This window comes from Nostoc sp. MG11, assembly GCF_014904695.1.
Taxonomy (GTDB): Bacteria; Cyanobacteriota; Cyanobacteriia; order Cyanobacteriales; family Nostocaceae; genus Komarekiella.
Genome location: NZ_JACXXN010000020.1, coordinates 57,672 through 106,280 on the forward strand (window position 1 = coordinate 57,672; position 48,609 = coordinate 106,280).

The 48,609-nt window shown below is 41.6% G+C and carries 41 protein-coding genes and 1 pseudogene (1 of these 42 cut by a window edge); 28 read left to right on the plus strand and 14 right to left on the minus strand.

The window, feature by feature from the left end; genetic code table 11:
- Positions 1–321 carry the 3' portion of a tetratricopeptide repeat protein gene (locus tag HCR01_RS23600; RefSeq protein ID WP_193198526.1) on the plus strand. It extends 768 nt beyond the left edge of the window, so only the last 321 of its 1,089 coding nucleotides appear in the window; its start codon lies beyond the left edge, outside the window; it ends in the stop codon at positions 319–321.
- 64 nt (positions 322–385) lie between these two features.
- Here HCR01_RS23600 and HCR01_RS23605 read toward each other — a convergent pair whose 3' ends face one another.
- Entirely contained in the window at positions 386–985 is a 600-nt protein-coding gene (locus HCR01_RS23605) for a hypothetical protein (RefSeq protein WP_193198527.1), read from the minus strand.
- A gap of 391 nt (positions 986–1,376) precedes the next feature.
- On the opposite strand from HCR01_RS23605, the gene HCR01_RS23610 reads away from it, so the two are divergent.
- A complete protein-coding gene (locus HCR01_RS23610; protein ID WP_193198528.1) occupies positions 1,377–2,045 on the plus strand; it encodes an esterase/lipase family protein in 669 nt (222 codons plus the stop codon).
- Here the strand turns inward: HCR01_RS23610 and HCR01_RS23615 are convergent.
- The gene (locus HCR01_RS23615; protein WP_193198529.1) at positions 1,975–2,406 is read right to left on the minus strand and encodes a VOC family protein; all 432 of its coding nucleotides are present in this window, start codon (positions 2,404–2,406) and stop codon (positions 1,975–1,977) included. The genes HCR01_RS23610 and HCR01_RS23615 overlap by 71 nt on opposite strands.
- Before the next feature lie 466 nt (positions 2,407–2,872).
- Between HCR01_RS23615 and HCR01_RS23620 the strand changes: the two genes are divergently transcribed.
- The 8 genes from HCR01_RS23620 (at position 2,873) to HCR01_RS23655 (ending at position 15,888) form a co-directional block, all read left to right on the plus strand.
- Complete coding sequence (locus HCR01_RS23620) at positions 2,873–3,670, plus strand: TIGR00297 family protein (RefSeq protein ID WP_193198566.1); 798 nt, start codon at positions 2,873–2,875, stop codon at positions 3,668–3,670.
- 353 nt (positions 3,671–4,023) lie between these two features.
- A complete protein-coding gene (locus tag HCR01_RS23625; protein WP_193198530.1) occupies positions 4,024–4,782 on the plus strand; it encodes a peptidylprolyl isomerase in 759 nt (252 codons plus the stop codon).
- Positions 4,731–7,436, plus strand: coding sequence for a type I secretion system permease/ATPase (locus tag HCR01_RS23630; RefSeq protein ID WP_193198531.1), 2,706 nt, complete (start codon positions 4,731–4,733; stop codon positions 7,434–7,436). Before HCR01_RS23625 ends, HCR01_RS23630 begins: the two co-directional genes overlap by 52 nt.
- Before the next feature lie 236 nt (positions 7,437–7,672).
- Positions 7,673–8,602: an SPFH domain-containing protein gene (locus tag HCR01_RS23635; protein ID WP_193198532.1), complete on the plus strand. Its 930-nt coding sequence runs from the start codon at positions 7,673–7,675 to the stop codon at positions 8,600–8,602.
- Positions 8,603–8,605: 3 nt separating this feature from the next.
- Entirely contained in the window at positions 8,606–8,821 is a 216-nt protein-coding gene (locus tag HCR01_RS23640) for a hypothetical protein (RefSeq protein ID WP_193198533.1), read from the plus strand.
- A gap of 292 nt (positions 8,822–9,113) precedes the next feature.
- Positions 9,114–10,961: a malto-oligosyltrehalose trehalohydrolase gene (gene treZ / locus HCR01_RS23645; RefSeq protein WP_193198534.1), complete on the plus strand. Its 1,848-nt coding sequence runs from the start codon at positions 9,114–9,116 to the stop codon at positions 10,959–10,961.
- Positions 10,962–11,083: 122 nt separating this feature from the next.
- On the plus strand, positions 11,084–13,882 hold the full coding sequence (gene treY / locus HCR01_RS23650; RefSeq protein ID WP_193198535.1) for a malto-oligosyltrehalose synthase: 2,799 nt from the start codon (positions 11,084–11,086) through the stop codon (positions 13,880–13,882).
- Positions 13,883–14,376: 494 nt separating this feature from the next.
- A complete protein-coding gene (locus HCR01_RS23655; protein WP_193198536.1) occupies positions 14,377–15,888 on the plus strand; it encodes a trehalase family glycosidase in 1,512 nt (503 codons plus the stop codon).
- A gap of 63 nt (positions 15,889–15,951) precedes the next feature.
- Here the strand turns inward: HCR01_RS23655 and HCR01_RS23660 are convergent, their stop codons facing one another.
- Positions 15,952–16,557: a Uma2 family endonuclease gene (locus tag HCR01_RS23660; RefSeq protein ID WP_193198537.1), complete on the minus strand. Its 606-nt coding sequence runs from the start codon at positions 16,555–16,557 to the stop codon at positions 15,952–15,954.
- A gap of 176 nt (positions 16,558–16,733) precedes the next feature.
- Positions 16,734–17,942 (minus strand): 3-dehydroquinate synthase, encoded by a 1,209-nt coding sequence (locus HCR01_RS23665; RefSeq protein WP_193198538.1) that lies wholly within the window; start codon positions 17,940–17,942, stop codon positions 16,734–16,736.
- Positions 17,943–18,401: 459 nt separating this feature from the next.
- Between HCR01_RS23665 and HCR01_RS23670 the strand changes: the two genes are divergently transcribed.
- The 8 genes from HCR01_RS23670 (at position 18,402) to HCR01_RS23705 (ending at position 26,780) form a co-directional block, all read left to right on the plus strand.
- A complete protein-coding gene (locus tag HCR01_RS23670) occupies positions 18,402–19,283 on the plus strand; it encodes an EboA family metabolite traffic protein (RefSeq protein WP_193198539.1) in 882 nt (293 codons plus the stop codon).
- A gap of 94 nt (positions 19,284–19,377) precedes the next feature.
- Entirely contained in the window at positions 19,378–20,286 is a 909-nt protein-coding gene (locus tag HCR01_RS23675; protein WP_226889574.1) for a TatD family hydrolase, read from the plus strand.
- Positions 20,287–20,416: 130 nt separating this feature from the next.
- Positions 20,417–21,346 (plus strand): UbiA-like protein EboC, encoded by a 930-nt coding sequence (eboC, locus tag HCR01_RS23680; RefSeq protein ID WP_226889575.1) that lies wholly within the window; start codon positions 20,417–20,419, stop codon positions 21,344–21,346.
- Positions 21,347–21,515: 169 nt separating this feature from the next.
- Positions 21,516–22,742 (plus strand): metabolite traffic protein EboE, encoded by a 1,227-nt coding sequence (gene eboE / locus HCR01_RS23685; RefSeq protein ID WP_193198540.1) that lies wholly within the window; start codon positions 21,516–21,518, stop codon positions 22,740–22,742.
- Between the two features lie 95 nt (positions 22,743–22,837).
- Positions 22,838–24,211, plus strand: coding sequence for an alkaline phosphatase family protein (locus tag HCR01_RS23690; RefSeq protein ID WP_193198541.1), 1,374 nt, complete (start codon positions 22,838–22,840; stop codon positions 24,209–24,211).
- 283 nt (positions 24,212–24,494) lie between these two features.
- A complete protein-coding gene (locus HCR01_RS23695; RefSeq protein WP_193198542.1) occupies positions 24,495–25,988 on the plus strand; it encodes a catalase in 1,494 nt (497 codons plus the stop codon).
- Positions 25,989–26,120: 132 nt separating this feature from the next.
- Positions 26,121–26,333, plus strand: a complete 213-nt coding sequence (locus HCR01_RS23700) for a hypothetical protein (RefSeq protein ID WP_193198543.1) — start codon at positions 26,121–26,123, stop codon at positions 26,331–26,333.
- Positions 26,334–26,507: 174 nt separating this feature from the next.
- Positions 26,508–26,780, plus strand: a complete 273-nt coding sequence (locus HCR01_RS23705; protein ID WP_320073164.1) for a hypothetical protein — start codon at positions 26,508–26,510, stop codon at positions 26,778–26,780.
- Positions 26,781–27,015: 235 nt separating this feature from the next.
- Here the strand turns inward: HCR01_RS23705 and HCR01_RS23710 are convergent, their stop codons facing one another.
- From HCR01_RS23710 to HCR01_RS23720, 3 genes are all read right to left on the minus strand, one after another.
- A complete protein-coding gene (locus HCR01_RS23710; RefSeq protein WP_226889576.1) occupies positions 27,016–30,045 on the minus strand; it encodes a tetratricopeptide repeat protein in 3,030 nt (1,009 codons plus the stop codon).
- Positions 30,046–30,425: 380 nt separating this feature from the next.
- A complete protein-coding gene (locus HCR01_RS23715) occupies positions 30,426–31,601 on the minus strand; it encodes a hypothetical protein (protein WP_193198544.1) in 1,176 nt (391 codons plus the stop codon).
- A 96-nt stretch (positions 31,602–31,697) separates the two neighbouring features.
- The gene (locus HCR01_RS23720; protein ID WP_193198545.1) at positions 31,698–32,126 is read right to left on the minus strand and encodes a hypothetical protein; all 429 of its coding nucleotides are present in this window, start codon (positions 32,124–32,126) and stop codon (positions 31,698–31,700) included.
- A 357-nt stretch (positions 32,127–32,483) separates the two neighbouring features.
- Between HCR01_RS23720 and psbQ the strand changes: the two genes are divergently transcribed.
- The 6 genes from psbQ (at position 32,484) to HCR01_RS23750 (ending at position 37,148) form a co-directional block, all read left to right on the plus strand.
- On the plus strand, positions 32,484–32,945 hold the full coding sequence (gene psbQ / locus HCR01_RS23725) for a photosystem II protein PsbQ (protein ID WP_193198546.1): 462 nt from the start codon (positions 32,484–32,486) through the stop codon (positions 32,943–32,945).
- 148 nt (positions 32,946–33,093) lie between these two features.
- Positions 33,094–34,203, plus strand: a complete 1,110-nt coding sequence (locus HCR01_RS23730; protein ID WP_193198547.1) for an NAD(P)/FAD-dependent oxidoreductase — start codon at positions 33,094–33,096, stop codon at positions 34,201–34,203.
- A 164-nt stretch (positions 34,204–34,367) separates the two neighbouring features.
- Positions 34,368–35,216, plus strand: coding sequence for an alpha/beta fold hydrolase (locus HCR01_RS23735; RefSeq protein ID WP_193198548.1), 849 nt, complete (start codon positions 34,368–34,370; stop codon positions 35,214–35,216).
- Between the two features lie 117 nt (positions 35,217–35,333).
- Entirely contained in the window at positions 35,334–35,483 is a 150-nt protein-coding gene (locus HCR01_RS23740) for a hypothetical protein (RefSeq protein ID WP_193198549.1), read from the plus strand.
- Between the two features lie 27 nt (positions 35,484–35,510).
- Positions 35,511–36,095: a protoporphyrinogen oxidase HemJ gene (gene hemJ, locus HCR01_RS23745; protein ID WP_193198550.1), complete on the plus strand. Its 585-nt coding sequence runs from the start codon at positions 35,511–35,513 to the stop codon at positions 36,093–36,095.
- 192 nt (positions 36,096–36,287) lie between these two features.
- A complete protein-coding gene (locus HCR01_RS23750) occupies positions 36,288–37,148 on the plus strand; it encodes a DUF6671 family protein (protein WP_193198551.1) in 861 nt (286 codons plus the stop codon).
- A 606-nt stretch (positions 37,149–37,754) separates the two neighbouring features.
- Here the strand turns inward: HCR01_RS23750 and HCR01_RS23755 are convergent.
- The 7 genes from HCR01_RS23755 to HCR01_RS23785 form a co-directional block, all read right to left on the minus strand.
- Positions 37,755–38,489, minus strand: coding sequence for an amino acid ABC transporter ATP-binding protein (locus tag HCR01_RS23755; protein WP_193198552.1), 735 nt, complete (start codon positions 38,487–38,489; stop codon positions 37,755–37,757).
- Positions 38,482–39,963 (minus strand): ABC transporter permease subunit, encoded by a 1,482-nt coding sequence (locus HCR01_RS23760; protein ID WP_193198553.1) that lies wholly within the window; start codon positions 39,961–39,963, stop codon positions 38,482–38,484. Before HCR01_RS23760 ends, HCR01_RS23755 begins: the two co-directional genes overlap by 8 nt.
- Positions 39,964–40,163: 200 nt before the next feature.
- Positions 40,164–40,814 carry a hypothetical protein gene (locus tag HCR01_RS23765; protein WP_320073165.1) on the minus strand — a complete coding sequence of 217 codons (651 nt, stop codon included), beginning with the start codon at positions 40,812–40,814 and terminating at the stop codon, positions 40,164–40,166.
- A 455-nt stretch (positions 40,815–41,269) separates the two neighbouring features.
- On the minus strand, positions 41,270–41,671 hold the full coding sequence (locus HCR01_RS23770) for a thiol-disulfide oxidoreductase DCC family protein (protein WP_193198555.1): 402 nt from the start codon (positions 41,669–41,671) through the stop codon (positions 41,270–41,272).
- A 198-nt stretch (positions 41,672–41,869) separates the two neighbouring features.
- Positions 41,870–44,257, minus strand: a complete 2,388-nt coding sequence (locus HCR01_RS23775; RefSeq protein ID WP_193198556.1) for a tetratricopeptide repeat protein — start codon at positions 44,255–44,257, stop codon at positions 41,870–41,872.
- A gap of 122 nt (positions 44,258–44,379) precedes the next feature.
- Entirely contained in the window at positions 44,380–44,802 is a 423-nt protein-coding gene (locus HCR01_RS23780; RefSeq protein ID WP_193198557.1) for a type II toxin-antitoxin system VapC family toxin, read from the minus strand.
- On the minus strand, positions 44,789–45,052 hold the full coding sequence (locus tag HCR01_RS23785; protein ID WP_193198558.1) for a hypothetical protein: 264 nt from the start codon (positions 45,050–45,052) through the stop codon (positions 44,789–44,791). The genes HCR01_RS23780 and HCR01_RS23785 overlap by 14 nt, the downstream gene beginning before the upstream one ends.
- 257 nt (positions 45,053–45,309) lie before the next feature.
- On the opposite strand from HCR01_RS23785, the gene HCR01_RS23790 reads away from it, so the two are divergent.
- From HCR01_RS23790 to HCR01_RS23805, 4 genes and pseudogenes are all read left to right on the plus strand, one after another.
- Positions 45,310–46,149 carry an HNH endonuclease signature motif containing protein gene (locus tag HCR01_RS23790; protein ID WP_193198559.1) on the plus strand — a complete coding sequence of 280 codons (840 nt, stop codon included), beginning with the start codon at positions 45,310–45,312 and terminating at the stop codon, positions 46,147–46,149.
- Between the two features lie 210 nt (positions 46,150–46,359).
- A complete protein-coding gene (locus HCR01_RS23795; protein ID WP_193198560.1) occupies positions 46,360–47,313 on the plus strand; it encodes a ferritin-like domain-containing protein in 954 nt (317 codons plus the stop codon).
- Positions 47,314–47,417: 104 nt separating this feature from the next.
- The gene (locus HCR01_RS23800) at positions 47,418–48,185 is read left to right on the plus strand and encodes an isoprenyl transferase (protein ID WP_193198561.1); all 768 of its coding nucleotides are present in this window, start codon (positions 47,418–47,420) and stop codon (positions 48,183–48,185) included.
- A 195-nt stretch (positions 48,186–48,380) separates the two neighbouring features.
- Positions 48,381–48,609, plus strand: a pseudogene (locus HCR01_RS23805) (photosystem II q(b) protein); the annotation flags it as partial.

Sequence of the window (48,609 nt, forward strand, 5' to 3'; positions counted from 1 at the left end):
AGACGTTGTATTCTGCGACTCTATGACAATGGCTATGACTTCCAGCAAGGTGTAAAAATCATTACCCAAGCTAGCCAAAATACAATTAGGATTAATTGGAATAGTCTATTGAGTTGGGTTGAGCAGCAACTACCCCAAGTCAAAATTTGGTCAGATTTCACACCGTTTGCAGACACAGTATTAGAGCAAACAGAAATGCTGGGTCAAATCCAATCTCACATTCACCTGCTTCGTAGGGAACAGACTAATTGGGACCCAGCTTTTCATTTATATAGTGGACTGGTATTTGTTAAAGATGTGATGATGAGTAATGGGTTATGACGCCCCAATTACCAAACTTAACTAGGAGTTTTAACCTGATATGCCATTTCTCGCTGACATTTGATTACTTTTGCTGAGGAGTTTTAACCTGACGTGCCATTTCTAAATAAGCACTCATATTTGCCCCTGGACGGCGACGACCGTTAGAGCTAGTAACCGAAGGAGCGAGATATTTGGGCGCAAAAGTGGTTTCAGTTGGCTGCTCTTTGACTACTTTAGCTGCCGCAGCTTTTGCATTTTTGCCAGGTTGAATCTGAAGACCCTCGGCAGTTTGGACTAACTCAACATCGGCTGGTTTTGCCTTTTTAGCTGATTTTGTCTCTTTAACTGCTTTTGCTTTAGTCTTAGCTGCGGCAGTTTTTGTTCCATTCAATGAATCTGATTGGGATGGTTCTGGTGTATCTGATACAAATGTTTCCGTTGCTTTCTTAGCACTCGATGCAACTGTTTCCGTTGCTTTCTTAGCATTCGATGCAACTGTTTCCGCTGCTTTCTTAGCGTTTGATGCTACCTCTTTAGCTGCTTCTTTAGCTGCTTCTAGCGGCTTTGCATCCTTGGTTTCGTCTAATTCTAAGAAATAGCCATTGCTTTTTTTCTTTCCAGGTAATAGCCCAGTAACGAAACCCAGAATACTGGTGATTAATTTTTTGATAAAACCGATCATTACAATTGCTCCTGCCTCTTAACTATCTGGAGTTTGACCGCAATTATTAAGAATTACGGCTAAATGTTACATTTTTTTACGCCACTCTATCCTGGTGACAACCCTTAACTTAAGGTTTGTGCTTAATTAACATTGTAGTAACACTACAGGGCAAATGTTCTCAACTCTTTCTTGCAACCACTTGCAACCTGTATACACCGAGAACTAATTATGAAATTTTACTGTAACTAAGAGCAAGATTCTGAAAGTAGACTTAATAAGAATTAACATTTCTTTGTTTGGCAGATACTCAGTTTTGATTAACCAGTGGAAGTAGTGTCATAGCCTATTGGCGAATAACGATTGTACCCAGTTAAATTTTCTACAGACTCGATTGAGCCGAACTTTATAGATGAATACTAAAAATCAACAGCGCAATCCCGTTGTATTGGCACATGGCATTGATGACACGGGGGCAGTTTTCTATAGAATGGCAGACTATTTAAAACAACAGGGTTGGTCTGTATATACCCTAAACCTAGTGCCTAATAATGGTGATGTAGGTCTTGATGAGTTAGCAAAGCAGTTAGCCAATTACATTGCTGGCACCTTTGCCCCAGAACAACCACTAGATTTGGTAGGCTTCAGTATGGGGGGAATTGTCAGCCGTTACTATGTGCAACGACTGGAGGGAATTAAGCGCGTGCAGCGGTTTGTCACTATATCTTCGCCCCATTATGGAACCGTGACTGCGTATGCTTCCCAGCGTCCTGGATGCGTGCAAATGCGTCCCAACAGCATTTTTCTTAAAGATTTGAATTCTGATGCTGCCATGCTAAAGCAGCTAAATTTTACTTCTATCTGGACGCCTTATGATTTGATGATTGTACCAGCAAGAAGTTCACAAATGCCCGTGGGAGGAGAAGTAATAGTGCCAGTGGCGATGCACCCCTGGATGCTGAGAGACTCTAGAAGCTTAGCAGTAGTAGCAGAAGTACTAACAGAGCCTATTAAGTTCTATCCCCAATTTGAGCATGTTCGTAACTCCCAAAAATTGCCTCTGGGTGGCGGTAATACTTGAACTCCATCAAGTTATAAAAGGGATCTTCTAAAAAGAAAGTCCGATGTTCCAGAAGAGAACCAACAAAGCGATTTTTGGGTTCTTCTCTAAAAATAAGCTGTTGTAGTTGTGCCTTTTCTAGTAAGTCTTCCCAGTCACGTTCTTGGGTAAAAATTAGCCCAAAGTGTCTAGGATAAATAGTACGTTGAGGTGACAAGGGTTCTTTAGTGACATGGGCTACCAGTTGATGACCGTAGAGATTGAGAATTAGGGCATACTGACTTTCACGACCAGGAATGCAGCCCAAGCCTTCTACATAATATGCTTTTGTTTGGGCAATATCAGTCACGGGGAAGGCAAGATGAAATAAAGTTTGGTTCATGGCTTGCACTGAGGAGACTGGTGGTTGAGACTATTTACAATTTATGTTAACGAGATTCAGTTACGGTCAATGTGAACACAGTTTTAATTGACCTTAGCTTATATTCTTATGGCCAAGTTTGGATTTAAACGCTTTGTTTGCGACAAGCTTTTGGCTGTGATCAAAATTTGCACAGTTCCAATTTGCTCTTAGCCTGAGGTAAGCTGCTATCGACGTTCGTCGGTAGGAAGCTGAACCTTGAACTTTCTTATGCGTCTACTCTTGTGCAGCCATAGTAATTTATGTTTGCATGGACAAGAGTGTAAATATTCAGGCGGTGCAATTACAAGATATTACCTGTATTTTGACACTAAGCTTTTAGAGCGATCGCTATTCAGTAAATAATATAAACATATTACATAGCTCGGGGGAGCTAAAGGTCAAACAGTTAAGCTTTAAATGTAAAACTACTCGTGATTGATTAGTGATGATATCTTTAATTAACTCTATGAATCCCTGGTTAGTTGGGATAAGTTTAAACACAATTTTGTTGGGCATAGCTGCGATCGCTCTCAAAAAATTGCTGACCCCGGCTGGATTATTCCACGCTTGGTTATTAGGTGTACTAATTTGGGGAACTCTCGGCTGGCAAGGATATGTAGTAGTCATGTTCTATTTTATAGTCGGTTCTGGAGTTACCCGCATCGGCATGGCCCAAAAAGAAGCAGAAGGAATTGCCGAAAAACGTTCTGGAGCAAGAGGTCCAGAAAATGTCTGGGGTTCAGCTTTGACGGGGGCGCTATGTGCCTTGGGAGTAGGGCTGATCAATTCAGGATTCATCTTACCCAGTCCCCAGTACCTAGTTCCCAGCCCCCAATCCCTACTATTGTTAGGCTATGTGGCGAGTTTCAGTACCAAACTTTCTGATACTACTGCTAGCGAAGTCGGGAAAGCATATGGAAAACGCACCTTTTTGATTACCACACTGCAACCAGTATCTCGTGGAACAGAAGGAGCGGTTAGCTTAGAGGGAACTTTAGCTGGTGTAGTGGCATCAGTTGCGATCGCTTTTGTTGGCTGGGGAGTAGGTTTGATTGATCTATGGGGAGTCGCTTGGTGTGTGCTAGCAGCGTTTATTGCCACAAACTTAGAAAGTGTGATTGGGGCAACGCTGCAATCTAAATATACTTGGCTAACCAACGAAGTGGTAAATATCTTCAACACATTAATAGGTGCGATCGCTGCAATAATACTTGCCTGGACATGGACAAGTATCATTGCCTGAGCATTTTGACATTTGTAAAGCTTTTTTACACAACCCGCTCTTGGCCAAAAACAAAAAAGTCTTAGAGGAAGTGGCTTTCAGTCGTGGTGGCAATACAAAATCGAATGACCTGGTTGCTTAGCTAATGTGCTATTGCCCAGATACACCATACTATCTACTATCTTGCTCTTGCTAGACTGTACCAGTGATCAGACGAAATTATTTTATTTACTAGTCATATAAATTTGCACTCATTTTCTATGTAATTAGTTCACGAAATCTTTATCATATTTATCCATAAATGACAAGCTGATTTCTATATGATTTAATTTGAAAGATGCTTAAGTGTTTAACCATTTCCACGTAATTAGTTCATGGAATCTTCATCCTTTTTAACCATCAATGACCAGCCGATTTCTTTAGAGGAAGTAGTAAAATACCTGCAAGCCTCTGGAAAATTGGGACAATTCATTGGGGACATTCTCCGTCAGCGCGTAATTGAGCAGGAAATACAAACGCGAGATGATATTGAAATCAGTCCAGCATTAACTGAACAGACAATTATTGATTTTAGGCTGAAAAATCAACTGGCTGACCCTCAAAGTTTTCAAGAGTGGTTAAACAAAAACAACACAGACTACGCTACCTTTCACGCATCAGTCGTTTTTGGCTTCAAATTAGAAAAGCTGAAGGCTGTAATTACGGAACCAAAAATCCCAGAATATTTCATCGAACGTAAAATTTTTTTGGATCGGATAGTACTCTCTCGCATCTTGGTTGAAAATCGCGAACTGAGTGAAGAACTACAAACTCAAATCGAAGAAGGAGGTAGCTTTGAGCAATTAGCTAAAGAGTATTCAGTTGCAGATGACCGAATTGTACACGGCATGATGGGGCCAATCAGTCGAGGAAGTCTACCAGATATACTACGGGCAGCTGTTGATGTGGCGAGTCCTGGACAATTAGTAGGGCCAGTAGAACTTGAAGGACGCTATGGTTTGTTTCGAGTAGAACAATTTCTGCCAGCGTCTTTAGAAGATACTCAACTAAAGCAAGCACTACAAAATGAGTTATTTGAGAAATGGCTAGCAGAGAAAATTCAAAAGCTGACGGTGAAATTACAAGTGAGTTAAAAATTCTGGATAATGAATCTCTACTAAGCGTGCTAGCCTCTTTACCTTGGAATCAGCCACCTCTAACTTGGCTCACGCCCGAACAAAAATCCCGATTACAAAATCAGTCCCAAATCCGTCAGTATCGTCTCGGAGAAAAAATTTGGTCAAATGAAATTGGAGGTTCCCAATTCTTTATTGTGGCTGGTAAAGTCCGCCTGCGTAAAGAACTCCGAGGAAACTTTGGAGAAGAAAATATTGGTAAGCCATTAGCAGCTTTAGAGGCGGGGGATTGGTTTGGCGACTTACAAAAGCTTTCTGTAGATTGTAAAGCTGTAGCCGCTAGTAAAGAAGTAGTAATAGTGTGTTGGGAAACAGCACTGTGGGATGAAGTTTCTAACCCACAACTAGAGGAATTCTGGCAAGGGCCTTTAGAAGAAGGAGAAAAAGGCAAACAGACAGAGGGAGGGACATTTTCTCACTCCCCTACTTCTCCACTTCCTCACTCCTCCACTGCTTCACTTCCCCACTCTTCCACTCTGGTAATCCCAAATTATCCTTTTGTTGCTAGCTGGAATACGGCTGCTGCTTGTTTAACAATGGCGGCGCAACAGTTAGAAAATGGTGTGCAACTGGAATGGGTGCAACGCCAACTCAGAGGACAACGCCCAAAACATGTTGTGGAAGCAGGAGAAAAGTTAGGATTGCTGTTGCGACGGTTGCAAGTGAATTGGCGTGAGTTGCGCCAGTTGTCATTTCCAGCCTTATTGCTGTGGAATCCTGACTCAGTTCAGACTCCCTCTTGGGTGGTGGCGTATGGAGTAAAGGGCGATCGCCTAATTATCGCTAATCCTCTAAATCCTGATCGGACTTGTGAAAGCTTGCCGCAGTCAGTAGTTGAGGCGTCCTGGGATGGGCAACTGTGGCAAGCAGAACTTATATCCAAGCAAGAAAAATTTAACCTCGGTTGGTTCACACCAGCAGTTTGGAAATATCGGGGATTGCTAGGAGAAGTATTACTAGCGTCTTTTACGTTACAGCTTTTAGGATTAACAACACCGCTAATTACGCAAGTCGTTATTGATAAGGTGATGGTGCAGGAGAGCTTGGCAACATTGGATGTCATGGCGATCGCACTTTTATCGGTAGCCATATTTGAGGCCATACTCGGTACTCTGCGCCTATTCATATTTACTCATACAGCCCGTCGCTTAGATCTGAGTTTATCAGCACAGCTATTTCGCCACCTAATGCGTCTGCCTTTGGCTTATTTTGAGTCGCGGCGCGTCGGAGACACAGTAGCACGAGTCCAAGAACTCGAACAAATCCGCCAGTTTCTCACAGGTACAGCATTAACTGTGATTCTGGATAGCATCTTTGCTGTGGTCTACCTGGCATTGATGTTTTACTATAACGTCCCACTTACCTTTGTGGCTTTAGGAGTACTGCCACTTTTTGCCATTTTGACGATAGTTGCAACACCAATTCTTCGCAACTGGCTCAACGAAACATTTAACCGCAGTGCCGATAGTCAATCGTTTCTAGTGGAGACAATGACGGGAATTCATTCCGTCAAAGCCCATGCAGCCGAACCAGTAGCACGCGATCGCTGGGAAGGCTTATTTGCCAGATTTATCCGCACAGGCTTTAAAGCCTCCACCACCTCCAACATCAGCAGCAATATTGGTGACTTCCTCACTAATTTTTCCACCATGCTGATTCTCTGGTTTGGAGCCAAGTTAGTCATCGAACAAAAACTTACCGTTGGTCAACTTGTTGCCTTTCAAATGCTGTCTGGGAGAGTCACAGGGCCACTTTTGCGCTTAGTGCAGTTGTGGCAAAATCTACAACAAGTCCTACTTTCCGTAGACCGGATTGGTGATATTCTTAACGTTGCTCCAGAAGCCGAACTTGGAACTGGTCTAGTTTTACCACCCCTCAAAGGTCAAGTTACCTTCGAGCAAGTCTTTTTCCGCTACCAACCAAACATTGAACCAGTCCTTCGAGGCATCACCTTCAATGCAGAACCAGGGCAGTTTGTTGGTATTGTTGGACGCAGTGGTTCTGGTAAAAGTACCCTTTCTAAGCTATTGCAACGCCTCTATCAAATTGAATCAGGACGCATTCTGATCGATGGTTTTGATATTAAAAGTGCTGATTTAGCCTCACTACGGCAGCAAATTAGCGTAGTTCTCCAAGAAGACTTTTTATTCAATGGTTCCATCTTGGAAAATATTACTCTCGGTAATCCTGACATTGGCGCAGAGCAAGTAGTAGAAGCTGCCAGACTAGCTGTAGCACACGACTTCATCAGTCAATTGCCCTATGGTTACGAAACCAACGTTGGAGAACGCGGGACAGCTTTATCTGGCGGACAAAGACAACGCATCGCCCTAGCAAGGTTATTTCTTTCCCCAGCGCCGATTTTAGTTTTGGATGAAGCTACCAGCGCTTTGGATAGTGAAACTGAACAACAGGTATTACAAAACCTACAAAAAATTTCCGCTAACCGTACCGTATTCCTTATTGCTCACCGCTTTGCCCCTCTCAAACGTGCTGATTTAATTCTAGTGTTGGAGCAAGGTGTAATTGCTGAGCGTGGTACTCACTCACAATTATTGCAACAAAAGGGTTTGTACTGGTCACTATATCAACGGCAGCAAGCAAACGTCTAGTAATACGAGCGGGATTTACAGCAATTTTCAAATGGGTAAAATACAACTTGGTATTAGAATCTGGAAACGAGAATTCAAACAGGTTTGGCTTAAGTTAACACCAATGAATATATTGTACCCCTAGGTGTGTAGTCTATTCAATTGAAAACCGCTCTGTTTCTGGTGAGTGCTACTTAAGCACTTGCCATTTTTTTGCTATTATTGTGATATCACTTTGATAACAAAAAGAGCAAACAATGAAACAGCAAATCGCGGAATTTCCTGCATTTAAAGTTAACGGCTTCCTAGCTTTGAGCATAATCCTAGCTTTAGCAATTTTTGGTAGTTGGCAGGTTTGGGCGACAATACAAGGATTAATAGAAGTATTGGGCAGAAATCTTAAAGTGGAAGATTTTGCCGATTTAGCAGAAATAGGGGCATGGTTGGGGGCGACATTGCTCATAGTGCTAATTCCTTCGTGGTCTGGTTTTTTTGCGGTTGAACCAAATCAAGCAGTAGTACTAGTCTTTTTAGGGCGTTACGTTGGTACTGTGCAGGAAGCAGGCTTTTGGTGGACTAACCCTTTTACCAATAAACGCCAGGTATCTTTGAGGGTTCGCAACTTTAACAGCAAAATATTAAAAGTAAACGATGCTCAAGGCAGCCCAATAGAGATAGCAGCCGTAGTAGTGTGGCAAGTAGTAGAATCAGCTAAATCTAGATTTGCAGTTGATGACTACGAACAATTTGTCGGCATCCAGAGCGAGACAGCGATTCGTACCCTAGCAATCCGCTATCCTTATGATGCGCCTGATGAGCAATCAATCCCTTCGTTGCGTGCAGTACCTCATGAAATTGCACTTTTCCTTCAACAAGAATTGCAAGCGAGACTGGAAGTTGCAGGAGTTGAAGTATTAGAAGCAAGACTTTCTCATCTTGCCTATGCTCCAGAAATTGCCCAAATGATGCTGCGTCGTCAACAAGCCAAAGCCATGATTGATGCGCGACGACAAATTGTTGACAGTGCAGTCGGGATGGTCGATGAAGCACTAAAACGGATTAGCGAACGACAAATTATTGACTTGGATGATGAACGTAAAGCAGCTATGATTAACAATCTGCTGGTTGTCTTAACCTCAGAACAGAACATTCAACCAGTGGTTAACGCTGGCAGCCTTTACACCTAAGACATGAGCCAGAAAAAACGGTTTTTACTGCGTTTAGACCTTAAGTTATACGAAGTGCTGGAGAAATGGTCTTCTGACGAACTAAGGAGTGTTAACGCTCAAATTGAGTATCTTCTAACTGAAGCCGCACGCAAAACAGGAAGATGGAAAGAAGATAAACGGCAAAAAGATACTAAACAGCACAAGATGAATACACAGACGCAAGATACATCAGAATAGTCGTGAATTATGGAATGGCGGAGGAAGTTGAAAAAGTTCTGAGTCAAGAGTTAGTATTTATTCCCCTTGGGCTCCCCTGCTTCCTCTACTCCCATGCTCTTTTGAGCACCTACTTCCTAACTCCTACAGATAGAGTTTTTTAGTAACAAAATTCAGCCTTCCGGTGCTAGCCAAAAGCATAGTAGACCAACCATTATGCTATCTGGCGTGTTTGTAAACAGTTTGCAATGTATCGTATTTACAGGCATGCTTTGGTTCGGCACAACATAAGATTCTGATGGGAGGATAGGGCGTGAAAATTGGTGCTCACTACTTAGGTAATAAAGAGTGCGAGTTTACAGTTTGGTCTCCAACGTTAAATAGTGTAGCGGTGCAAATTTTGACGCCAGAGCAGCAGGTAATTCCGCTCAAACCTCAAGCAGAGGGATACTGGCAGACAAAAGTGAACGATGTGTATCCGGGCACGCTTTATCGGTATATCTTAGATGACCAAGATGCTTTCCCTGATCCAGCATCACAGTATCAACCTGAAGGGGTTCATGGGCCGTCTCAAATTGTCGATCAACAGTTTGAGTGGACAGATGAAGCATGGGCTGGCATTCCATTGGAGTCGATGATTTTCTACGAACTCCACGTTGGTACATTCACGCCTGAAGGAACTTTTACCGCAATTATTTCCCGTCTGCCGGATTTGAAGGAACTGGGGATTAACGCCATTGAGATCATGCCGATCGCTCAGTTTCCAGGAGACACTCATATTGAAGCTGCTTTAGCATACCGCAACTGGGGCTATGACGGCGTTTACCCTTATGCTGTGCAAAATTCTTATGGTAGTCCAACTGATCTTAAGCAACTCGTGAATGCTTGTCATCAACACGGTATTGCTGTAGTCCTGGATGTGGTCTATAACCACTTTGGCCCAGAAGGTAACTATATGGGTCAGTTCGCGCCCTACTTTACTAAAACCTATAAGACACCATGGGGCAATGCGATGAATTTCGATGATGCCCTTAGTCAGGGTGTGCGAAACTATTTCATCCAAAATGCCCTGTACTGGTTGCGAGAATTCCACATTGATGCATTGCGGCTTGATGCCATTCAGGCAATTTATGATTTGGGAGCTAAGCATTTTTTGTGGGAACTGGCTGAAGCAGTTGATAATTTCTCACAAGGGCAAAAATGGAAACGCCACTTAATTGCCGAAAGTGACCTGAATAATCCGCAAATAATTCGTCCGCCAGAATTGGGTGGATACGGTATTGATGCCCAATGGAGTGATGATTTTCACCATGCATTGCACGCACTTTTGACGGGCGATCGCCAAGGATATTATCAAGACTTTGGACAATGCGCTGATTTAGCAAAAGCTTATACAGATACTTTTATCTACGATTGGAAATACGCCCCGCACCGCAAACGATTTCATGGTATGTCTTGCCGCGATCGCTCTCCCTCACAGTTTGCAGTCTGTATCCAGAATCACGATCAAATTGGCAATCAAATGAAGGGGGAACGCCTCACCCAGCGGCTCTCATTTGAAGGATTAAAGTTAGCAGCCGGAGCTGTGCTGTTGTCGCCCAACTTACCGCTATTGTTCATGGGAGAAGAATATGGCGAGACTGCACCCTTCATGTACTTTGTCAGTCACTCCGATCCAGATTTGATTCAAGCCGTTCGAGCCGGACGCAGAGAAGAATTTGAAGCATTTCATTATGAAGACGATCCACCAGATCCCGAATCTGCGGAAACCTTTTTACGTTGTAAACTCAACTGGCAATTACACAACGAAGGTAAACACAAAGTTTTGTGGGATTGGTATCGCCAGTTAATTAATTTACGCCAGACGCATCCGGTACTTCTGAAAAAAGACCGCAACTTCATGGAAGCAACTAGCGATGAAGATAAGCAGTTGGTTGTGGTGCGTCGTTGGTGCGAATCTAGCGAACTAATATTTGTGATGAATTTCAATTCGTCTCCAGTGTCAACAATCCTGCCAAGTCAGCAAAATGCTCAGAAAAAATTAGACTCTGCTGATACATCATGGGCCGGCCCTGGTTCGCAAGCACCTGAGCATTTGTCTGTAGGGAAAGATCTGAAACTGCAACCCACCAGCATAGTTTTGTATGAACTGGAAAGTTAGGAGTAAGGATTTTGTAAGCTGTAAATTGTCTATAAATACTTTGTGTCTTAGTGGTTTAAAAAGTATTTCTTTACCACAAAGACACAGAGGAAAGCTACCATCTCTTCACTAAAAACAAATCTATGCGAATTCCCACCGCAACTTATCGAATTCAGTTTACACCTCAATTTGGCTTTGAAAACGCTAGAGCGATCGCCGCTTATTTAGCAGACTTAGGCATTTCTGACCTATATGCCTCTCCCATTTTCAAAGCACGATCTGGCAGTACGCATGGCTACGATATAGTAGATGCCACTCAACTCAATCCAGAATTAGGAACTACCGAGTCGTTTGATGCGCTAGTTGGCGAACTACAATCCCTTGGTATGGGATGGTTACAAGACATTGTACCCAATCACATGGCGTATACCAGCGAAAACCACTACTTAGTGGACGTATTAGAACACGGGCCAGATTCCAGCTATACCGACTACTTTGATTTAAGTTGGAATGCTCCATTTGGCGATCGCCAAGAGCGAATTCTGGCTCCTTTGCTGGGAGACTTCTACGGTGTATCTTTGGAAAACAGAGACATTCAGCTGCAATACGAACAAAACGGTTTAACCGTGAACTATTACAGCTTAAAACTACCGCTGCGGTTAGAGTCTTACACAAAATTTCTCACCCATAATCTGGGCAAACTCACGCGTACACTGGGACGCAATCATCCCGATTTCATTAAGTTATTAGGGATTCTCTACATTCTCAAAAATGTGCCTTCAGAAGTTGCAGGGAAACAGCGACAAGACCAGATCGCATTTATTAAAGGATTAGTTTGGGAACTCTATAGTACAAACGATGCCATCCGCGAGTTCGTTGACGAAAACCTCGAAATCTTTAACGGAGAAAAAGGCAATTCAGAGAGCTTTAACCTGCTAGATGAATTACTAAATGATCAATTTTACCGTCTCGCCTTTTGGAAGGTGGGAGCGGAAGAAATGAACTACCGCCGTTTCTTTACTGTTAACGAACTAATTTCTGTGAAAGTTGAAGAACTGCGGGTGTTTAATAACACTCATAGCTTGATTCAAAAACTGGTTGAGGAAGGAAAATTTACTGGGTTACGAATTGACCATATTGATGGACTTTATAACCCATTCCAGTATCTAGAACGTCTCCAGGAAAAGATGGGAGATGTATATATTACTGTTGAAAAAATATTGGAACTTACCGAAGATTTACCAGAAAATTGGTTAATTAAAGGTACGTCTGGATACGACTTTTTGAATTATGTAAATGGTGTGTTTTGCCAATGTGAAAATGAATCAAGGTTCGATAGAATTTACTATAACTTTATTGGTTCGAGAGTAGATTATGCATCGTTGGTGAAAGAGAAAAAGCACCTGATATTAGAAAAGAACTTAGCAGGTGACATTGATAATCTAGCTCTGTTGTTGAAGAATATTTCTAGCAAATATCGCTATGGCAATGACTTTACGCTGAATGGACTAAAACGAGCGATCGCCGAAGTGTTGACTTTGTTCCCGATTTACCGCACCTACATTACTCCCGATGGTATCCAGGATAGCGATCGCGACTGCATTCAGGAAGTAATTCGCCAAGCTAAAGAACAAACGCCCCTGTTGCAGCATGAGTTGACCTTTATCGAAAAGCTGATGCTACTGGAGTTTGATAACTCTCTGACTCAAACAGAACGCGAGCAGTGGATATATTTTGTACTACGAATGCAGCAATACAGCGGCCCACTAATGGCCAAAGGTGTAGAAGACACCACGCTATATGTTTATAACCGCTTGCTGTCGCTCAATGAAGTGGGGGGTAATCCCAGTCATTTTGGTATAAACTTAGCTGACTTTCACGCTTTTAACCAAAAGCATCAAGCAACGTGGCCCCACACGATGAACACCACAGCCACTCACGATACCAAGCGCGGTGAAGATGTGCGAGCAAGGTTAAATGTGCTATCAGAGATTCCTGATGAATGGGAACAGCAGGTAAATACCTGGAGCGCGATTAATCGAGGACATCGCAGCGAGCGCCACGGCTTTGCTATACCAGATCGTAACGATGAGTATTTTTTATATCAAACGCTAGTGGGCGCGTTTCCTTTTACCGAACAAGAACATGAGTCTTTCGTAGAACGAGTTAAAGACTACATAATTAAGGCAATTCGGGAAGCTAAAGTCCATACCGCATGGTTACGACCTGACAGCGAATACGAAGAAGCATGTGCTACTTTTATTGAGAAAGTGCTAGACCCATCCATCTCAGCAGAATTTCTAGAAGCTTTTCGCCCCTTTCAAGAAAGGATTGCAGACTATGGTATTTTCAATTCCCTTTCCCAGACTTTACTAAAGATTACTGCACCCGGTGTACCTGATTTATACCAAGGAACGGAACTTTGGGAGTTGAGTTTGGTTGATCCAGACAACCGCCGTACCGTAGATTTTGAGCAGCGACGAGCTTATTTGAGTGCCATTCAGAAACAGGCGAAGACAGACATTCTCGTCTTAATTCAGGAGTTGCTGAGCTACAAAACAGATGGCAGAATCAAACTGTTTTTAACGACTCAATTACTGAAGGCAAGAACAGACTATCTTTCATTATTTCGAGATGGTGACTATTTGCCGTTAGAAATTCAGGGAACTTACGCCAATCACATTGTTGCTTTTGCGCGGCGACAGGGGAATCAAACAGCGATCGCGATCGCGCCTCGCTTTCTCACCAGCCTCATCCAACCTGGAGAATATCCTTTGGGCGAGTCAGTATGGCAAGATACGCACCTGCAATTACCCGCCGGAAGTTCCTTTACCTGGAACAACGTCTTGACTCAGCAATCCTTACAGGCTAAAGAAACGCTATCCATCGGAGCAGCTCTAGCGCATTTTCCAGTTGCTCTGTTGGTTAGTAGTGCTGAGTGAAAAGATAAATCTGTCTCACACAGAGGAGCCAGTCGCGTGGGCGGGTTTCCCGACTTGAGCGAACTGGCGTCGCGCAGAGACGCAGAGAGTAAGAGTAACATCGTAAAAACTCTGCGTTCCTTTGCGGTTTCCTTTGTCTTGAAAAGTTTCCTAGGTCGGGCTAACCCTCCTTTTCCTAGCAAAGACGCTACGCGAACAGAACTTTTCGCTGCGTCCCTCTGCGTTTAAAAAATCAGGACTTACGCACTCAGATCCCCCAACCCCCTTAAAAAGGGGGCTTTAGAAGTTCCCCCCTTAAAAAGGGGAGCCAGCGCGGTCTTCTCCCAACGCGAAGTAGCGTCTCCAAGAGTTGGGGAGACGCAATCATGCGATGGGGTCTCCCCAAGTGGAGCGACTGGCGGGGGCTAAGGGGGATCTAGGTTTCAGGCTTCAGTGCGTAAGTTCTAAAAATAATTCCGAACTCTTTAACACCCCGTCAAGTTGAAAATGATATTATGACCACTTCACCAGCACTTGCAACCGCGCAGATTGACGCGGTACGGGCCCACATAAAAAAAACGTGGAAAACGTTGACGCGATCACACGAACACTTGTTGCAATCTGCAAAGGATACCAAGCTAGACCACAAAACAGAAACTCCCTGGATTGTCTACATTTCCCCCCAAGAAGACTGTCCCAACGTTCAAACTGTGTTGGAGCGATCACTATCTCCCAAAGAGATGCAACAAATGGAAATTCGCACTCTACCAACCGAAGTTGAGGCGATTCGAGATCATGGATTGCTATACCTACCAGGACCTTATGTCGTACCAGGTGGTCGCTTTAACGAAATGTATGGCTGGGATAGCTACTTTATCCTGCTGGGACTATTACGGGATGAGGAATGGGATCTAGCAAAAAGTCAAGTCGATCAACTGCTTTACCAAGTGCAACATTACGGCACTATCCTCAATTCCAACCGGACTTACATGCTGTCGCGATCGCAGCCCCCCGTCCTCAGTATGATGGTTCTAGCTCTATTCCAGCACACCCAGGATGAAGAGTGGCTGAGGTCAGCCGTACCACTGCTTGAGCAATTTTACTACTATTGGGTAGTACCGCCCCACCTAAATCCCGCCACAGGTCTGTCCCGATTCTACGCTTTTGGGGAAGGCCCCGCGCCGGAAGTTTTGTTTTCCGAGCAGGATGAGCAAGGACGAAGCCATTACGATCGCGTCAAGGAGTACTATAAAACGTTTGAGATTGATGATTATGATGTCAGTCTTTACTATGACCGGGAAAATGACGAACTAACCCACCTTTTTTACAAGGGCGATCGCACCATGCGCGAGTCCGGTTTTGACATTACTAACCGATTTGGCCCTTTCAGCGTTGATATCCTCCATTACGCTCCCGTGTGCCTCAACAGTTTGCTGTATCAGATGGAACAAGACCTAGCGCAAATTAACGATATGCTAGGTAACGAAGAACTGGTGCAGCAATGGCGCGAGCGGGCAGATATCCGCCGCGATCGCATTGATCAGTGCCTCTGGGATGAAGAACAGGGACTATATCTGGATTATCACTTCCAAAGCGGAGAACGCCGCCGCTACGAGTTTGCCACTACGTTCTATCCTTTATGGATGGGACTAGCTTCAGATGCACAAGCCAAACGCGTCGCCGAAAATCTCTCTTTATTTGAAGCACCAGGAGGAATCTTTACTAGTACTCGCGTCACAGGTAATCAATGGGATGCCCCCTTCGGTTGGGCACCACTGACGTTGATTGCAGTCTTGGGACTTCACCGCTATGGGTATCATCAAGAGGGTGATCGCATTGCTCAAAAGTTCCTTATCATGGTCATTGATGAATTTAAGCGTCACAAAACGTTAGTCGAGAAATACGATGTTGAACACTGTTCTGCCAACGTCTCCGACGAAATTTGTTTTGGCTACAGTTCCAACGAAGTTGGTTTTGGCTGGACTAATGGAGTGATTCTAGAACTCCTAGCAGCATTGAATTTATAACACAATTTGTACGGACGATAATCTCTGTAGAGACGTTGCAATGCAACGTCTCTACTTATTACGTTAGCTTGGCATAACATCATCAAGTTTGAGTTGCAAGTTTGGAAATAGGTAAGATGTAATTGCGTCTCCAAGACGATATTGTTGCTGTTGATATGTACTGTTAATTAATTGGCAGACTGTAAAAGTGGGTTGTTTAGGATTACCAATAAATTGCAAACCTCCTAAACCACGAAAGTCTATAATCCAGTATTCTGGAATATTTAGAAAGGCATATTCTTCAACTTTTCTAGCATAGTCATCTTGCCAATTTGTACTAACAACTTCGGCAACAAGTTTAATTGTATTACCATTACAAATAATCGGCTCTTTTTGCCAAAGTGGTTCGTTATTAAGTTCTGCTTTATCTAGAACAATGACATCAGGACGTAGTGCTGTAGCTTCGGCAGCAGGTGGCTTAATCAAACAACTTTTTGGAATCAGCCAGTTTAAATTAGAACGAAGAATTTCGACATAGATTCTACCAGCAATGCTCCCTGAAACTTCTTCATGAGGGCCTGTAGGCTCCATGTCGCGCAGTTCTCCGTCAATGAGTTCGTAGTGGGGATTATCCCCATATTCAGTTATGAATTGCTCGAAAGTTAACAATTTGGGTGGAGTGTAAGTCATAGGTCATGTTTTTAGATAAGACCTTGAGCTGTTATGGGCTTATTTTAACGCCCTCATAGTGGAGCGATCGCACTTAGAGACTTCCAATTAAATACAGTAATTTTCAAATGAGTAAAGTACACCCAATTTATAGCAGATCTTGTAGAGACGCGATTAATCGCGTCTCTACTCAATAATTAATGCGAAAGTTCCCAATCGCGCAGCATCGAAATAGCATCTTTGTATAAAGACAGATCTACCTGATTAACTTCCATTCCCTGACCGATTCTTTCTAGTAAGGTGATTGTCAATTTTCCCCCTAAGTGTTCACGGAACTCAGTAAGTCCTTTAAATACACAATGAGGATGATCTGGTTGATGTAATTGATCTGCCAATTCAGATACGTACAAAGTGAATCCTAGTTTCTTGAGTGTGCCTAAAACCTGTTTCCATTCTGATTGCAACAGCAGCCCTGTTAAATATGAGTAGGTACTATCTAAAGCAATGCCGATCGCCACAGCTTCACCATGACGTAAACTGTAATTCGTTAAATGTTCTAGTTTGTGAGCAGCCCAGTGTCCAAAATCCAAAGGACGCGATGAACCCATTTCAAAAGGATCACCACTACCAGCAATATGCTCTAAGTGCAACTGGGAACACCGATAGATTAGCTTTTCCATGATGTCCATGTCTCGGTTAGCCAATTTATCGGCATAAGTCATAATGAAATCGAAGAAATCTGCATCTTTAATCAGCGCCACTTTCACAGCTTCAGCAATGCCCGATCGCCAATCTCGATCATCAAGAGTGGTTAGAAAATCTAAGTCATTCAATACAGCATAAGGTGGCATAAATGTGCCAAGAAAGTTTTTCTTGCCGAAGGCATTGATTCCGTTTTTTACCCCGACGCCTGAATCATTTTGCCCTAATACTGTAGTCGGTACTCGCAACAACCGAATTCCTCGGTGAGCAGTTGTTGCTGCATATCCCACCATATCCAGCACAGCTCCACCTCCGATTGCTAAAACGTAGGAGTGGCGACACAATCCAGCTACATTGATGATCTGATGAATTTGATCGATGAATCTTGGCTCATTTTTGACTGTTTCTCCACCAGATACTATTATCGGCTCACTACTCAGAGTGAATACATCTCTATAGCCCTGAGCGTAAATTGATAATTTTTTGAGCAATTCATCTTGGTATTTTAATAGTCCTCCATCTACTACTACCACCACTTTCTTTGGAGTTGTCTCTCCGTTTCCAGCAATCACTTGTGCTAGTAAAGGATTGTCTAATTGAAACAAACCTCTAGTAAAGTGAACATCATAGTTGAAGGTTACGCGGACACATTGCTTTAGTGGTTGTAGACTGAGACTAGTTTTTTGTTTAGTGTACATTTTCATAGGATTACTTTCTATTTACTTGTAAATGAATGGATTATTCCAAGTATAATCAATAGCAAATTGACAAACAGCAATCTATTCCAGAGCTTGAAGCTGGGAATAATTCAGAATTAATAAATGATGGGTTGCAAATGTTTTATACCTAGTGAATAAAGTTAAAAAATAACATTTATTCGCAAATTTATTTGACGCCTAGATTGTTACTAGGATGTTTGCAATAGATAACATTATTGCATAAAGTCAGAAGTTTATTATTAAGCTAAATCCAGATTTACTGTAGTTAAAATGACATCTTTACAGTATCTTATTTAAAGTGGGTAGATTTTTATAGATTCAGTAAATATATTATCTTAATAATATATTCTGTAACTCGTATAATAATAGGGTATCAATTTTAGTAGCAAGTTTTATACTTGTATTATTAGAGAAAACCGTTGGAAAACTTCTCCTGAATTAATCATGAGTAGGGTAAACAAGTTACTGCATCACTGGCTATTACAGTCTGCTTCAGAGAAAGCTACTGCCTGGCTAGAAGAAAAACAGGCGCAGATTGCTAGCGGCGCTGCTGAGCGAGTGTTTTTCACGGCTTTTAGTGCTGTGCCGCGTTATCTAGGTAAAGAGGATTTGCAGTTAACATCCCAAGACTTGGAAGCAGCACAGGAAGTTCTCCCCGGCTGGTTTCCTGGTCATTGGAGTGTAGATCAAGCAGGTCGGACACTCTTGCTTTTAGCTTTGCCCCATGAGAATGCACAGGAGTACGTGCGATCGCTTGATAAAGTCTTCACTTCTGCCGATATGGGAGAGTTAGTTGCCCTTTATCAAAGTTTGCCTCTGTTGCCACACCCAGAGTTACATCGCCAACGCGCTGCTGAGGGAATTCGCAGCAATATGAGTAATGTTTTCCAATCCATAGCACTACGAAACCCTTACCCTGCGGATTATTTAGACGATGCTGCTTGGAATCAGATGGTGCTGAAGGCGGTGTTTGTAGACAGTCCTTTGCATCTCATCTGGGGTTTAGATCGCCGTGCTAACCCAGAATTAGCAAAAATGTTGACAAACTATGCTCATGAACGTTGGGCAGCCAAACGCTCAGTTACGCCAGAACTTTGGCGATCTGTGGGGCCGTTTGCCGATACTGCAATGCTGGCTGATCTGGAAAAAGTGCTAGCTAATGGGGATACAGTCGAGCAAGAAGCAGCAGCGCTAGCTTGTGCTCAATCGCCTTTACCCGAAGCACAAGCACTACTCTCCCGTTACCCAGATTTACAGACATCTGTTCAAAAAGGTCATCTGACTTGGAGCAGTTTCAGCCGCGATCGCCTCTTTGTTTATAAGTGAAAGAGGGAAAAAGGGGAAAGGTTAAAGGGATAGTTTTTTCCTTTCCCCCTTACCCATTTCCCAATTGCCCAATCCCAAATTATTAAACTACATCATGATGTACATCGATCCTCACATTCACATGTGTTCCCGTACTACCTACGATTACCTAGTAATGCGGGAATACGGCATTGTTGCCGTTATTGAACCAGCTTTTTGGTTAGGACAACCCCGAACTAACGCTGGCACATTCAAAGACTACTTCAGCAGTCTTGTGGGGTGGGAACGGTTTCGTGCCAATCAGTTTGGCATCCAACACTACTGCACAATCGGCTTAAACCCAAAAGAAGCTAACAACGAGGCGTTAGCAGCAGAAGTTATGGAACTGCTACCGCTTTATGCTTGTAAAGAAGGAGTTGTCGCCATTGGCGAAATTGGCTATGACGACATGACAGAAGCAGAGGATAAATACTTTTGTCAACAATTAGAATTAGCTAAAGAACTGGATATGCTGGTGCTGATTCATACACCACATCGTAATAAGAAAGAGGGAGCCAGCCGCAGTATGGATCGCTGTATTGAATATGGCCTAGATCCCTCACAAGTAGTTATTGACCACAACAACGAGGAAACCGTTGAGGAAGTACTAGAACGCGGTTTTTGGGCAGCTTTCACAATTTACCCAAAGACGAAAATGGGTAACGCCAGAATGGTGGAGATTGTCCGTCAGTATGGACGCGATCGCATCATTGTGGATAGTAGTGCTGATTGGGGTATTAGCGATCCTTTAGCAGTCCCGAAAACGGCTCAATTGATGTTAGAAAGGGGCATTCCTGAAGAACATGTACGAGCAGTTTGTTACGAAAATGCCCTAGCTGCTTATAGTCAAACTGGGCAAATGCAAGCATCAGACTGGCTTAATCCTGCATCTGTTGATCAACTTCAGCAGTTCAATGGCAATTCTGTATTACGGGGACAGGAACCAGGAATCAAGTCAGTTTCAGATTATGTACTGATTGAATAGAAAATCATTCATATATGCACATCAATCAAAGAGTACTTGTAACCACAGATAAACACCGATGAGTTATCTGTGTTTATCTGTGGTTTTATTTCTATCAATTTGAGAAATTAGTAATTAAGGAGGCATACCAATGAATGTTGCAAGCTTTAATTTTCAAAGCTGGCGGGGTTATTTAGAATTGATGCGTCCTGCTAATATTGTTACTGCTTGGGCAGATATTCTTGTTGGCTTTGCTGCCTCTGGTGGGATTGTTTCTGATAAATTAATCAATGGACAAGTAACTCTTGAAGTTTTAATTCCATTAGCCTGGTTGCTATTAGCTACAACTGGTTTATACGGCGGCGGTATAGTTTTTAATGATGTTTTCGATGCTGAATTAGATGCTAAAGAGCGACCAAATAGAGCAATTCCCAGCGGTCGCGTGTCTCGTCAGAGTGCTACTTTATTAGGAAGTATACTATTTGCAATCGGTATTGTGGCGGCTTTTCAAGTCTCTTGGTTGAGTGGTGCGATCGCTATATTTATCACTCTGTCATCCCTTCTGTATGACTCACTTGCTAAACATCATCCTTTTTTTGGCCCTTTGAATATGGGTTTGTGTCGTGGTAGCAACTTACTCTTAGGTGTAAGTGCTGTACCCGCAATAGTATGGGAACGTTGGTATTTAGCATTGATTCCTGTTCTTTACATTGCTGCGATCACTGCAATTAGTCAGGGAGAAGTTCACGGAGGCAAAAAGATAACGGGGATATTAGCATTAGTGTTGATTGCTATAGTTTTGACAGCAGTTTTAGCCTTGGGATTGTTAGAAGATTATACAGTTATGGCAGCATTACCATTTGCTGTTTTATTAGCTATTCGAGTAGTTCCTAATTTTATCCAAGCTGCACGTGAACCAGTACCCGACAAAATCCGAACTGCTGTGAAAGTAGGCGTGTTATCTCTAATCGTATTAGATGCAACTATCGCATCTGGTTTTGCTGGTTTGTATTACGGTTTACTAGTTCTACTTTTGCTACCAATTTCCATGAAATTAGCACAAGTCTTTGCTGTTACTTAGACTAACTAAATAGTAAGTTGCTGAACCCAATAATGAAAGTATCACCCAGAGACACAAAGAGTTCTTTTAGAGCATGAATGATCCCAAAATTTGGGAGAAAACTACTAAAACTTAATCTTTATCTCTGCGTCTCTGCGTGCAAATAACTAATAAAGCATAAAGCTAGAAAATGAAAATTACAACAAATAACAAATTACACCTAACTTACTGCACTAATATTCATCCTGGTGAAAGTTGGTTAGAGGTTTTCGCAAACTTAGAAAAACATATCCCCGAACTAAAGTTACGTTTATCACCTAAAGCACCGTTCGGAATTGGTTTGAGATTAGCAGATGTAGCCGCAAAACAACTTCTAGAAGGTAATAATTTGGCTCAATTCCAAACGTGGCTAACTCAACAAGATTTATATGTTTTTACCTTAAATGGATTTCCTTACGGGGGATTTCATCGACAGGTGGTAAAAGACCAAGTTTATGCGCCAGATTGGTCAACTCAGGAACGGCTCAATTACACGTTAAGCTTGACAAAAATTTTAGCAACTCTCCTACCAGAAGGTCTTGATGGCGGAATTTCTACACTGCCTTTATCCTATAAACCTTGGTGGGAAAAAGACCAAGCAAGTTGTGAAACAGTTCTGAAGAATAGCTGTTTTAACATAGCATCAGTTGTAGCAGAAATGATTCATATCCACGAACAAACAGGAAAACTGCTGCATATTGATTTAGAACCTGAGCCTGATGGATTAATTGAAAATACTTCTGAAGTCATTGATTTTTTTCAAAATTGGTTCTTACCGATTGGTGGTAATTATTTATCAGAGCAATTAAATATTGAACGGAGTTTAGCAGAAAAAAAATTACTAGAACACGTTCGTATTTGCTATGATACTTGCCATTTTTCAGTTGAATATGAAGAACCAAAATCTGTGTTTGAGCGTTTGCAATCAGCTGGAATTAAAATTGGCAAAATTCAAATTAGTGCGGCAATTAAAGTAAAGATACCTGCTGATGTTGAGAAGCGTAGCTCGATAGTTGAGCGCTTACGACCCTTTGCTGAATCTACTTATCTTCACCAAGTAATAGAACGTCGTAGTGACGGTACGCTTTATCACTATCCTGACTTAATAAATGCGTTACCACATTTAGAGCAATCTTTAGCTGAAGAATGGCGCACTCACTTCCATGTTCCAATTTTTATTCACGATTATCAAGTTTTGCAATCTACGCAAGATGATATTGCTACTGTTTTACAGTTAATTCAGACTAACAATGCTTGCCAACATTTAGAAATTGAAACTTACACCTGGGATGTATTGCCATCAGAAATGAAGATAGATTTGCTGACTTCTATTCAGCGGGAATATGAATGGGTAATAAAATTAATTCGTAATTCGTAATTCGTAATTCGTAATTAATAAAGTCAGATTTAGTCTGGATTATCTGGATTGATTTTGTGGCTTTTTTCAAATTGGTATAAGAGAGGATGAAGTTGATGCAGAAAACGGTTATTCTGAATGTCGTGGGATTAACGCCTAATTTATTAGGAGAAAACACGCCGTTTTTATCTTCTTGGGCTGCTAAAGGGCAAGTTGTAAACGTCGCACCAGTATTACCTGCTGTGACTTGTTCTGTTCAAGCTACTTATTTAACAGGAAAATTACCTGATGAGCATGGGATTGTTGCTAATGGCTGGTATTTCCGCGATGAGTGTGAAGTGAAGTTTTGGCGACAGTCTAATAAATTAGTGCAGGCTCCCAAGGTTTGGGATATAGCTAAATCCATTGACCCAAACTTTACTTGTGCTAACCTTTTTTGGTGGTACAACATGTATTCTTCGGCAGATTACGCCATTACACCACGCCCAATGTACCCCGCAGATGGGAGAAAATTACCTGATATTTATACTCATCCGGCAGACGTGCGATCGCAAATTCAATATGATTTAGGTCAGTTCCCTCTATTCGATTTTTGGGGCCCAAAAACTTCAATTAGTTCTAGTCAATGGATTGCTAATTCAGCAAAATGGATTGACGAACGCTACAACCCTACACTCTCACTAGTTTACTTACCACATTTAGATTACTGTCTACAAAAATTTGGTAATAATGAAAAACAGACCCAAGTAGATTTGCAAGAAATTGATACTGTTTGTAGTGATCTAATTGAATACTATGAAGCACGTAATACCCAAGTAATTATTCTTTCTGAATATGGGATTACCCCAGTCTCCAAAGCAGTAGATTTGAACCGCGTATTACGAGAGAATGGTTTAATTGCCGTGCGGGAAGAATTGGGGCGAGAACTGCTCGATTTTGGTGCTAGTATTGCCTTTGCTGTAGCTGATCACCAGATTGCTCATGTATATGTGAATGATCCAGCTTATATCTCCAAAGTTCGGTCTATTTTAGAAGCGACTGAAGGTGTAGCGCAGGTATTGGATGAAGAGGGTAAGCAAGCCTACCACCTCACTCATCCTAGATCGGGAGAGTTAGTGGCGATCGCTCAATCAGATGCTTGGTTTACCTATTATTATTGGCTCGATGATCATAAAGCGCCTGATTTTGCTAGAACTGTAGATATCCACCGTAAACCTGGTTATGATCCTGTAGAACTTTTCCTTGACCCAGAAATCAAATTTCCTCAAGGAAAAATTGCTCTCAAATTACTTAAGAAACAACTAGGTTTTCGCTACTTAATGGACGTGATTCCTCTAGATGCTTCCTTAGTACGTGGTTCTCACGGTAACATTACCACTTCACCAGATGAAGGGCCTCTATTCATCACTCATCAAAGTCACCTAGTTGAGACAAACCGAATTGAAGCAACAGATGTTTGCTCATTGATTCTCAGACATTTAAATAGGTGAAATGGAGCAAAAATACCTACTTTAAAGTATTTCACCTCAATTATCCTACTATTTCTGCTACATATTCATTGTAGGGGCGCATAGCTAGCTGTGCGCCCCTACTGCTGCTTGTTCCAAAGATACAAAACAAAATTGTTGCAATTCATAATCATACCGATTATGATTTAGATACAAACTCGGTATGACTACGATTTAGTTAGCTCCAGCTAATGATTATTCGTCTATTTGCTAACTAAAATGTACTTTGGGCAATCTGAGTAACCAATGGAGAACTTTTTTACCCATGACTGAACCCCATAATTTGACCACTGCTGACGGTATCCCTGTTGCTGATAACCAGAACTCACTCACTGCTGGGCCACGTGGCCCTGTATTGATGCAGGATTTCCACCTGATGGAAAAACTGGCTCATTTCAACAGAGAACGTATCCCTGAGCGGGTTGTACATGCTAAAGGTGCAGCGGCTTTCGGTACTTTTACTGTTACCAACGATATCAGCCGCTACAGTAAAGCTAAACTTTTTTCTGAGATTGGTAAAAAAACCGAAGTTCTCCTACGCTTTTCTACAGTTGGGGGAGAAAAAGGTTCAGCAGATGCCGAGCGTGACCCTAGAGGCTTTGCCATCAAGTTCTACACTGAAGAAGGCAACTGGGATATCACAGGCAACAATACCCCTATTTTCTTTATCCGCGACCCGCTCAAGTTTCCTGATTTCATCCATACCCAAAAGCGCAATCCCCAAACCAATTGCAAAGACCATAATGCAAAGTGGGATTTCTGGTCACTCAGTCCAGAATCACTCCACCAGGTAACAATCTTGTTTTCTGATCGGGGAATTCCGAAAACCTATCGACACATGGACGGGTTTGGTAGCCACACCTTCAGTTTGATTAATGCTCAGGGCGATCGCGTTTGGTGCAAATTTCACTTTAAGACGCTGCAAGGGCATCAAACCTTGACCGAGGAAGAATCCGCTAAGATTAAGGGCGAAGATCCCGATCATGCGACTCATGATTTGTTTGAAGCGATCGCTAAAAAAGACTATCCTAAGTGGCGGATGTGCATTCAGGTGATGACTGAGGAGCAAGCGGCAAAACATCCTGACAATCCTTTTGACTTGACCAAAGTTTGGAAACATTCAGAATATCCTTTAATTGAAGTCGGGATATTAGAGCTAAATCGTAACCCTGAGAATTATTTCGCCGAAGTAGAGCAAGCCGCTTTTAGCCCTAGTGCAGTGGTTCCTGGCGTTAGTTTCTCTCCAGATAAAATGCTGCAAGCTCGCATTATGTCTTACCCAGATGCTCAACGGTATCGCCTGGGTGGTAACTATCAGCAACTACCCGTTAACCAGCCTAAATGTCCAGTGATGCATTATCAGCGAGATGGCTTCATGGCGTTGGGAAACAACGGCGGTAGCACTCCTAACTATGAACCCAATAGCGCTGAGGGTACGCCCAAAGAAAATCCAGCTTATGCAGAACCACCTAGTCATTTGGGTGATGTCACAGTAGATCGCTACAGTCATCGTGAAGGAAACGACGATTACACCCAAGCAGGTAATCTCTATCGTTTAATGACTCCTGAGCAGCAAGAGCGTCTTGCTCATAATATTGTCGGTAGTCTTAGTCAAGCCAGACAGGACATCCAAATGCGTCAACTTTGCCACTTCTTCCGGGCAGATGTTTCTTATGGTCGTCGTGTAGCTGAAGGATTGGGCATTTCAATCGATCCCTCAATGTTTTCTGCAACTGCTCAACCTGTAGTTAGCTGGTAGCCTCGTAGTTTCGTCGGGTGTGTTAATGCCCACTAAGTGAGATTCAGATCCCCGACTTCTTGAAGAAATCGGGGATCTGATACAAAGCAAATTCATTTGATTAACTTACAAACTAAATCGAGGTAATTAAAGATGAAATTAACAGCAACAGAAAAAGGCTTATTAATCCCTAAAGAACTATTAGGAGAAAGCAAAGAATTTGAGATTAGTCAAGAACAGGGAAAAATTATTATTACTAGCATCAAACAAACATCTTCTATTTGGGATTTAGGTTCAAATCCTGTGGAATGCGATGTAAAAGATGGTGCAATTAACCATGATCGCTATCTTTATAATCTTAAATAATCATTTTTATCAAGCTAGATTTCAAATTTAACTATCATAAATTAAGTATAAATAACTAAAGATATATTTACTATTTTATTCTGAATTTGATAATGTCTGACAAAGTAGAGTCAAAACTACTTGCAGTTAGATCCCTGATTTTTCAAATAAATCGAGGATCTGGAATTGCTGTAGGTGCATAATGGAAAGGAGTTCAGAGACTCATTAATGGGGCTAAAAGACTCTTTAATGGAGTTCAGAGGCTCTTTAATGGGGCTAAAAGACTCATTAATGGAGTTCAGAGACTCATTAATGGAGTTCAGAGACTCTTTAATGGAGTTCAAAGACTCATTAATGGAGTTCAGAGACTCTTTAATGGAGTTCAAAGGCTCTTTAATGGAGTTCAGAGACTCTTTAATGGAGCTAAAAGACTCATTAATGGAGTTCAAAGGCTCATTAAGTAGATAAACAAAAATATTTACAGTTAGTGCGATCGCTCCCTTCGCAAAGCATATCGTAGAGAAGTAGTTTTAGGTTGTGCGATCGCACTATTTTACTTCACTACATTTGCAATGACACTGTGTAATTAATTATGTTACCTACTTATTAGACTAAGATTTGAATCCCAGGCGGGTAATGCAGCCGATACAGATTACTTAAATTACTGAAACAAACGCCAGACAAAAGCAACCATTCTCCTGAATCAAGGCTGACGATTCCGCCGTAAGTCTTCCAGATTTTCACGAATGGTTATTGTATCAGGATGATTTGCCCCCAACGATTGTTCAGCGATCGCCAAAGCTTGGATTAACAAAGGTTCGGCTTCCCTGTACCTTCCCTGTGATTTGTAGAGTTTTGCCAAATTGTTCAGGGTTTTTGCCACATAAGGGTGTTCATCCCTCAACAGGCGTTTTATCATCGCCAAAGCTTCGATATACAAAGGTTCGGCTTCGCTGTACCTTCCCTGTGAATAGTAGAGGAATGCCAAATTGTTCAGGCTATTTGCCACATCTGGGTGTTCATCCCCCAGCAGGCGTTTTCTCATCGCCAAAGCTTCGATATACAAAGGTTCAGCTTCTATGTACCTTCCCTGTGAATCGTAGATTGATGCTAAATTGTTCAGGCTATATGCCACAGAGGGGTGTTCATCCCCCAGTAGGCGTTTGTCTATCTCCAAAGTTTGAATTAACAAAGGTTCGGCATCGCTATACCTTGCTTGTGAATTGTAGAGTACAGCCAAATTGTTCAGGCCAGTTGCCACAGAGGGATGTTCATCCCCCAGCAGGCGTTTTTTCATCTCTAAAGCTTGGATGTACAAAGGTTCAGCATCGCCATACCTTCCCTGGGATTTGTAGAGTAATGCCAAATTGTTCAGGCTAGTTGCCACAGAGGGGTGTTCATCCCCCAGCAGGCGTTTTCTCATCGCTAAAGCTTTGATGTACAAAGGTTCGGCTTCGCTGTACCTTGCTTGTGAATTGTAAAGTACAGCCAAATTGTTCAGGCTATCTGCCACATCTGGGTGTTCATCGTCCAGCAGGCGTTTTCTCATCGCTAAAGCTTCAATGTACAAAGGTTCGGCTTCGATGTACCTTCCCTGTGAATCGTAGAGGAATGCCAAATTGTTCAGGCTATCTGCCACAGAGGGGTGTTCATCGCCGAAACGTTTTTTAGCAGATAATAAACTTTGTTCACGCCAAGGTAAGGCTTGCACGTAGGCTCCTTGACCTTCGTAAAATCTAGCCAAGCCCAAAAAAGGCGAGATTAAATCATCATCGCTTAACCAAGCTTGGTAAACTGTTGCAGTTCCGGCAAGGTGAGGGATGGCAAGAGTTACTTTAGCAATGTCTATCAATGTGGGTGTCTGAGGAATATATTTTGCTACTGCTACCATTGCTTGACAAAAGCCGCGCTTAAGTTCATCTGCTTTAGCTAACTCTTTTAACTTGGCACTCAAGAATTGTCGAATCAGGTGATGCAGTTGGTAAGTTTCTTCTCCAGTGCGCTGAAGTAAACTCAGATTCACTAGGAAATCATCTCTGACATCTTCTAAATCTTCTGAGTCTTGGTTGGGTAAACACCTTTCCACTAAATACCAAGGAATGGGAGCTAGAGCAAAAATACTGAGCAAACACCCCAATTTTTGGGCTTGGTTATCTAGTTCCTGCCAACTTAATTCAAAAGCAGCAAGAACTCCTCGTTGTGCGGTCATTTCTCCCGATGGCTCTTGCATTGAACGATGTGTTAGCAGCTTATCTGCTAATCTTTGCCGCAGTTTAGCTAGAGATACATCCGGTTTCCGTTGCAAATATCGCGCTACTAACTCTAAACCTAAAGGCAAAAATCCTAAATCAGCACAGAGTTGTTTTGCTTGGTGTAGTTCCCTTTGTATCCGCTCATCCCCAACAAAGGAAACTAACAATTCCAAAGCAGCTACTTCCTCTAACACTTCTAAGCATAACCGCTCAAAAGACTGCCCCAACCACTGTTGGCGTGTGGTGATGAGTATTTTAAACCTTGGCTCAGTTGGCGGTAGGTAGGGTTTTACCTGCTCATATTTACTAACATCATCGAATACTAACAGCACATCGCCTGCTTGCCATTGCCGCCAGATGTAATTAATCTGAGTTGATAAATCCCAATCATCGGGTAGCTGCAAACCTAACTTGGCTCTAGCAAACGCCACAATCTGAGTTCCCAAATCTTCATCCCTCACCCGCAACCAGCAAACCCCGCCTGGGTAAGTGGCTTCCTGCCAATGATGTTGAGCATATTGCAGCGCTAGTTCACTTTTGCCGATACCACCCATGCCAGCAACAGTAGTAATGGCAACTCGTTGCGTTTGCTGCAACTGTTCGTGTAGCGTTGCAAGTGCTTGTTCTCGTCCGACAAACTTTTTAACGCCACTGCGGGGAAGATTTTGTGGTGAAGTGAGCGTTCCTAAACGATACTCTTCTCTATCTCCATCCCAATTTTGCTTATATAAATAGATGGGAGCTTGGTTTTTGTTTAATTGCTCCAAACGCTGTTTAACTTGTTCCGCAATTATTTTCATATTCGGCGGAAAAATCTCAGTAGATGCTTGCTCTAAAGCCTCCCGCACAGATTGAGAAAAGTAACCTGTTTTATTTTCCGAATTTACCTTAGCTTGCTCTCCTTCTCGCGTAGCCAGTAACACAAATTGTTGACTATCTGGCTTTGGCTGTCCACTCAAAAAAGCTTTGCCACCTAAGTTAGTTGGTCTTCCCTTGGACTCTAAAACATAATTGGCACAGGCATCAATAATACAAATATGATTCCGAATTTGAAATTTATCGGAACCCAGCAAAACTAATAAAGAATTAAAATCTAAATTCTGCCAATTCTGTTTATTTGCATCAGCACAAAGCAACCGACGCTCTCGTTCTGAGGTAATCAAACCATGTCCCGCCCAAAAAATGTAGAGTAAATCCCCCGACTTTGGGGATAAAAATTTAGTCACAATATCGGAAATATTTTGCTCTGTTGCTAACTCTACAGTTAAGCCACATTCTCCAATTAACTGATGATTTTCTTCCAGTGCTGATAAACATAACCGGATATTTTCCTTCGGTACACCGTGCAGATGCAGCCAATGAGCAAATTTCAGCGCGTCATTGGCTGGCCCTCCACCCGTCACATTCCAAGCAGTTTCGTGGTACTTTTCAATACCCACAATTAACCCAAATGTCCGCTCAGGTTTAGCCGTCAACTGCATGATGACTTAGCCTCTCACGTTATGGGGAAAATGGCCTAACCCACTAGGGTGTGTTTTCAAACCTTTTTTGAAGCACCTGAGTCTTTGGAGATCCCCCCAACCCCCCTTTTTAAGGGGGGCTTTTAAAGTTTCTTTTCTCCCCTTTACAAGAGGGGTTAAGGAGGGTTTTAGAGTTTCTTTTCTCCCCTTTACAAGAGGGGTTAAGGAGGGTTTTAGAGTTTCTTTTCCCCCCTTTTTAAGGGGGGTTAGGGGGGATCTTCTAGTTTGAAAACAGTCATGAACCCCCTTCCCTAGTAGGAAAGGGGGAAAATTTAAAGCCTCTCTCCTTGTATGGAAGAAGTTTTGAGAGGGGTTTTCTAGATACCGTAAAAGGTAAACCATTATGGCAACCTCGAAATAATCGCCTCCCAGGTTTTGGCATTTGTCCAATAAGCACCGTGGGAACGGGGAAATGGTTGTCTGCTATCCACTACCACATCCTGCACTCTATCAGAGAAAATTCTATTGCCCACGTAACTGAGAAAATCCCGTAAATCGTAGATATTCAACCATTGCGGGAAATGCTCTGGCAATAACTGCCCATATTCTAAGCTGTGGAGGGCGTTAATCTCATATAAAAATGGTGCTTGGGAACCAACTGTTACCAATAATTCCACCCCAGACAACTGCTGCTGCACTAGCAAATCTACACAAGCGATACCTCCCAAGCTATGGGCGAGTAAAACCACTGGCGGTTCTGCTTGGGCAATTTGTTGCTGGATAAACACCCTGATTTTTTCACCCCGCGTCTGATACAACAAAATATCACCAGGCATGGGCGAAATTTTATCAGTTAGTTCAAGGCGGTTTCCTCTGACATAATTTGTTCCGCTGTGCTGCGCTAGTTCAACAAGTGGCTTTAATAACCAGCTACCCAATCCTAATTCTACGTCTCCCAAAGCCAGAGTCAGCAATTCCACAACATGATCCCGCAATTGGGCATCGGTGAGTATGGGGGGAAATTTTTCTTGCAGTTCGCTAATAAACATTGCTTGAGCCACAACTGCTCTAGCTATTGGTGCATAATATTCACTCAAATCAGATTCGGAAACTGTGAGTAACGCCTGATGATACGGTTCACTGTGGATAACCGCCTCTCGTGCTGGCTCAAATACCTCTGCAATTCCCGCCTCTTGCAACTTAGCTTGCAGTTGAGATGTCGGTGTGAGACTTGCTACACGAGATTGTAAAACATCCCCTGGTTCTTCCCCAAAGGGATTTCCTGACTCAATCGGTTTCAAAGACAACAGCCGTAATTCATAAAGAGGATCGCGGTATAATTGCCCCCACAATACAATATCTGCGTCTTCTTCTCCTTGAGATAAAGCTAGTGTCGCATCTTCCAAGGGTACTGATGCCCGATTATCATTGAACTTTGCACCTAATTCACCCCAAAGACAGGGAGCAACTTTGATATCAGGCCGTTGAGCGTGAATCTTTTGCTCAATTATCTGAAAGGTTTCGTTGTATTCTCGTTCTCTAATGCCTGTACCATGTACAAATATTACGGTGGTCATTGTGTATCGGTGGCCAGCGATGCCTGGGTTGGGCTATGCCTATGCAAAGCTTTCCTCTGTATTATTCCTTAGTACTTTCTCTGACACAAGTTGATTTCATTCACTTGGTTTATTAAAAACTTCTAAAATTTGTCGGCAAATCTGTTTGAGCTTATCTTCGATTTCACCAGAAGGCGAAGATGCGCCGACAACACTCCAGTTTTCTACCGTAGAAAGTCGCCACGCTTCACCGCGATGATCAAATCCAGCGACCTCAACGCCGATCGCACGACGTAAGCCGTTGATGGGATCTTGGTAAAATCGGATTTGAATCAAAATACTGCGACTTCGCCAGGATTTGCTAATACCAGGAAAGTGAAAGCCAATATCTATAGAATCTGGATCAACCAACTCCCTGGTTTCAGGGTCATTTTTCCAAGGTTTGAGATCAGATTTGGCATCAGGAAATTCCAATTTGAACAAGTTAACTACCGTAGCAATCTTGCTGGCGAGTTCAAGGTTGGTTGCCTGTTCAGCTGCGTTCACTAAAAAACACTCCTATATTGCGTCGGCGTCTGGGGATGTGAAAACAGAAAAACCGCCAGAAGGCTTACACTATTGGTGTTTCAGCTTATCAATACCTTTGAGATTTAGCAACTCTAAATCTTATTTTCCTCACAATCATTATTTACCAACAGATGCCAAAAATTGCTTCTTGTTGTGACTGAGTAACACCTATTAAGTAATTGTACTTAAAATTTTCAAAATTGCAGATGAAACTCTGCCGTTTGCGAAAAATATAGGATTTTCTACAAAATCCTTTGCTGGCAAGAAGGATAAATTGCGCCAGCGATCTAAAATTACACTGTTAATAGGCAAACAAAAAGCAAATAAATTCAGTGTATGGTGCGTCAACGCTCGATTTTTTCATTGATTCTAGTATTATTGGCCACATTTCTCATTAGTTGTGGCGGCCCTGGTGTTGCAGTGGCACCTCCAACCTACACAGCATCTCAACTTGAGAAAATTCAGACTTATGTTCCCAAAATTCAGACTGTGCGCGATCGCTCAGAAGAATTGAAAACCCTGATTCAAAAAAAAGATTGGATTGATGTGAGTAACTTTATACATGGCCCCATAACAGAAGCAAGGCTGAGTATGACTTATATCACTCCCAACCTTCTACCCAAAGACCAACCCACAGCACGTCAAATAACGCGAGATTTTTTTAACCACCTGGTTAAAATCGATAAAGCTGCTAACACTAAGAACACTCAGTTGGCCTTGAGTGACTCCCAAGCGGCTTTCGCAGATATTGACAAATTTCTCCAGTTGCTTCCTCAAACGAGCAGTCAAGTTGAATAATGAGTGCTGAAGCGCGGTAGCGGGGCGTTTAGCCTGTGCTGAGTGGGGGAGTGGAACAGTGGGGGAGTAATTATTAAATTTTTGTTCCCTCCTCTCCCTATCCCCCATCCTCCGCTCCTATTTCCCCCATCTTTACCCCAAAAAAGTCATGAATGTAGTGATCATTGGTTGTGGAGTAGTTGGGGCTGCGATCGCCTATGAACTGAGTCAAGTTGAAGGGAGCAAAATCACAGTTTTCGACCGACAACCACCCGCCCAAGCTTCTACAGGTGCAGCACTTGGCGTTTTGATGGGTGTGATTAGCCATAAAATCAAGGGTAAGGCTTGGCAGATGCGACAAACTAGCATCCAACGCTATGAAACCTTGGTTCCAGAACTAGAAGCCATAACAAGTCGCAAAATCTCTTTCAACCGCCAGGGAATTCTCAGTCTTTGCTTTGAAGAAGAGAATTTTCCGGCATGGGAAAAGCTAGTAGAAATTCGTCATTCTCAAGGCTGGCAGTTGGAAATTTGGGACACTGTTAAACTCAAAAATATCTGTCCGCAAGTCAACAATACAAAAATTACTGGCGCTGTCTATTCTCCTCAAGACCGCCAACTTGATCCAACTGCTCTGACGTTAGCTTTAGTTGAGGCTGCCCAACACAACGGTGTAACTTTCAAATTTGGCGTAACTGTTTTGGATGCACCAACACCACCCCCTGAGTCTTCCCCCGAATTTTGCTATCAACTAGAGACTACAGAAGGAAAAATAGCAGCGGATTGGTTTGTAATTGCGGCGGGACTGGGTTCAACGCCACTAACGGCAAAATTTAACCAAATGGTTGATATCCGCCCTGTGCTGGGGCAAGCATTGCAAGTACGTTTAGGTCATCCATTGGGAAATCCTGACTTCCAGCCAGTAATCACTGGTAATGATGTCCATATTGTGCCTGTGAACGATGGAGACTACTGGGTGGGTGCAACAGTTGAGTTTCCTAGCAACGGCGATGAGATATCGCCAAATCAACAACTGCTGGAATCTGTTCGAGAACAAGCGATCGCTTTTTGCCCAGAGTTAGCAGCAGCAAGTATAATCCGCAGTTGGTCAGGGTTACGTCCCCGTCCCGAAGGACGCCCAGCACCCGTTATCGGTAAACTACCAGGATTTAATAATGTCCTCCTGGCCACCGGACACTATCGCAACGGCGTTTTACTAGCACCCGCTACAGCTCATGCAATTCGTGAGATGATTATTTCTCAAGGGACTGGGAAATAAAGGGAAAAGGTTAAAGGGAAAAGCGTAAAGGGATGATTTTTACCTTTCCCCTTTACCTTTCCCCAATGCCCAATCCCTTTTATAAAAAATACCTTTTTATCTTTGTGCCTTTATTTATATTTAAGGCGCGAAAATTTTGCATTCCAAATTCATAGGAAAATAGCGTGTCAATAACAGAACATAAAATCAATGTAGATTCACTAGAATGGTTTTATCGGGAATCTTCACCAATTGGTAGAACTGACTTGTTACCTGTGTTGTTGCTGCATGGCATCGTATCACAAAGTTACAGTTGGCGTCAGATTATACCTGCTTTAGCCAGCCAGGGTACAAGAGCGATCGCTCCAGATTGGATTGGTTATGGCTTTTCTGCAAAACCAGAAAAACGAGATTTTGCTTACACTCCCGATGCTTTTATTAAGGCTTTAGAAGGATTTATCAAAGCGTTAGAAATTGAACGTTTTTCTCTAGTTGTGCAAGGATTTTTAGGTTCTGTAGGACTACAATATGCCTTGCGTCACCCTGAACAAATTGCTAACTTAGCTATTTTAAATACACCAATTTCAACTGCTGCCAAATTGCCCTGGAAAATTAAACAAATGGGTTTACCTTTAGTTGGTGAAGTGATGACCCAAGACCCCCTATTAGTTGACCGAACGCTAGAAGGTGGTAGCCGTTACCGAATAGAAGATCAGGATTTAGATGTTTATCGCAAACCATTTTTGAAAACTTCTGCTTCTGGGCGAAGTCTATTAGGAACTATTCGCAATTTGCAACTCGAACCAGCAATGACAGAAATCGAATCTGGCTTTAAAGAATGGCAGCAACCAGTTCTTATTCAATGGGGTATGATTGACCCTTGGTTGCCTGTAGACATAGCACAAAATTTTGTCAATTCTGTACCGAATACCGAATTAATCAAACTTAATAACGTCGGGCATTATCCTCAAGAACACTACCACGAGGTGATTCTGCAAGACCTTTTACCCTTTGTACGTCGTAAAGATTCCTAATGAGAATAGAAATCTGGCAAAAATCGATATTATAAAAATGAAACCACAGTCTTGGAAAATTCTGAGCGTTGAAAACTGACACTTAGACTTTTCAATGATAAACACAGATAAACATCGATGATTTATCTGTGTTTATTAGTGTACCCTGCGGGAAGCCCTTCGGGTGACGCTCCTAACGTCGCTAACGCTACGCTAACAGCAGTCGCCTGCGGAGGGTTTCCCTCCCGCAGCGCTGCTTCACCACTTCGTGTCTACATCTGTGATTAAAAAAATAAGTTAGAGGTTTTGCTAGTAATGGCTTATTCCTGGTATAAAGCATTTCATATTGTCGGATTTGTAGTTTGGTTTGCCGGTTTGTTCTACCTGGTACGTCTTTTCATCTATCACGTTGAAGCTAATCAAGAACCTGAACCAGCACGCACGATACTGAAGAATCAGTATCAAATTATGGAAAAACGCCTCTACAGTATCATTACGACTCCAGGAATGTTTTTGACGATAGCAATGGCAATCGGTTTATTAAGCACTGAACCAGATGTTTTAAAAGAAGGTTGGTTGCATATTAAACTACTATTTGTTGCCATTTTAATTGGCTATCATCATTACTGTGCTCGTCTCATAAAGCAGTTAGCAGCAGATGAGTGTCGCTGGAGTGGTCAGCAGTTACGTGCTTTAAATGAAGCACCTACAGTCATGTTAGTAGTGATTGTATTGCTGGCTGTATTTAAGAACAATCTACCTACCGATATCACCGCCTGGGGCATTTTCGGTTTGATTATTTTTATGGCGGTTACTATTCAACTTTACGCCAAAAAACGCAAGCGAGATAAAGAGAAGCTGATGACACAAATACCACAAGTTCCTCAAGAACAAAGTTAAACAAAATTGCCTGAGATACTTTTAATTAAAGAATGTTAAAAAATATATTTTATATCTCAGGCTTAGACAGATCAAATAAACATTTGGATAAATCTCATCCACTTTTAATTAAACTCTTCCTCCGCGCCTCTGCGTGAGAAAAAAATACTTATACGAATGTTTGCTTACAATAGCAAAGAAAGTAAACCCACGATGCAAAACCAGTTATTTAGTAATCGAGTGGGCATACTAGCTACAATGCACCAAAAAGAGAGAGTAATTGCTCCACTCTTAGAACAGGAATTAGGAATTAAAGTTATAGTACCGCAAGATTTTAATACTGATATTTTTGGAACATTTACTAGAGAGGTGAAACGTTCAGGCACTCAAATTGCAGCAGCAAGATTAAAAGCTGAAAAAGCATTGGATATTACAGGAGAAACTCTAGCGATCGCAAGCGAAGGTAGTTTTGTACCTCATCCCAGCTTACCTTTTATTTACTCTAACAGAGAAATTGTCATTTTGTTAGATAAAGAGAATAATTTAGAAATTATTGGTGAGGAATTTTCCTTAGAAACTAATTTTAATTATCAAGTGGTAGATAATCTTGAAAATGCAGAAGATTTTGCTAGAAAAATTGGTTTCCCCGAACATGGAATAGTCATCATGTTTGAGTTATCAGCCAAAAATGATATTAAGATTATCAAAGGTATTACTACAAAAGAAAAACTTTTAGAAACTGTTAATTTTGCTCTGAATAATTCACTAGATGGGAAAGTGCATATAGAAACAGATATGCGGGCACTTTATAATCCCACACGGATGAAAAATATAGATAAAGCCACCCATGACTTGATAATCAAGGTTAATAGCCATTGTCCAAATTGTTCTACACCTGGTTTTGTAATAACTAAAAGCATTAAAGGCTTACCCTGTGCGATTTGTTATATGCCTACTCCTTTAACTCGTGCGGTAATTTATCAATGTAAAAAATGTAGTTTTAGTCAAGAAAAATTATTTATTGATGGTCAAGAGTTTGCAGACCCGTCTCAATGTACTTACTGTAATCCCTAGGCTTTAAAGTGAGCGCTAAGATTTAGATAAAACCCCCCCTTGTTAGGTAAAAACATGGGGGGATCTAAAGTTAAAGTCCGGTAGGGTAATCGGGCTATCTAAGTATTTAATATTTATGCCTTCTTTCTTTGCTCCTCCTGAAGACAGATAAAAATTTCATTGAAATTATGCGTTGGTATCTTTTGAAAAAAATCCCCCTTTGCTAGATAGTAAAGGGGGATGTAGGGTTAAAGTTTTTCAGGTGATCGGAATATATATTTTTATTATTTATGATGTTTATATTCATTCCTCCATTAGATAGAGAAACATATTATCAAAATACTCAAGTGTGTATCTTTTATTACGGAAGGTGAATATTATCCAAAAGTCAACAAGCGATTTAAAATTATTAAAGCGATCGCGTGTTAAAATATCACATTTCGTCTGCTTAAAAACAGAGTTTATAAATTAATAAAAAAGCTCTCTTGAGGTTGACTAGCAAGAGAGCAGCAATATGGTTATGGTGTGAGGAGCAAACTGAATATTTGCTTTCGTTTATAACCTAACAAGTGAATGTGACATGTGGGTAACAATTAGATGAATATTATGCGATCGCTTTATGCTGAGTTAGAGCATTTTTTCTAAGAACTGCTTGGCGCGATCGCACTTAGGACTTTGAAAAAACTCGCTGGGTGTGGTATCTTCTGCTAAACTTCCTTGGTCAAGGAACATAATCCGGCTAGCAACTTCTCTAGCAAAGCCCATTTCGTGGGTAACGATTGCCATTGTGATTCCGGTTAGTGCCAAAGCTTTCATCACTTCCAGCACATCTTTAACCATTTCTGGATCTAAAGCAGAGGTGGGTTCATCAAACAATATCATCTCTGGTTCCATTGCCAACGCACGAGCGATCGCAACCCGTTGTTTCTGTCCACCGGATAATTTGGATGGGTAGACATCCGCTTTTGGCTGCAAACCTACCTTACCGAGCAATTCTAAACCCTTCTGTTGCGCTTGCTGCTTATTAACACCTTTTACCTTGATGGGTGCGTAAGTGACATTTTGCAATACTGTCAGATGGGGAAACAAATTAAAGTGTTGAAACACCATCACCAAACGCTGGCGAATCTTGCCGATATTTATTTTAGGATTAGTAATTTCTTGTTCGTGAAAGTAGACTCGTCCTCTGGTGGGGTATTCTAGCAAGTTCATGCATCGCAGAAAGGTAGACTTACCCGAACCGGAAGGGCCTAATATGGCAACTACTTCTCCCTGATAAATCTCCGTAGAAATATCTTTGAGTACATCAAGTTTGCCAAAAGATTTACACAAGAATTCTGTGCGAATTACGGCATTACTCACTTTGCCTTAACCTCCTTTCTAAAGCGGATGCGCCAAACGTCAATCCCATCACTAGAACGTAGTAAATCAAACCAGCAAACAGCAAGGGTTCAAAATAAATATACTTATTTGCCCCCACAATTTGGGCACTGCGTAAGATTTCCACCACACCAATTGTTGACACCAGCGCGGAATCTTTCAAAAGTCCGATAGTTTCATTCACCAACGCAGGCAGAATGTTTTTCAATGCTTGAGGTAAAATCACGTCCCACATCATCAACCAATAGGGTACACCCATAGACAGCGCCGCCTCACTCTGTCCTTTATCTACCGCCTGAATCCCACCCCGAATGGTTTCCGACATATATGCGCCTGAGTTGAGGGTAAAAGTTAGCACCCCTGCCTCTAATGCTGAAATGTCATAACCTGTAAGCTGGGGTGTGGCGTAGTAAACCAAAGCCAACTGTAACAGTAGAGGTGTGCCTCGAAATACAGAGGTGTAAGCGTTAGCAAGCCAGGTAAGCGGCTTAATACCAGTAATTTTTAATAGCGATAGTACTGTCCCCCAAATTAACCCCAAAGATACAGATAATAGCGTGAACAACAAAGTTAAAGGAATTCCCCGAAGAATAAAGGGAATATCTGGAAGGATTCTGCTGAAATCTAGATTTAGTCCACCTTTATTTGAGGATGGGGTATCGACGGCAACATTCTGCGAAAACCACTTGGTTGCAAGTTTTGCCAATTCACCTTTATCCTTCATTTGTTGAAGGACTTTGTTAAACGGTTCAACCAGAGAGGAATCTTTAGGAAAAGCGATCGCCGAGCCGCTAGCTTCCTCTGAAGGAATAACGTTAAACTCTAAATCTGGGTTGGCTTGGGCAAATCCTTTAGCAACGGTATCTTCAACAATTGCTGCATCAATTCGCCCAGATTTGATTTCCTGAACTACTTCCGGCACTTTGTTGAGTTGTTTTAGCTGAATACCTGCAACTTTTTGGGCAATTTTCTGAGCATTTTGCTCTTGGATAGTCCCTAGTTGTACACCAACCTTTTTTCCTGATAAATCCTTTGGCTGCTTCAGGTTGCTATTTTTAGGAGCGACAATTGTATCTTTTGCTTCGTAATAAATAATTGAGAAATCAACATTTTTCTGACGTTCTGGCGTCGGAGTCATCCCAGCCATGACAAAATCAGCCCGATTTGCTTGAAGTGCGGGAATTAAACCATTAAAATCGGACTCCATTACCTTGAGTTTGAACCCTAATTCTTTGGCAAGAGTATTAGCAATATCAATATCAAAGCCAACAATTTGGCGATCGCCTCCCTTAGTATCATAAAACTCATAAGGGGGATAATCTGGCGAGGTAATCAACGTCAGCGTATCTTTGCCAACAGATGAGACTGCTTGTAAGGGATTGCTATGACTTGTGATGCTGATTACTAGCATCACTGCAAACAACATCGTCAATAGCCATGCTTTTGTGTACTTCATAGGCTTGCTGATTATATAGATGCACCTTTATCAGGGGATCATATAACTGTAACTTTTAAGTCACAAAAGCCTTCAGAAATTAAAAAACTGCCTCAAAGCATAAACACGAGTGCTAGTGGCAGAAAACGCATACAGCACGATGTTGATAATTTTTAAGGCAGCGATCGCTTGCTTGAAGAAATGCTTACAATAACTTAACTTTAAGTAAATTCTGAACTTCTATTAACGATCAAATACTGGACTTGCTCGTAACAACAATCAACAAAGTAGCTAAACCAAGTAACTATTCCTAAAAATTTTGAGCCTTCTTCGATTGTGGAATGTAAAAACATTTTTTCTGGAGTAGCAACATCAACAAAAACTGATATGGTAAAGAACAAAAGTGATAGTAGTAAAATTGGATAATTAGTCTTTTTAAATAACGATTTAAATTTCCATAAATAAATGGAGATTGCAATAGCATACATAGTAAAGAAAATTAGTTCAAAAAAGTTTTTAATAGGGCTAGGATTTGTGAAATTTCTCAAATCGATAAAAGGATGATAATAATATTCATGAATTTGAAATAAATCATCTAAAAGAATAACCAGTGTGATGCAAGCCGAAAATAGTAAAAATTTTGCCCATTTTCGGGATTTTAATCCGCCTTTTTTTTGTAAAAGAAAGGAACTAAATATAGAAGTTGCTACTGATGCACACCAAAATAATATACCAAGCATAGAAATCATGCCTGTGTAAGGAGGTAATTTCGCAATTTCATTAGGATCTACAACTAATACATAGAATGGAATGCCCTGAATCTTAACTATAATTTGTGTTGCTATGAGAAAAATTGTTGTTGGCAAAACCACTCTCACAATGATTGAAGGTAGCTTTTTAAATAATCGAGAGTTGAACGAATTTGATTGCATGTCCATTTTTTAGTCATTCCTTGAATAAAAATTCACGCTCTTAAAAAACAGAGCTGTATATAAATTTGTGATTTTTACCTGTAATGAATTCCGACATCACAAGCACAAGTGCTGTGGCAGATGAAGTATGCATCTGATAAGCGCTTTAGAACCATATACATCTACTTTGCCAAAGTGCCTAATCTATATGGGTATTAAAGTTAAATAAAGATTAAGCTTTAGCTAAGAACATTTTAAACTAAAAAGTCACTGAAGTTTTTTTTACTTACAGCATTTTTAAAATAAAAAACTCCACCCACTTGTGGATGGAGTTTCTGGACATGGGGGATAGGGCATAGGACATTAGCCTACGCTTAGCACTCAATACTCAGCACTTAATACTCAGCACTACTTACCTACTTACAGTTACCATCTACACAGTATGCTGATTGATAGGTACTGGGACGTTTGCCAAAAATTGTGTAACGATTATCGCGGATTTGTTCGTAGAAGCGATCGCCTACCCACTTAACCCCAGGTAAAGCTCGATAAGCATCTACAAATATACTTCCTAACGGCAATAACCGACCAATTTCTTCAGCGGCGTCACTACCTTGCCAACGTCTTTGAGGCGTATTGCCATCAATTAAGATCATGCCTTGTTCGCAATCTTGGGCTGTGATTCCCCACCGGGAAAGTGTCTCTTCCTCTTGCATAGGGGCGTAGTGAAACAGCTTTCCTTGGTCTAAGGTTTCTAACAATTGTACTAAAGTAACGCAGAGATTACAATTTCCGTCGTAGATCACGTAGTAATTCATTTTTCCTGTTGTATCACTGCATCTAGTGTAATTATTTTAAATGTAATCTGCTGTGCGGTGTAACTAGAATAGTTATCTAATTTTCTAGTTTGATCAATTTCTGTTTATTGACCAAATAATTATTAATTCGTAATGGTCTACGCCCCACTGCGCTAATATAATTCGTAGTTTAAGAGTGACAGAGCTAGCACTAAATTTTCAATGAGCGTGGTTAGAATCACAGGTAGTTATTGAAATCTTTTCCACTTGTTTAGGAGCTTTCATCTCAGCAAATAGCTGAATTGCTTGGTTAAAGTTTACTTGACTTTCATCAGGCTTTACCATCTGGTAATAAGTTAAACCTAATTGAAAGTAAGCTTCAGCTAAGTCACACTTAGCCCCTATTTTATCCAAAAGTTCAATTGCTTCCAGATGATTAGTAAGGGCTAACTTAAAATTAGCTTGTTGCCTATGGATTTCTGCCAAGCCATTAAGTGTTTTTGCTTTTACCTGCATGTAATGACTCTCCTCAGCAAAAGTCAAAGCTTTGCAGAACATTTCATTTGCCTTGGCGAAATCTCCTAAATTTACGTATGTTTGACCTAAAATCTGAATAAAATAGGCAAATCTTCCGGTTTGTTCTACTTTTTCATTCGTGATGGCATCATAAGCCACATCTGCCAGTGAGTAGGAAGCATCACACAAACCTAAATAGGAATTTACCAAAGCTAAACACACCGAAGCTTTTTCTGCCCAGCGATGATGATCAGTATTTTGAGCTAGGTAAATGACTTGTTGAAATAACTTTGCAGATGCCTCTAATTCCCACAAATCGATTTTGTAAAGACCAATGCTCAATAGAGAATCTACTTCTAGCATTCTGAGATAGTAGACTGTATGTTTGTTTTCTGGCTGAGGTACGAGTGATTTGAGTGCTTGCGTTGCCAGCGTAATAGTTTTTTCCTGACAGGCGATCGCCTGGTTAATTTTACCAATTATCCAATATAAATCACCTAAAATATTGTACAATTCAATCAAATATTGTTCGTCTTGAATATTGCTGATAATTTGATTAATAGCAGTTAGTATAGGCTGAATTAAACCCATACGATATAGCGTACTTCCAAGAGTTAAAAACTGTCGCCATTGATTATTTCTACTTTTGAGAATGACTTTACCTGCTAACTCAAATTGCTTAATTTCTACATAGTGATAATAGGCTTCTAGAGCTTGCAAAGCATCCTGAAATATTTCAATTTTTTGAACGCTAGTTGTCCAAAACTCTGCGGCTTTGTGGTTGGTGATTTCCCACTCATCGCTATTACGTAAGCGAGCGATCGCCTCGGCTCCAATCACTGGATGCAGCCAATATTCGCCTTTATGGCACTCTACCAAAGAACGATTTTTCAAAGAGGTAATGATTTGGTAATGCTCAGAAGATGGGACATCCCACAGTAAACAGAACAGCCCTTGAGATGGAATAGTGGGTACATCTTGGTAACGATAACATCCCAATCGGCAAAGCAAGCGATATGCTTGCAAGTCGAGGGCTTGCAGACGGTTAATTTGACTAACCACTAAATTCTTTAAGTCGGTTGCTGCTAGTGGATCAGCATTATTTTCTCGCCAATAGGCAGCCATATCACCCTCAAAATCCTCCTGAATCGAACCGCAGAGAATGCCCATTGCTTTAGCATTGCCTCCATAGGTGCGATGCATGGTTTGTATAGTTGGCTGGTCGATGGATATTCCACGGTTGTTAAAAAACTGTTGCCATGCAATTTGATTCAAGCCAGGAAGCCGATAGTGTTCAACATTTACCGCCGATTCACACAGGCGATCGCGACTTGTAATCAGAGTCACAGACTGCACCCTCGCATCTGCCAAAACCCGCAATAATTCTACGTAGCTGCGATGAGCAGAAATCAAGCGCCCTTGATGATCCAGCGCTGGTTCCAGATTGTCAATTAACACCCCAATGCGCCGGGTATGGAGTTGGCGCTTTAGTCGTCCTAGCGTTACCCCAAATTCTACTCCAGGTTCTTCGTGAAAGTCCTGTTTTAGCCATTCTTCTACTACACGTTCCGCAGATGTAATATTTTGCGTTTCCTTCGCCATCAGTAATTCTAAAACCAACTCAAATCCCTGCTGGAGATATTGCTGAGCTAAGGTAGTTTTGCCTAAACCTCCCTCACCTTGAATGACAATCACCTTAGATCCCTGATTTACCAAAGTATTGAGGTGAGCGATCGCTTCTGTCCGTCCAATAAAATTGGCATTTTCTGGTGTTGGGGAGGGGTGCTGAGGCGATCGCGAGTAATCAAGTAGACTGGAAATAACACTTGTTTTCCTTAAACACCGCTCTAAAGCGCTTCGGCAATTACTTTTAGTAATTTTCTCCCGCAGTGCTGTGGAAAGCAACTTCCACAACTGTGAGCCAACATCCTTAGCATGTCCTTCTGTACAACCGTAAGAATTGGCGATATCTAAGTATTTTCTACCCAACCAAACTTGCTGAAGAATAACTTTTTGCAAATCGCTCAACCGTTCCCCGGTCTGAGCAGGAATTATGGTGTCTAACCATGCTAATGCTGCTTCAGCGTCCATTGCGTAACGACAAGGGTAGTTTATTTCAAATTTTAGAGTCAACTATAGTTACTCTACAGTTCCCGTTCCAAATTTTCGGATAATTTTCTGTAAATCCGACTTTTTTCCCGACTTTTCAAACTTCATTGAAAATTCATCAGCAAGTTATCAAAAAGATGGTTATTATTCCAACGATAGGTGCTAAAGTCTCGTTGATCAACTGTCAGAATCCGTCCATGTCTAAGATATTCTGCTAGAACAACCAGAGAAGCATCTGCCATATCCATTGGCAAATCTGCATATTTTTCCATAAGTTCAACCATGCGGACAACATGACGACTTCGTAAGTCGAATACCTCGAATGCTTCCTCAGCAACCTCTCTAAGAAAACTACATTGAGCATTGTTACCACCACCTCTAGCAAGAAGGTAACAAGTTTCAGTAATAACTGGGTAAGTAGTAATTAGTGGTTCGTTTAAAGCATTTAAAACCTGTGTTGCTAATTGATGCTTTTGATCATTTTGATTACCAAGGGCTACAAAAAAGCCAGTATCAGCGATGATCATATTTTTCTGGCAACATGGAGCGCAGAATACTTTGAGAATTAGCAGCCAAATCAGGTTCTCCTTTGAAACAGCCAATAAATTTACTTTGCTTAAGCTTAGCTAAAGGATCTGTTTTCTGTAGCTGAAGTTGTTGATAGCGCAGGTCAATCGAAGACTTAATTATCTCTAGTGTATCTTGATCAGTCTCTTGTTGAATGTATGCAAGCTTTTGAGCATATTCTTCATCTAGCTGGATATCAAAATTCTTCATCGCTACTACCTTAGACTGTTTACCTAGAGTATATCATCCGCGTCGAATCGCCTATAATTGGTGAACCTTTCTGGATGCCAGAAATTTGTTTGACAATTGGGCGATGTTTAACGAAAGCAACTTTCCGTCTACACAATACTAATTTGGCTATTTTTTGAAATATTATTAAAATTGTGTGCCATGGTTAATTATAAGTAATTTCTGTATTCAAAAAAACTAATTATTATTTTTGTAAAATTTATTAAAGTTATACAATTATGGAAACCTATTGCTGGAGAAAACAAGTCAAAGAATGGCTATTTAAACAGAGAAATATTAAATATGATTTAGAAGAAGACTTTATTCGTTTCTTTGAGTGTGCTTTTATTAATATATATGCTCCAGAGCAAGCATGGTTTGGCATTCATAAAGAAGTTATTAGCCTTGTTATAGGTGGAATTTTTTTGGCAGCCATTCATAGAAGAGAGGGTATATGGCTGTTAGTAGCTCACTACCCACCAGAAGTAGAGGGATTAGACTATCGACCTGTCAAATCAACTTTAAAAAAGTGTGAAGCTCCACTCGTTTGGGCACATGCCCATTCTTTCGACATAGTTTCAATAATTATTGAGAATAGTGATATGTGGAAATCTTACGCTGAAACTTCAAAAAAGATATTGAACTATGGAATTTCTAGCCCTCGTGATTCAATTCAGAAAAGTAGAATTAAAAAGAGGTTGAGTGATTTCTGGATTTATAATCTTAGCAAAGAGATTGAAGGATATTTACAAGAATTAGAAGAGAAGGTTAGACATTCTCAAAAACTTAGTAAGCTGGAAAGAACTGAACGACTAAAAAAAGCTAATAAAACATCTGAAACTATTCAAATTACTCAAATAGTATTCAAAAGAAATCCTGATGTTATTGCTGAAGTTTTAGATAGAGCAAGTGGAATCTGTGAAGCCTGTAGAACTCCAGCGCCTTTTATTCGCGCTTCCGACGGTACGCCTTACTTGGAGGTTCATCATAAAAAGCCCTTAGCACAAGGTGGGGACGATACGGTGGATAATGCTATTGCTGTATGTCCTAATTGCCATAGAAAAGCACACTATGGTTAACTTTTAGATTGCGTGCGATAAATTTGTTTTTGAGTGCGATTACCTTTACTATGGGGCAATTTCCGCTAACGTAACCAACCAAGCAAATCTAACTTTTTCCCCGACTCTTTCAACTAAATCACATCAAACTGCCGACTTCAGCCGACTGACAAAAGAAAATGCGATCGCTTAGGCTATTGGACACAGAGGTAAAAATTAATGTAAAAAAATATGCTTAATACCCTTAGCCCACTTGCCAAAGATTTAGCAGGTCAAAGCTATCCCCATCCTCACTACTTTCAAACACAGCACCGCATTCTTTCCGTCATAGATAGTTATCTTGCAGTCGAAAAGCTACAAGAACGCTTGCAAGATTTACCAATACAGTTTGACAATCCCCAACCCCGTCCTTGGAAACTGATTAACTGGCAAGCAATTAACCGCAATCAAATTATCGGCATAGACGCAGAGATATTTTTGACTATCTTGATAGGTGCGATGGATACCGAAGCCCCCATCCGAGGTTATACCCAAACCAGTCGGCAGTATTTGGAAAAATTGCATCCTCAAATGGCCCGCTTTGTTGGCGGAACAATCGATGAAGATGACGAACTACTAGAGCTAGGTTTATGGGAAAAGGAGGAGCGTCAGCATACACCTGCATTAATCAAGGTCTACAACCAATTAACAGGTGAGAAGATTATCCCCAAACTTCGCACTGTTAGAGGCTATCTGCCTTCTGATGACCCCAACGAAGACTTATATCGCCACGGCTTACATCGCGTTGCTACTGAATACGGTGCTACATGTCTCTATCTGTGGCTGATGGCTCACACCACTGGCGCACTCCAGGATGTTCTAGAGGAACTAGTTCAAGACGAAATCAACCATCTGACAAAATTCTGGGGATTTGGGGTTTGGGCTTTCCCTGATACCTCCCTGATGCGAATTGGACGCACGTTAATCAAAACGCGATCGCACAACTATCAACGCAACAACCTGCTGCGTACCCTACGCCGCATGATGAACACACTCAACTGGACTTCCTGGACTTTGAGCAATAAGACAACTCTCATGTTTACCTTCATCTACGCAATGCGTCGTCTGTGGGTTTGGAACAACAGCCTGACACCAGAATATTTGCAAGACCTGTTTGGAATTAGTAGTTTGTCAAGCCTAATTTGACAGGTTGGTAGTTTGCGCTTTAGCGCTAAAGCGCAAACTACGAACAATCCTTACCCTCAGTTATTTCTTGACAGACCACTAGCATTAGTAACAGCAAAAGACAAATGACAAACAACAAAGGACAAATCTCACAATTACCAGCTGACTTAAATCCCCAAAAGTTACCCCAACATATAGCTGTGATCATGGATGGTAATGGTCGATGGGCAACCAGTCGAGGGCTACCGCGTATTGCCGGACATCGCCAAGGGGCAAAGACGCTCAAAGAACTGTTACGATGCTGCAAGGATTGGGGAATCAGCGCCTTAACAGCCTACGCCTTCTCTACTGAGAATTGGCGGCGACCAACCGAAGAAGTTGACTTTCTGATGCTTCTGTTTGAACGACTGCTGCGCCGCGAGTTAGCTCAAATGCATCGGGAAGGAGTGCGAATCTCGTTTATTGGAGATTTATCAATTTTACCTAAGTCTTTACAAGCAGAAATAGAACGTTCTAGTGCAGAGACACTGAACAATCAGGCAATTCACTTTACTGTTGCAGTTAACTACGGTAGCCGCAACGAAATTATGAGAGCCTGCCGTCAGGTAGCGGAACTGGTGCAACAAGGAGAACTCACTGCTGAAGGGGTAAACGAGAATCTTATGGAAAAGTTCCTTTACACAGCAGACACCCCAGAACCAGATCTGTTGATTCGTACTAGTGGGGAGATGCGGTTGAGCAATTTTCTGCTGTGGCAAATGGCGTATACAGAGATGTACTTTACCGATATTCTTTGGCCAGATTTTGATAGAGAGGCATTTCATCAAGCTCTGTTGAGTTACCAAGGACGTGATCGCCGTTTCGGCCAAGTTAAAGCTTCATTGTCAGCTTAAGTCTAGTTTGACTGAATCTTGCAACGTGGACGAACCTGCAAAGCGATCGCAATCCCATTCATAAGTAAACCTAATACATGCTATCAGCTTTACAAACCTTAAAAGCTTGATTAACTTTTGTAAAGTAGTGTAAATTACTATCACAGGTAAAAACAAAGCCTAAATTCATACAAAAACAAACGCACTTATAAAACCATGACAGCAACCTTACAACAGCGCTCCAGCGCCAACGTATGGGACAAATTCTGTGAGTGGGTCACCAGCACCAACAACCGTTTATATATCGGTTGGTTCGGCGTTCTCATGATCCCCACCCTACTAGCAGCCACCACCTGCTTCATCATCGCCTTCATCGCCGCTCCCCCCGTAGACATCGACGGCATCCGCGAACCAGTAGCAGGTTCATTAATCTACGGAAACAACA

What these genes read in the sequence shown, in the direction of transcription:
- HCR01_RS23605 (WP_193198527.1), bottom strand. Translation starts at nt 985, where the DNA reads ATGATCGGTTTTATCAAAAAATTAATCACCAGTATTCTGGGTTTCGTT.
- HCR01_RS23610 (WP_193198528.1), top strand. Translation starts at nt 1,377, where the DNA reads ATGAATACTAAAAATCAACAGCGCAATCCCGTTGTATTGGCACATGGC.
- HCR01_RS23615 (WP_193198529.1), bottom strand. Translation starts at nt 2,406, where the DNA reads ATGAACCAAACTTTATTTCATCTTGCCTTCCCCGTGACTGATATTGCC.
- HCR01_RS23620 (WP_193198566.1), top strand. Translation starts at nt 2,873, where the DNA reads ATGATATCTTTAATTAACTCTATGAATCCCTGGTTAGTTGGGATAAGT.
- HCR01_RS23625 (WP_193198530.1), top strand. Translation starts at nt 4,024, where the DNA reads ATGGAATCTTCATCCTTTTTAACCATCAATGACCAGCCGATTTCTTTA.
- HCR01_RS23630 (WP_193198531.1), top strand. Translation starts at nt 4,731, where the DNA reads ATGGCTAGCAGAGAAAATTCAAAAGCTGACGGTGAAATTACAAGTGAG.
- HCR01_RS23635 (WP_193198532.1), top strand. Translation starts at nt 7,673, where the DNA reads ATGAAACAGCAAATCGCGGAATTTCCTGCATTTAAAGTTAACGGCTTC.
- HCR01_RS23640 (WP_193198533.1), top strand. Translation starts at nt 8,606, where the DNA reads ATGAGCCAGAAAAAACGGTTTTTACTGCGTTTAGACCTTAAGTTATAC.
- treY (WP_193198535.1), top strand. Translation starts at nt 11,084, where the DNA reads ATGCGAATTCCCACCGCAACTTATCGAATTCAGTTTACACCTCAATTT.
- HCR01_RS23655 (WP_193198536.1), top strand. Translation starts at nt 14,377, where the DNA reads ATGACCACTTCACCAGCACTTGCAACCGCGCAGATTGACGCGGTACGG.
- HCR01_RS23660 (WP_193198537.1), bottom strand. Translation starts at nt 16,557, where the DNA reads ATGACTTACACTCCACCCAAATTGTTAACTTTCGAGCAATTCATAACT.
- HCR01_RS23665 (WP_193198538.1), bottom strand. Translation starts at nt 17,942, where the DNA reads ATGAAAATGTACACTAAACAAAAAACTAGTCTCAGTCTACAACCACTA.
- HCR01_RS23670 (WP_193198539.1), top strand. Translation starts at nt 18,402, where the DNA reads ATGAGTAGGGTAAACAAGTTACTGCATCACTGGCTATTACAGTCTGCT.
- HCR01_RS23675 (WP_226889574.1), top strand. Translation starts at nt 19,378, where the DNA reads ATGATGTACATCGATCCTCACATTCACATGTGTTCCCGTACTACCTAC.
- eboC (WP_226889575.1), top strand. Translation starts at nt 20,417, where the DNA reads ATGAATGTTGCAAGCTTTAATTTTCAAAGCTGGCGGGGTTATTTAGAA.
- eboE (WP_193198540.1), top strand. Translation starts at nt 21,516, where the DNA reads ATGAAAATTACAACAAATAACAAATTACACCTAACTTACTGCACTAAT.
- HCR01_RS23690 (WP_193198541.1), top strand. Translation starts at nt 22,838, where the DNA reads ATGCAGAAAACGGTTATTCTGAATGTCGTGGGATTAACGCCTAATTTA.
- HCR01_RS23695 (WP_193198542.1), top strand. Translation starts at nt 24,495, where the DNA reads ATGACTGAACCCCATAATTTGACCACTGCTGACGGTATCCCTGTTGCT.
- HCR01_RS23700 (WP_193198543.1), top strand. Translation starts at nt 26,121, where the DNA reads ATGAAATTAACAGCAACAGAAAAAGGCTTATTAATCCCTAAAGAACTA.
- HCR01_RS23710 (WP_226889576.1), bottom strand. Translation starts at nt 30,045, where the DNA reads ATGCAGTTGACGGCTAAACCTGAGCGGACATTTGGGTTAATTGTGGGT.
- HCR01_RS23715 (WP_193198544.1), bottom strand. Translation starts at nt 31,601, where the DNA reads ATGACCACCGTAATATTTGTACATGGTACAGGCATTAGAGAACGAGAA.
- psbQ (WP_193198546.1), top strand. Translation starts at nt 32,484, where the DNA reads ATGGTGCGTCAACGCTCGATTTTTTCATTGATTCTAGTATTATTGGCC.
- HCR01_RS23730 (WP_193198547.1), top strand. Translation starts at nt 33,094, where the DNA reads ATGAATGTAGTGATCATTGGTTGTGGAGTAGTTGGGGCTGCGATCGCC.
- HCR01_RS23740 (WP_193198549.1), top strand. Translation starts at nt 35,334, where the DNA reads ATGATTTATCTGTGTTTATTAGTGTACCCTGCGGGAAGCCCTTCGGGT.
- hemJ (WP_193198550.1), top strand. Translation starts at nt 35,511, where the DNA reads ATGGCTTATTCCTGGTATAAAGCATTTCATATTGTCGGATTTGTAGTT.
- HCR01_RS23750 (WP_193198551.1), top strand. Translation starts at nt 36,288, where the DNA reads ATGCAAAACCAGTTATTTAGTAATCGAGTGGGCATACTAGCTACAATG.
- HCR01_RS23760 (WP_193198553.1), bottom strand. Translation starts at nt 39,963, where the DNA reads ATGAAGTACACAAAAGCATGGCTATTGACGATGTTGTTTGCAGTGATG.
- HCR01_RS23770 (WP_193198555.1), bottom strand. Translation starts at nt 41,671, where the DNA reads ATGAATTACTACGTGATCTACGACGGAAATTGTAATCTCTGCGTTACT.
- HCR01_RS23775 (WP_193198556.1), bottom strand. Translation starts at nt 44,257, where the DNA reads ATGGACGCTGAAGCAGCATTAGCATGGTTAGACACCATAATTCCTGCT.
- HCR01_RS23780 (WP_193198557.1), bottom strand. Translation starts at nt 44,802, where the DNA reads ATGATCATCGCTGATACTGGCTTTTTTGTAGCCCTTGGTAATCAAAAT.
- HCR01_RS23785 (WP_193198558.1), bottom strand. Translation starts at nt 45,052, where the DNA reads ATGAAGAATTTTGATATCCAGCTAGATGAAGAATATGCTCAAAAGCTT.
- HCR01_RS23790 (WP_193198559.1), top strand. Translation starts at nt 45,310, where the DNA reads ATGGAAACCTATTGCTGGAGAAAACAAGTCAAAGAATGGCTATTTAAA.
- HCR01_RS23795 (WP_193198560.1), top strand. Translation starts at nt 46,360, where the DNA reads ATGCTTAATACCCTTAGCCCACTTGCCAAAGATTTAGCAGGTCAAAGC.
- HCR01_RS23800 (WP_193198561.1), top strand. Translation starts at nt 47,418, where the DNA reads ATGACAAACAACAAAGGACAAATCTCACAATTACCAGCTGACTTAAAT.